The sequence below is a fragment of the Bradyrhizobium sp. 33ap4 genome (assembly GCF_032654765.1).
GTDB lineage: Bacteria > Pseudomonadota > Alphaproteobacteria > Rhizobiales > Xanthobacteraceae > Bradyrhizobium > Bradyrhizobium australafricanum.
On record NZ_JAUMTJ010000038.1, the window covers coordinates 7,748 to 64,806 of the forward strand.

Sequence of the window (57,059 nt, forward strand, 5' to 3'; positions counted from 1 at the left end):
CCACGGCCAGCGCGGAGACTGCGCAGACCATCCTGGGCAGCGCCCGCGAGGCCCAGAGCTCGTTTGCGGCGACCTCCAGCGAGGCCGCAAGCCAGATCCGCGAGATCTCCGCCGAGATCGAGCGGTCACTGACCACGGCCAGCGCGGAGACTGCGCAGACCATCCTGGGCAGCGCCCGCGAGGCCCAGAGCTCGTTTGCGGCGACCTCCGCCGATGCCGCCGCCCAGATCCGCACGCTCTCGACCGATATCGAGCGCGCGCTGGGTGCGGTCACGGCCAAGACCACCGACAACATCCAGACCTCGGCGCAGAACGCGCAGGCCGCGCTGATCACCATGTCCAACGAGGTCTCGACCAAGGTCAAGACGACCTCCGCCGACATCGAACGTTCGGTGCTGTCGGCCTCCAGCGCCTTCGGCTCGGCGATGACCGGCAAGACCGACGAGATCGTCACCTATGTGCAGCAGCAGACCGAGCGTCTGTCGCAGATGGTCGACGGCCGCCGCGGCTCGCTGGTCGAGGCGCTGACCTCCAAGACCACGCAGCTGTCGAGCGACATGGATCGCGCCACCGCGGATGCGCTGAAGGCGATCGAAACCCGCGGCCTCGCCTTCTCGCAGTCGATGTCGGCCCACGGCAGCGATGTCGCGCGCAACATCACCTCGGCCGGCGATCAGGCGACCGGCGCGGTGGCGAAGTCGCTCAAGGAGCTCGAGCAGGCTTCGCGCGCGGCGATCGACCAGTCGCGCCAGGTCTCGATCTCGGCCGTCACGGAGATGCAGGAGACCAGCAAGATCCTGCGCACCGATACGGTCGCGCTGTTCGAGCGGCTGCGCGAAGGCAACATCCTCTTGCAGGAAGTGTTGACCGGCGCCCACGACAACCTCAACTCGCTGGAGCGCGCTCTGGTGACCCGCGTGGCCGACTTCGTGTCCGCCATGAACGACGTCACCTCGCGCAACGGCGTGGCAACCCAGACGCTGGAAGACCAACTGACGGTGTTCAACAGCAAGACCGGCAAGGCGCTGGAAGATCTCGGCGCGCTGTCGAGCCAGTTCGAGACCCATGGCAAGGCGCTGATCGATGCGGCTGCCGTGGTCGAGCAGGCCAACCGCTCGACGACGGCCTCCGTCAGCGAGCGCAAGTCCGCGCTGGAAGCGCTGGTCACGACCATCGACCTTCGCACCACCGATCTCGACCAGCGGCTGTCGCGCTTCACCGGGCTGCTCGATGAATCGCTCGGAGCGGCCGAGGAACGCGCCCGCGACATCGCCCGCGTGGTGGCGGAGACCGCAGGCGCCGGTTCGGCTGCGATCAGCAGGCAGTTCGAGGCGGTGCGCCAGGCGGCCGAGAACGAGCGTCAGCAGACCGTCGACGCCATGAACGACCTCTACCAGCAGAGCAATGCCGAGACCGATGCGATGTTCAAGGAATCGACGGAGAAGTTCTCCGCGATGGTCACGGCGATGAAGCAGATGGCGAGCGAGATGCAGAGCGAGCTCGAGGCCACCCGCAACGAGCTTCGCCGCGGCGTGCTCGAGATGCCGCAGGAGGCCGCCGAGAACACCGCGCAGATGCGCAAGGTGATCGTCGATCAGATCGAGGCGCTGGCCGAGCTGAACCGCATCGTCGCTCATCACGGCCGCGGACTCGACGTGGTCTCGACCAACCGCGCCAGCGTTCGCCACGAGGAGCCGGTGGTGGCTGCCGCCGGCGGCCGCGGCGATGTGCGCATGCGGGACAACGGCAACAGCGCCTCGACGCTGCCGCCGCCGGATCTCGGCATGGCGAGCTCGCGCCGCACCGAGGCCCCGCCGGTCAGCCCGGCAGGCTCCAACAACAACGGCGACGGCTGGCTGTCCGACCTGCTCAACCGCAGCGACGCACCGCCGCCTGCCCCGCAGAGCCGCGACGCCCAGCAGCGCCCGCGTCCGCAGCAGCAGCCGGTCAATCCGCTGGAGTCGCTGTCGCTCGACATCGGCCGGCTGATGGACCGCACGCTTGCGGCCGAGATGTGGGATCGCTACCAGCGCGGCGAGAACAAGGCGTTCTCCAAGCGCCTCTACACGCCGGCCGGCCAGAAGGCTTTCGATGAGGTGGCCCGCAAGTACCGCTCCGACCGCGGCTTCAAGCAGACGGTCGACCGCTACATCGCGGAGTTCGAGCGCCTGCTCGACGAAGTCGCCCGCGACGGCCGCGGCCAGCAGGAGCTGAGCAGCCACCTGACCTCGGAGACCGGGCTGGTCTACACCCTGCTCGCGCACGCCGCGGGACGGCTGGGGTAAGCCGGCAAAGTAAGCGTGTAGCGAATGGAAACGGAGGCCTCATGGCCTCCGTTTTGTTTTGGGTGGGATTGGAAAATTCGCGTCGACGAAGACTCGACAGGGTCATTCCGGGGCGATGCGAAGCACCGAGCCCGGAATCTCGAGATTCCGGGTTCGGTCCTACGGACCACCCCGGAATGACTGTGCGACCAGAGGGCAGCGAACCTGTTCGCCATTCGCCCTTTATTGCCGCCGCCGCGGCCCGGGCGCGGTCGCCGGAGCCGGCGCGGGCTCTGGTGCGGCGTTGTTGCTGCCGCCGAAGATCACCCGGCTCGGGTTGCGGTCGAAATTGTTCACGGCGCGGCTGATGTCGGACAGCGTCCTGCGGCCGTCGTTGATCAGGAGATTGGAGCGCTTGTCGAGATCCTCGGCGAGTTCGCGGATCGACTTCACCATCAGGTTCAGCTCGCTGCCATTGTTGCCGCCTGCGATCGCATTGAGGCCAAGCATCAGGCTGTCGGCCTTGCCCATCACGCCGTCGACCTTGAGCATGACGTTGTCGATCTTCTCGGAATTGCGCGCTAAGGCCTGGGTGAAGACCTCGAGATTCTTCAGCGAATTCTTCACCGACTGCTGATTGTCGGCGACGATGCGGTTGACGTTTTGCAGGGTGGCGCGGATCGCCTCGGTGACGTCCTGCAGCGCATTCGGGTCGGCGGTCAGAACCGGGATGCCATCCTCGTCCAGCGGCACCGGCGGGGCGGCCTCCTCGCCGCCCTTGAGCGAAATCGCGGCGACGCCGGTGAGACCCTGGAACTCGAGACCGACCAGGGTGTCCTTGCGGAGCGGTGCGTTGTTCTCGATCATCGCCAGCGCAACCACGCGTCGCGGGTTGTCGAGCTTCACCGAGACCACTTCCCCTATCCGAATACCGTTAAAATTGACATTGCCGCCGTTGCGCAGGCCTGACGCCGGACCTTCGAAGATCACCCGCAGGGGGCTGCGCTGCTTGGTCGTGTGCAGGCTCTGGAACCACAGCACGAAACCGAACGCGGCGGCGATCACCGCCAGCGTGAAAGCCCCGATCAAGACGTAGTTCGCCCGCGTTTCCATCAATTGCTCGCGTTAATCACTCTCGGGCCCGCGCGCAGCCAGCTGTGCTCGAGCCCATCGAATTCCCTGTTGGCGCATGATCTCGTCCGAAAATCGGCTCCAGGTTTCGGGATCATGGGCTAGGCCACAACGGCACGGGCGCGCTTGCCGTTGAAATATTGCTGCAGCCATGGATGCTGCGACGCCTTCATGTCGGCGATCGATCCTGCAGCAATGATCTTACCGTTCCCTAAAACGGCGATACGGTCGCACGCGGTGTAAAGACTGTCGAGATCGTGGGTTACCATGAAAACGGTCAGCCCCAAAGTGCGCTGCAGGGTGCGCACCAGCTCGTCAAACTCGCCGGCGCCGATCGGATCGAGACCCGAGGTCGGCTCGTCGAGAAACACGAGCTCGGGATCGAGCGCGAGTGCGCGCGCCAGCGCGACGCGCTTGATCATGCCGCCCGACAATTCCGACGGATAACGATCGGCGACTTCCGGCTTCAGCCCGACCATCACGAGTTTTGCCACCATGATCTCGTCGAGCAGCCGCTGCGAGACGCGCAGATATTCGCGCGCCGGAAACTGGATGTTCTGGCGCACCGTGAGCGAGGAGAACAGCGCGCCCTGCTGGAACAGGATGCCCCAGCGGCGCTCGACGGCACGGCGCTGCGAGGTGCTCGCGGCGTCGAGATCGACGCCGAACACTTCGATGCGGCCGGCGACCTTCGGCACGAGCCCGATGATGGTGCGCGTCAGCACCGACTTGCCGGCGCCCGAGGGCCCGACGAAGCCGAGGATCTCGCCGCGCCTGACGTCGAGGTTGAGGCCGTCGAGCACCCGCGTGTTGCCGAATTGAACGGTGATGTCGCGGACCCGGATGATGGCGTCGTTGTCCTCTTCCGCCATGATCACATCCCGATCGAGGCGAAGAAGATCGCGAACACGCCGTCCATCACGATCACGAAGAAGATTCCTTTCACCACCGATGCGGTGGTGTGCTGTCCGAGCGACTCCGCCGAACCCTGTACCGCCAGGCCTTCGACGCAGGCGACGATACCGATCACCGCCGCCATGACCGGCGCCTTGACCATGCCGACGATGAAATGGTCGATCGATATGGCATCACGAAGGCGGAGCAGGAAGGCCTCCGGATCGACGCCGCCATAGAGCCAGGCCACCAGGCCGCCGCCATAGAGCGCGGCCATCGCGCCGAGGAAGGCCAGGATCGGCAGCGCCAGCACCAGCGCCAGCATGCGCGGCAGGATCAGGACCTCGATCGGATCGAAGCCCATGGTGCGCAGCGCGTCGATCTCCTCGCGCATCTTCATCGAGCCGAGCTCGGCGGTATAGGCCGAGCCGGAGCGGCCCGCGACCATGATCGCGACCAGCAGCACGCCGATCTCGCGCAGCACCAAGACGCCCAGCATGTCGACCACGAAGATGTCGGCGCCGAACCTGCGGAAATGGAAGATGCCCTGCTGCGAGATGATGCAGCCGATCAGGAAGGTGATCAGCACCACGATCGGCACCGCGCGCCAGCATACCTGCTCGAGGTGATGCACCGTCGAGGTCAGGCGGAAGCTGCGCGGATGGATCAGCACCTTCCCGGCGGCCGCCAGCACCGCGCCGAGCATGTCGACGAGGCTGATGATGGTGCCGCCGATCCCGGCCACGGTGCGCCCGATCTGCTCGAGCATGCCTGAGATCGACAGCCGGTCGCTGACGACCCCGGGCACGGGGCCGACGCGGCGGACCTCGTCGACCAGGCTGGAATAATTGGCCGACAGGCCCGCGATCTCGGCTTCGGCGGTGGCGTCGCTGAGGCTGCGGCGCAGCCGCTCGATCAGCCAGGCGCCGAAGGTGTCGAGGTTCGCGACCTGCGACACGTCGATGAAGATGTGCGGCCGGCTGCCGCGCAGCTTCTCCGCGTCGGAGACGATCCGCTCGAGCGCAGGAGCAAAGCGGGCCGTCCAGTCGCCCGCCGCGCACAACGCCAGTCCTTCGCCTTGGGCTATCCGCTCCAGTGTCGGGTCGCCGCTCACCTTTTGCCTACCCCTCAAGCCGGCTGGCTGCCGCTAACGCTGATCTCCGGCGCTGCCGGATCGGCTTGTCGAATCTGCCGCTAACCAGCCATAGTTGGCTGCGCGTCGCAAGCTACGGTTCAGGAAATAGTAGACTTTAAAATGACTTCCACCCCATCCGGAGCGATTTCCCTGACCGGTCGGATCGAGCGCTGGCCGATCGCGGGGACCTTCACGATCAGCCGCGGCACCAAGACCGAGGCCGTCGTCGTGGTGGCCGAGTTGAGCCAGGGCGGCCTCACCGGCCGCGGCGAATGCGTACCCTACCCGCGCTATGGCGAAACGCCCGAGGCGACGCTGCAGGCGATCCAGGCCCTGCAGGCGCCGCTCGCCAATGGCATGGACCGCGTCGCCTTGCAGGCCAGGATGGCTGCCGGCGCCGCCCGCAATGCGCTGGATTGCGCACTGGCGGACCTGGAGGCCAAACGCGCCGGTAGGCGGATCTGGAACCTGCTCGGCCGGCCCGCACCGGAACCGCGCACCACCGCCTATACGATCTCGCTCGGGACGCCAGAGGCGATGGCGGAGGCCTCCGCCAAGGCCGCGCATCGTCAGTTGCTCAAGATCAAGCTCGGCGGCGACGGCGACGGCGCGCGGATCGCCGCCGTGCGCAAGGCGGCGCCTCGATCCGAGCTGATCGTCGACGCCAACGAGGCCTGGACGGAGGACAACCTCGCCGCCAATCTCGCTGCCTGCGCCGATGCCGGCGTCACCCTGATCGAGCAGCCGCTGCCGGCGGGCAAGGACGAGGCGCTGGCGCGGATCAGGCGGCCGGTTGCGGTCTGCGCCGACGAGAGCGTACACGACCGCGGCTCGCTTGCCGGCCTGCGCGGCCGCTATGACGCCGTCAACATCAAGCTCGACAAGACCGGCGGATTGACCGAAGCGCTGGCGATGGCGGATGCCGCCCGCGCGCTCGGCTTCGAGATCATGATCGGCTGCATGGTCGCGACCTCGCTCGCGATGGCGCCGGCGATGCTGATCGCGCAAGCCGCGCGCTTCGTCGATCTCGACGGCCCGTTGCTGCTGGCGAAGGATCGCGACCACGGCCTGCGCTACGAGGGCAGCCTGGTCTATCCGCCCGACGCCGCACTCTGGGGCTAATCGGTGAGACGCTTGCGCGCCAGCCACATCACGAGCCCGCCCGTGGCCGCCATCGCGGCCATCATGTCGTAGACGCCGAGCCCGAAGCGCGCATAGACCATGCCGCTGACGATCGCCGTGGTGCTCGCGACAATGCCGCCGCAGGCGGTGAGATAGCCCTGCGCGCGCGCCATCACGTGAACCGGCACGTGATGCACCATCAGGCCCATGATGCCGACCTGGGTCAGGCCGAAGCTCAGTCCATGTCCGAGCTGCACAACTGCAAGCACCGCAAGCGGCGGGTCCTGCGCGGTGATCGCCCAGCGCGCCGCGGCACTGGCGGCCGCGATCATCACCAGCACAGCCGACGGCAGCGTGAAGCGCGGCGAGGCCGCAAACAGCACGATCTCGGCGATCACGCCGAGCACCCAGAGGCAAGCGATCGTCAGGCCGCTGAAGCCGGCCTGCTGCCAGGCAATCGATGCGAAGATATAATAGGCGCCGTGGCTGCCCTGGATCAGCGCCGAGGAGACGATGATAGCGAGGAAGGTGGGATTGCGCAGCAGTTTTGGCGCGCCGGCCGCAGGTGTGGCGGCTGCCACCGGGCGGCCCAGCGGCCGCAGCGTCAACCCGACCAGCGCGCCGAGCACCGTCACGGCCGTGATGATCCAGATCAGGTCGACCTCCGCGACATAGCGGAGCAGGAAGCCGCTCAGCAGCGCGCTGACCGCGAAGGCGGCCGAGCCCCAGAGCCGCAGCGGTCCGTAGCTGAGGCCGAATTGCCTGACGCCGCGCAGCGCATAGGCGTCTGTGAGCGGCACCATTGGCGTCCAGACGCAGCAGGTCAGCGCATAGATCGCCAGCAGCACGAACGGCTGGTGCTGGGTGCCGATCACGGAAAAACCGAACGCCGTAGCGAATCCGGTGGCGATGATCGCCCCGCGCAGCATCTGGCGCCGCTCCGCCGCCGCAGTGACCAGCGGCAGCACGGTGAAGCGCGTCACCGGCGGCACCGCGGTGATGATGCCGATCCAGGTGGCGTCGATGCCGACCGCCTTCAGCCACACCGTGAAAAACGGCAGGTGAACCCCGGTCATGCCGAACAGCGTGGCATAGAATGCCGCAAGGCTGCGCGCGAATCGCCGCGATGCAACCTTTGCTGCAATGGGGATTTGTGATTCGGAAGACATCAATTCAATTGCGATTCGCGCGATATCGTGGTGATCGTTAGCGTAACGCGCAGTGATTTGCGCGGAGAGATTGTGATGGCCGAAGAAGCATTCGCCCTGTCGCCGATATCCGCCCGCGCGGCCCTGCCGAGCGAGGAGGACTATGCCGCGATCAGCGCGGCCTTCATGGAGACCTCGCGGGGCCGCTGGTTCCTCGGCGAATACGCCAAGCGCAACCGCAATGCCGATACCCGCATGGTGCTCGATGCCGTGGCGCGGATCGAGGAAAGCCTCAGCGCGCAGCGGCAAGCCGCCGCCGCGGCGATCAGGGACGAGCAACTGGCGCAGGCGCTGGCCGCCCTGCGCGGCGCAATCGAAGCTACCCAGGCCTCCGCCATCGCCGCGCTCGAGGGCATCAGCTTCGAGCAGAGCCTCGCACCGGTGCGCAAGGGCGTGCGGGTGATCAGGGAGATCTCCTGGCGGCTGCGCGAGATCGGCAATGACGGCCGGATCTGCGACATCATCGATTCGCAGGTCAGCGCGATCGAGGCCGGTGCTGCCGAGGTCTCGATCGACGATGCCAAGGCTGTGCTGGATGCCGCCTTCGCGGTGCTGGCGCGCCGGCTCAGCGAATTCGATCCGGACAAGCAGGCGGCGCCCGCGGCAGAACCTGATGTGGCCGAAGCACCGGTGGCGGAGGCGCCTGTCACGGAACCGCCCGCCTCTGCTCCCTCGCCGCAACCAGTGGCGGAAAGCGCTGCGCCCGACGCGACTGTCGCGGCCACACCGCCGGGGCCGCCTCAGGAAGCCGCTGCGACGCCGCCCGCCGAAGCTGCGATGCCTGCAGCTACGCCGAGCATTGATGTTGCCGCGGCCGTGATGCCGCAGCCGAGCGAAGCCTGGCTCAAGGCTGAAGCCGCGTTGGCCGAAGCCGAGGCCGCGGAACTCGCCCGCGTCACCGACGAGACGGCGGCCGACGCCCATGACGAGGCGGTGCTCGACCTGATCGCGATGGAGATGGGCGCGCCCGATCCGATCGACGAAGAGGCGATCGCGGAGGAAATGCGCGCCGCCGAGGAGATGCGCGTCGCTGAGGCGATGGCGGCCGAGCCCGAAATGGTTGCGCCGGCCATTCAGCCCGAGCCCGCACCGGCGCCCGCGCCGAAGGTCGAGGTCAGGGCCGAAGTCAAGATCGAGCCGGTGGCTGTGGCGCCGATTGCCGAAACTCTGGTGATGCCGCCGCCTCTCCCGCCCGCCGTTGAGCCGGCCTCTGCGCCCGCAGCAGAGATCTCACTCGGTTCGACCATCATCGCCAGCGGCCTTCTGAAAAGGCCAAGCGTCGCGGCCAACGATCCACTCGCGCCGATCCGCCGCATGAGCCAGGCCGAGAAGATCGCGTTCTTCTCGTAACCTCGACCGTTCATATCCTGTCATTGCCGGGCTTGACCCGCGCACGACGAGTGGCGCGCGAAGCATTCATGTCCCATGGACCTGCGCACGCAACGCGAGCCAGCTCATGTACCGCGGCAGCATCTATACCTAACCCGGTGTCAGGCAACGAGTTTCGCGAACAGGTCGGCGTCGACATTGCCGCCCGACAGCACGATGACGACGTTCTTGCCCTTGGCATCGATCCGCCCGGCGAGCAGCGCGGCGAGCCCGACCGCGCCGCCGGGCTCGACCACGAGCTTGAGCTCGCGATAGGCAAAGGCGACGGCGGCGCCGACCTCGTCGTCGGAGGCGCTGACGCCATTCGCGAGCAGCTTGCTGTTGATGGCGAAGGTCAGTTCGCCCGGCATCATCGCCATCAGCGCATCGCAGATGGTGCGCGGCGCAACCGCATGCGCCTCGCGATGGCCGACCTTGAGCGAAAGGGCGTGATCGTCATAGCCCGCGGGCTCGGCGACGATCACCTGGGCCTGCGGATATTTCGCCTTCACCGCGGTCGCAACACCCGCGATCAATCCGCCGCCTGAAGCCGGTGCGACCACGATGTCGGGTGTCAGTCCGAGCGCAGCCATGTCCTCGGCAATCTCGCGGCCGGCGGTGCCCTGGCCCGCGATCACGAAGGGATCGTCGTAGGGGCGCACCAAGGTCGCGCCGCGCTTGCCGGCAATGCCGTTGGCGATCGCCTCGCGGTCGTCGCGATCGCGGTCGTAGAGCACGACTTCGGCGCCATAGGATTTGGTGCGCTCGCGCTTGGTGATCGGCGAGTCCGCAGGCATCACGATGGTCGCCTGCATGTTGAGGATCTTGGCGGCCGCAGCGACGCCCTGGGCGTGGTTGCCCGAGGAGAACGCGACGACGCCGCCGCTCCGCTTGTCCTGCGGGATCGAGGCGAGCTTGTTGAAGGCGCCGCGAAACTTGAACGATCCGGTCCGCTGCAGCATTTCGGGCTTGAGGAAGACCTGGCTGCCGACGCGTTCGTTGAGAACGGGGAAGGTCAGGAGCGGCGTGCGCACCGCGAACGGCGCGACCACCCTTGCGGCGGCATCGATGTCCGCGGCAGCGACGGGTGGATTGAGAACGGTGTCCGTCATTCGCGATTTGTATCGCGGCGCCGGGCTGGCGGGCAAGACGCTTTAGCGTGACCTGACTAGCGTGAGGTGGGCTGGGTCGCCGGCAGGGCCACAAAATGGTGCTCTTCGGCACCGAATTCGAGCGCCTCCCCCTCGCCGTCCGGCGGCGCGGGGCGGACATTCATGCAGCGATCGATGAACACCCGGGCCGACGCCTGCCAGGTGTGGAGCGCGGCAAAGTCGACGCAGGCCTGCCGCGGGATGCTGAGCGCCTCCAGGCAGGCATGGCGCAGATCTTCGTCGAGCACGCCGACCGGCGCCGCGCCGATCACGTCGCGGGGACCGGTGACCGGAAAAGCGGCAACCGGCAGGCCGCTCGCCAATGCTTCAAGCAGCACCAGACCAAACGTATCGGTACGGCTCGGGAAAACGAACACATCGGCCGCGGCGTAGATCTCAGCCAATTCTTCCCCATGACGGGCGCCGAGGAACACAGCGTCCGGATATTTCCGCTCCAGCGCCGCCCGCGCCGGGCCGTCGCCGACCACGACCTTGGTTCCCGGCAGATCGAGATCGAGGAAGGCCGCGAGATTCTTCTCCACTGCCACCCGGCCGACGCTGAGATAGACCGGCTGCGGCAGGCAGAGATCGACGTCGCGCGGATGGAACAGCGCGGTATCGACGCCGCGCGACCACAGCACCACGTTGCGGAAGCCGCGCTGACGCAACTCGGCCGCCAGCGCCGGGGTCGCCGCCATCACCGCCCGGCTCGGCCGGTGGAACCAGCGCAATGCGCGCCACACCCAGGCTTCCGGGACAGGCGTCCGCGCCGAGACGTATTCGGGGAAGCGGGTATGGAAGCTCGTCGTGAACGGCAGGCCGCGCTTGCGGCAATAGCGGCGCACCGCAAGCCCGATCGGGCCCTCGGTCGCGATATGGATGCTGTCGGGCCTCGCCGCCTCGATCAGACTTGCGACCTTGGCCCGGTAGGGCAGCGCCAGCCGGAGATCGCGATAGCTCGGCATCGCGAAGGTGCGGAACTCGTCCGGCGTCAGGAAGCTCACCTCGACGCCGAGCGATTTCGCCGCCTGTGCCATCATGGTCAGCGTGCGGACAACCCCGTTGACCTGGGGATGCCACGCATCGGTCGCGACCAGGATATGCGTCATGCAGCGCGTGCCGTCACTCGCGGAACCGGCGCGATCCGGCGCACCGGGTCGGTCCAGGTGATGATCTCGAAATGGCCGTCCTCGTGCTCGGCGAGCGCGGTGCAGCTCTCCACCCAGTCGCCGCAATTCATGTAGCGGATGCCGTGCTCGTCATGAATCGTCGCGTAGTGGATGTGGCCGCAGATCACGCCGTCGCAGCCGTGGCGCCGCGCCTCGCCGGCAAGCGTCGCCTCGAACGCGCCAATATAGTTCACCGCCTTCTTGACCTTCAGCTTGGCCCATTGCGACAGCGACCAGTACGGCACGCCGAAGATCTTGCGGAAGAAGTTGACGAAGCGATTCATCTGGATCGCGAAATCGTAGGCCTTGTCGCCGAGATGGGCGAGCCAGCGCGCGTTCTGCACCACGAGATCGAAAATGTCGCCGTGGATCACGAGGTAGCGCTTGCCGTCGGCGCCGGTGTGAACGGTGTTCTCCACCACGTCGATGCCGCCGAAATGCGTGCCGTAATATTTGCGCAGGAACTCGTCGTGGTTGCCCGGGACGTAGATCACCTTGGCGCCCTTGCGCGCCTTGCGCAGCATCTTCTGCACGAAATCATTATGGGTCTGCGGCCAGTACCAGTTCGACTTCAGCGCCCAGCCGTCGACAATATCACCAACGAGGTAGATCGTGTCGGCATCGTGAGAACGGAGGAAGTCGAGCAGGCGGTCGGCTTGCGAACCGCGGGCTCCGAGATGGACATCGGAGATAAACAAAGTGCGAAAGTGCCGCTCGGGACTTTCTTCACTCAAGGAGTCACTTCCCATGCCTGTGCACCTAACAGATTCCTGTGACAAGGCGATGACGATCCCCGCGACCCAAGGCCCCACAAACAGTTAACGAGAATCAGCAGTACGCCGCTTCTCTGCGGATAACAGCAGCATGCGACAATCTGGCGACATCGGCGGTCGCGGCTGTGGGGAAGAGGCGTTGTGTTGCCTGCACAGCGCGATGGAACAGCGAAGCGATCGAATGCGTAGCCCGGATGGAGCGAAGCGCAATCCGGGTCCTGCATCCGCGGATGAACTGGTCCCGGATTTCGCTGCGCTCCATCCGGGCTACAAGAGCGTCAGTAATATTTGTGAAAGTGATGCACCGGCCCATGGCCGTGGCCGACGGCGAAGCGATCGGCTTCGGCGATCGCCTGCGTGATCCAGGCCTTGGCGTTGCGCACCGAGGTCTCCATGCTCTCGCCCTTCGCGAGCCCTGCGGCGATTGCCGAGGACAGCGAGCAGCCGGTGCCATGCGTATTGGCGGTCGCAATCCGCGGCGCAGCCAGCGCGATGCTGTGCTCGGCGTCGATCAGATAGTCGATGCTCTCGGCGCCGTGCCCATGGCCGCCCTTGACCAGCACCGCGCGACATCCCATTGCCAGCAATCGCTTGCCTTGTCGCTCGACGTCGGCCTCGCTTGAGGCAACCGGCTCGTTCAAGAGCGCCGCCGCTTCCGGCAGGTTCGGCGTGATTAGCGAGGCCAGCGGAAACAGCAGGACCTTCAGCGCATCGACCGCCTCGGCGGCAAGCAGCCGATCACCGGAGGTTGCGACCATCACCGGATCGAGCACGACATGGCGCGGCGCCCAGCGCCTCAGCCCATCGGCGATCACAGCGATCGTGTCGGCCTGTGCCACCATGCCGATCTTGACCGCGCCGACCTCGAGGTCGGAGAACACCGCATCGATCTGGGCGGTGACGAATGACGCGGGCACCGGATGGATGCCGCTGACCCCCGTGGTGTTCTGCGCGGTCAGCGCCGTGATCGCGGAGGCGCCATAGACCCCGAGCGCGGCAAAGCTCTTGAGGTCGGCCTGGATGCCCGCCCCGCCCGAGGAGTCCGAGCCGGCAATGGTGAGCGCGACAGGCGTCATCTTGCAGCACCGGCGGTTGATACGAATGAGACCATCACGAACAAGACCATGGCCTGTCCTAGCCCGGCCGCCGATCGGCAGCAAGTTCGCCTGACTTTACCGCAAGTTGGCCTCACCTTGACCCCCTGCCTCGCCCCCTTGCCTTGGCCGCCCGTTTTGGGCCTATAGTCGCGGAAATCCCCGGAGACGACTTTGATGGTTCCTTTCTTCGTCCAGATCAAATGCAAGCTCGGCCAGTCCTACACCGTCGCCAACGCACTGGCGGAGGCCGAGATTGCGTCCGAGATCTATTCCACCGCGGGCAATTACGACCTCCTGGTCAAGTTCTACGTCGACCACGACACCGACATCGGCCATTTCATCAACGAGAAGGTTCAGGTGATCCCGGGCATCCAGGACACCCTCACCATCATCACCTTCAAGGCGTTCGGCGCGAAGTAGGACGCGCCCGCGAGAGCATGATGAGATCAGGTCGAGCTTGAACGGTCGAAAGTTCACCTCTTCCTTGGGAGAGGTGAACCGAAACCGCGGCGAGCCGATTCAACCAAACCCATCCCGCTTTACAATTCCTTCTCCTTCTTGACCGGCTTCGGCGGTCCCTCGACCGGCGGCAGCGACTTGATGTACTCGGCGATCGCGTCGCGGTCGGACGACGACAGTCGCGAGGTGTTGCGGATCACGCGCACCATCGACCCACCGGCCGAGTCGCCGTCCGGCGTCTGGCCGCTCTCGAGGAAATAGGCGATATCCTTCACACTCCAGTCCGAGATCCCCCTCGGCGTGATGTTGGGCACCCAGCCTTCGCCCTCCGGATTCGGACCACCGGCGAAGCGCTGCGCGGTGACGATGCCGCCGAGGACATTGCGCGGGCTGTGGCACTCGGCGCAATGGCCGAAGCTGTTGACGAGATAGGCGCCGCGGTACCAATGCGCCGAGCGGCTTGCATCCGCGATGAACGGCTTGCCGTTCATGAACAGGAATTTCCAGACCCCGACATTGCGCCTGATGTTGAAGGGAAACGGCAAATCGTGGTCGCGCACCTTGCCGGCGACCGGCGGCAAGGTCTTCAGATAGGCGAACAGGTCGCGCACATCGCTGACCCTGGCGTGCTGATAGGACGGATACGGAAACGCCGGGAAATAGTGCGCGCCCGATGGCGAGGTGCCCTTCATGACCGCGGTGACGAAATCGGCCTCGCTCCAGCGGCCGATGCCGTCGTTCGGGTCGGACGAGATGTTCGGCGCGTAGAAGGTGCCAAATGGCGAGGGGATCGCGAGCCCGCCGCCGAGCTTCGTGCGGTCGTCCTGCTTCGGCACGGCATGGCAGGAGGAACATCCCCCGGCATTGAACGTTGTGAGGCCGTTGGCCAGGTCTGGCTGATAGGCAGGCAGCGCGTCGGCGGCAACGGTCGTGGGGATCGTCAGCCACCAGAACACGCCAAAGCCGATTGCGCCGGCCAGAATCGCCAGGAGGAAAATTCGTCGCAGCATTCACCGATCCGTCATTGGTCGCGTCAATTCATGGACCAGTATGATGGCAACCAGTCGGACAAGCTCGCATCAAATTTGCCGCACCCACGATCATTTGGGGAATAAATCCGAAAAGCTGCTGTTTGAAGATTGCAACCATCCTGTGACGTCAAAGGGGAGAGAACCATGTCGAACAAGACCTTGCTTGCCACGCTGACGCTCGGCGCCGCCATCGCCTTCGCCGGTCCGGCCTTTGCCGAGAAGTTCACGGCGAAGCTGGATGGCAAGAGCGAAGTGCCGCCGAATACCAGCGCCGCCACCGGCACCGCCGACATCGACTACGATGCCGCCAGCAAGAAGCTGAGCTGGAAGCTGACCTATTCCGGCCTGTCGGGTCCGGCTACCGCCGCGCATTTCCACGGCCCCGCCGAGGCCGGCAAGAATTCCGGTGTCGCAGTCGCGATCCCGAACGCGACGTCGAGCCCGGTCGAAGGCAGCGCCACGCTGACCGACGCGCAGGCCGCCGATCTGCTCGCCGGCAAGTACTATGTCAACGTCCACACTGCGGCCAATCCGGGCGGCGAGATCCGCGGCCAGGTGACCAAATAACAAGTGACGAAGTAATCGTTCGCGACGCAACGCCAACAAGAAACGGCCGACACAAAAAAGGGCGGACGCCCTAAAGCGTCCGCCCTTTTCGTTGATGGAATGGCGATCAGCCCTTCTTGACGCGATAGGTCTCGTGGCAGCCGCCGCACTGCTTGCCGATCACGCCCAGCTCGGCCTTCAGCGTATCGACGTCCTTGATCTTGCCCTTGGCATCGGTGACGACCTTCGCGAAGCTCGCGGACTGCTGCGCGAAGCCCGCCTTGTCTTCCCAGATTTTCGGCGAAGGGGCGTAATCGCCTTCCAGCTTGACGCCTTTCATGCTCTCGGGGAACAGCGTCGGAAGCTGCTTGGCGGTATCCTCGAACTGGGCCAGCGCGGCATTGACGGTCGCCTGGTCGTAGGGCTTTTCGCCCTTGATGATTGCCGACAGCGCACCCGCATTCTTGCCATTGTCCTTCATCATGGCCTGGGTCTTCTTGACTTGATCCTGCTGTGCAACGACTGCACCGGCACCGAACGCCAGCACCGCAGCAACGACGACAATCCGCTTCATCGGCAAAACCCCTCAATTCCGCTCTGTCCCGGTCCGCGGGTCTGCGGCCGGCCTGGTTTGCAAAACACCGCAGACGGAATCTTCATTCCGCCTGCGACAATTTATCAGAGATTATGGCGGCGCTGCGCCTCGCGGATCGCGATCCAGACCCGTTCCGGCGTGGCAGGCATGTCGATGTGGTCGATCTTGTACTCGCGATGCAGCCCCTCGACGATCGCGTTGACGACCGCCGGGCACGAGCCGATCGCGCCGGCCTCGCCCGCGCCCTTCACGCCCATTGGGTTGGTCGTGCAGGGCACGTTATGGGTCTCGAACACGAAGGACGGCCCGTCGGAGGCGCGCGGCAGCGCATAGTCCATGAACGTGCCGGTGACGAGCTGACCGTCGGTCGGGCTGTACACCGCCTGCTCCATCAGCGCCTGCCCGATGCCCTGCATCGCGCCGCCGTGAACCTGGCCCGCCAGCATCAGCGGATTGAGCGTGACGCCGAAATCGTCGACGATGACGTAGCTGACGATCTTGATGATGCCGGTTGAGGGATCGATCTCGACCTCGGCGAGATGGGTGCCGTTCGGATAGGTGCCGTCGGCGCTGGCGAAGGTCGCGCTCGCATTCATCTTCGACGTATCGCCGCCGGGACGTTTGGCGAGATCGGCAAAGCTGATCGAGCGGTCGGTGCCGGCGATGCGGATGCGGCCGTCGGCGATTTCTAGGTCGCCGGCGCCGGCTTCCAGCGCATGCGCCGCAAGCTCCTTCAGCTTGTTGCCGAGATCATGCGTCGCCCGCTGCACGCTGACGCCGCCGGACGGAATCGATGCCGAGCCGCCGGTGCCGAGGCCGGTCGCGATCTTGTCGGTATCGCCCTGCAGCACATGGACGCGCTCGGGCGGCACGCCGAACTGCTCGGCGACGATCTGCGCATAGGCGGTCTGGTGGCCCTGTCCGCTCGACTGCGTGCCGATCAGGACCGAGATATCGCCATTGGGATCGAGCGCCACGTTGGCGGTCTCCTCGCCCATGGTGCCGCAGACCTCGACATAGCTTGCCATGCCGATGCCTCGCACCAGGCCGTCCTTCCTGGCGGCCTTGGCGCGCTTCGGAAATTCCTTCCAGTTGGCAATCTCCATCGCGCGCTTCATATGCGCGACGAAGTCGCCGGAGTCGTAGACCTTGCCGGTCGCGGTCGTGTAGGGCAGCGACTTCGGCGGAATGAAATTCTTCCGCCGGATGGCGTCCGGCGTCATGCCGAGCTTGCGCGCGGCGGCATCGACCAGGCGCTCGATGACATAGGCGGCCTCCGGGCGGCCGGCGCCGCGATAGGCATCGACCGGCACCGTGTTGGTGAACACGGTGCGGACCCGGCAGTGGAAGGCCTGGATGTCGTAGAGGCCCGGCAGCATGCCGGCGCCGCCATGCGGGATGTAAGGCGCGAAGGTCGAGAGATAGGCGCCCATGTCGCCCATCAGGTCGACATCCATGCCGAGGAATTTGCCGTCCTCGGCGAGCGCCATCTTCGCGGTGGTGAGATTGTCGCGGCCCTGCGCGTCGCCCATGAAATGGTCGGAGCGCTCGGCCGTCCATTTGATGCTCTTCTTGAGCTTGCGCGCGGCCACCGAGATCAGCGCATATTCGCGATAGGGAAACAGCTTGGTGCCGAAGCCGCCGCCGACATCCGGGCAGATCACCCGCATGTTCTCCTTCGGCATCTTCAGGACCATGTCGCAGAGGATCTCGCGCAGGCGGTGGCTGCCCTGGCTGCCGATCGTCAGCGTCAGATGATCCTTCTTGGCGTCGTATTCGGCGACCGCGGCGCGCGTCTCCATAAAATTTGTGATGACGCGCGGATTGACGATGGTGATCTCGGCCACCGCATGCGCCTTGGCGAACGCGTCCTCGGCGGCCTTCTTGTCGCCGATCGAGACGTCGAACAGCACATTGCCAGGCTTGTCCGGCCAGACCTGCGGCGCGTCCTTCTTCACCGCATTGACGAGGCCGACCGCCGCCGGCAGCGGCGTCCATTTGACGTCGATCGCCTCGATCGCGTCACGGGCATGATCGACGGTGTCGGCGACCACAAAGGCCACCGCGTCGCCGACATGGCGCACCTCGTCCTTGGCGAGGATCGGATAAGGCGGTGCGGTGAACGGATCGGTTTCGAGATTGAACAGGCACGGCAGGCCGCCGAGTTCGGCGACGTCGGCGGCGGTCAGGATCAGCGCCACGCCGGGCATGCCGCGGGCCTTGCCGGCATCGATCGTGTAGGTCGCGTGCGCGTGCGGCGAGCGCAGCATCAGCGCGTGCAATGCGGGAGACGGTGCAACGTCGTCGGTGTAGCGGCCCTTGCCGCGAATCAGAGCGTCGTCCTCCTTGCGCCGCACACTTTGTCCGACGCCGAATTTGATGGGAGCTGCCATCGTCTCTCCAATTGCCTTGGTGTGTTTTGCGCATATTGGCGTGGTTGTCGCCGAAGCGCAAACCGCTTTCCACAGCGCGCGGCGCTATCACACAGCGGCCTCCTATGCATTTGATTTGACAGGTAAAACTATACGCGGCGGAGCGCGAACAGCCAGCCGCGGCCGAACAGCATGAGGATCAGGAGGGCGTAGACGAAGACGCCGACCGCAATCAGCAGCAGCAGGATCAGTTCGTCGCGAAAGATCTGCATCGGCGCGAACCACACATAAGCGAAATGCGAGGTCAGCCACAGTGCGACCGCGAGCAGCACGCCGCACAGCGCGAAGGTGCCGAACGAGCGGATCAGCGCGCGATCGAGCGCGAGGTAGCCGCGGCGCACGGCAAACGTCAGCACCAGCAGCAGATTGACCCAGGCCCCGACCGCGGTCGCGAGCGCGAGGCCGACCTGCGCCAGCGTGCCGACCAGCGCGATCTTCAGCGCGACGTTGACCGCGACCCCGGTCAGCGCCGCTTTCACCGGGGTTGCGGTGTCCTTGCGAGCGTAGAAGGTCGCGACCGCGCTGCGGATCATCACGAAGGGAATGAGCCCCACCGCATAGGCCGCGAGCGTGGCCCCGGCGCTTGCCGCATCGGCCTTGGAGAACGCGCCGCGGGCGAACATCGCGCGCATGATCGGATCGGCGACCGTCAGGAACGCCGCCACGAACGGCACCGAGAACAGCAGCGTGAAATCGAAGGCGCGGCGCTGCGCGGCCATCGCGCCGGCGTGATCGTCGGCGCTCAGGCGCCGCGACATCTCCGGCAGCAGCACGGTGCCGATCGCGATCCCGATCACGCCGATCGGCAATTGATTGAGGCGGTCGGCATAATACAGCGCCGACAGCGCGCCGGCGGGCAGGAAGGTCGCGATGATGGTGTCGGCGAACAGCGCCACCTGGGTGCCCATCGAGCCCAGCGTCGCCGGTCCCAGCGCGCGGAAGAAGCCGCGAACGTCCTCGTCGAGCTTCAACGGCGCGAACCGCGGCAGGCCGCCATGGCGCGCGAGGTCGCCAGCGAGCAGGAAGAATTGCAGGAAGCCCGAGATCAAGACGCCCCAGGCCGCGGCATGGCCCGCGCTCGGGAAGAACGCCGCGAGCGCCAGCGTCATCATCATGGCGAGGTTGAGGAAAATCGGCGCCGCGGCAGCGCTGGCGAAGCGATGCATCACATTGAGCATGCCGCCATAGAGCGTCACCAGCGTGATCAGCAGCAGATAGGGAAAGGTGATCCGCGTCAGCTCGATCGCGAGCTTGCGCTGCGCCGCGTCCTCGGTGAAGCCCGGCGCGAGGATGCTCATCGCCTGCGGCATGAACGCCATCGCCACGACAAGCAGGATCACCTGCGAGGCGAACAGCAGCGTGAAGATGCGGTCGGCGAACAGCCGCGCCGACGCCTCGCCGCGCTCGCCATGGACATGGGCATAGGCCGGCACGAACGCGGCGTTGAAGGCGCCTTCGGCAAAGATCGCGCGGAAATGATTGGGCAGCCGCAGCGCCACGAAGAAGGCGTCGGCAACCGGCCCGGCACCGAGGATCGCCGCGAGCATGATGTCGCGCGCGAACCCGGTGACCCGCGATAGCAGGGTATAGCCGCCGACGGTGAAGATGCGTCCAAGCATGCGCTGCTTCTAGCGCATGATTGCGGTCTGAAAAAGTTTCCTATCAGGCTGAAAGCGCGCTGCGCACAGCCGCGATGACGCGGTCCTGGGCCGCCTCGTCGAGATAGGCGTGCATCGGCAGGCTGATGACGTCGTCGGAGAGGCTTTCGCTGATCGCTAGGCCGCCGTCGGCGACCGGGAAATCACGGTAAGCGGTCTGCTGGTGCATCGACTTCGTGTAGTAGATCGCCGTCGGAATGCCTTGGGTCTTCAGCGTCGAGGCAAAGGCATCGCGGTCGGCCCCTTTCGGCAGGCGGATTGTGTATTGCGCCCACACCGAGGTGCAACCTGGCGCAAGGCGAGGCACGGTCACGATATTGCCGAGTCCGCGCGCGTAGCGCTCCGCCACTTGGTTGCGTGCCACGATCTCGTCGTCAAAAATCTTCAGCTTCTCGAGCAGGATCGCGGCCTGCATGGTATCGAGCCGCCCGGTGAGGCCGAGGCGGACATTGTCATATTTGTCCGAGCCTTGCCCGTGCACACGGATGCTGCGTAGCGCGTTCGCAAGTTCGTCGTCATTGGTAAAGATCGCGCCGCCATCGCCGAAACAGCCGAGCGGCTTTGCCGGGAAGAAACTGGTCGCGGTCGCAAGCCCGAAGGTGCCGAGCTTGCGGCCCTTGTAACTCGCGCCAAAGCCCTGGGCGGCGTCGTCGAGCACGAACAGGCCTTCGGCTTCGGCAACCGCAGCCACCGCGTCATGATCGGCGCTCTGGCCGAACAAATCCACTGGAATGACACCAACCGGCTTTAGGCCACGCGACATCGCGGTGGCGACCCCGCGCTTGAGCGAATTGATATCGATATTGAATGTCGTCTCGTCCACATCGACGAAGAGGGGTGTCGCGCCGGTGAGCGCTACCGCTTCGCCGGTCGCGCAGAACGTGAAAGACGGGCACAGCACGGCGTCACCCGGCCCGACATTCTTCGCCATCAGGACCATCAAGAGCGCGTCAGTGCCGCTGGAACAGCTCACCACATGCTTTGCGCCGCTATAGTCCGCCAGCGCCTTCTCCAGCGCGGTCACTTCCGGGCCATTGACGAATTGGCAATGGTTGAGCACGCGGGCGACTGCATCATCGACCGATTTGCCGAGCCGCTGGCGCTGCGCGGCAATGTCTATGAAGGGAACAGGCTCTGGACGCATGTGCTGGTTCATGAAGCTTTCGCGCGTGTTTTCAAGTTGCAATTAGCTGGCGATGCGGCGCGGCCCCTTGCGCATCGTCGAGGCGGCGGGCCGCGCGGGCGATTCCAGGCAGCGGATCGCGATCTCGAGGCTCGCCACGCCCTCGTCGCCGGACACCGCCGGCAGCTTGTCGCCGCGTACGGCATCGAGGAAGGCGATCAGTTCGGCGCGCAGCGGCTCGTCATGCCCGACCGGCAGGTGACGCATCGAATAGCTGCCGTCCGGCTTGAAGCCGAAACATTCGGTGACCTGACGCGTGAGCAGATCGCCCATCACATACTTGCCGCGGGTTGCGACCGTCACGTTGCGCGCCTTGAACGGCGTCAGCCAGTTGGTGTTGATGTGGGCGAGCACGCCGGAAGCGGTACGGAACTGCAGCAGCGCGATGTCCTCGCGCTCGGCGACGGCGCTCGAGAGCTGCGGCTGCACCTCGACGATGTCGGACTCGGTGAACCAGCGGATCAGGTCGATGTCGTGCACGGCAAGATCGATCACGACGCCGACATTGGACATTCGCGGCGGGAACGGGCCGACCCGGGTGATGCCGATCGATAGGATGTCCTCGCCCGAGATCGCCTTCTTGATCGCGGCGACCGCCGGATTGAAACGCTCGACATGGCCGACCATCAGCGTGACGCCGGCCCGCTCGGCGGCCGCGACGATCTCGCGGCCCTCCTCGACCGTGGATGCGACCGGCTTCTCGACCAGGATGTGAATGTTGCGCGCGATACAGGCGAGCGCGATCTCGTGATGCAGATGGGTGGGAGCTGCGATCGTCACCGCATCGATGCCCTCGGCGAACAGCTGATCGAGGCTTTCGAAGGCGCGGCAGCCGACCAGGTCGATGGCGCGGGTGCGATGTTCCGGCAGCGGATCGACGATGCCGATCAGCAGCACCCCGGGCAGTCCGGCCAGCACGCGGGCATGGTTGCTGCCCATCACGCCGGCGCCGATCACGCCGACGCGCAATGCGCGGCCGATATCGGCTTTCGCGCCGGCCGCGGACACTTTTGCATTCATATCGTAGACCCCAAGTAACGTTCTGGCGGTTGTCCCGGCTTCTCAGGGAGCCATCCCGGCTCCGAGGGAATCAGCACCAAGGCCCCTCTGCCCGATCCGCGCCTTTGGCGCAAATCACGACCCGCTTCGTTGGCAGCCGCTATAGCACGGCGTCACAAATGTGGCGAATGCCAACGGCGAAATCCGGACACGTTTTGATTCAAAGAGTTACATCGCCCGCGACTCGATCTTCAGCGCGGGCCCGTTCGCCTCAGGTGCGCCGATAGTCATCCTCGATGCGGATGATGTCGTCCTCGCCGAGGTAGCTGCCGGTCTGCACCTCGATCAGCTCGAGCTGGATCTTGCCCGGATTCTCCAGCCGGTGCACCGCGCCGATCGGGATGTAGATCGATTCGTTCTCGTGCACCGTCTTGATCAGCTCGTTGACGGTGACCTGCGCGGTGCCGCGCACCACGATCCAGTGCTCGGAGCGGTGATGGTGCTTCTGCAGGGACAGCCGTCCGCCCGGCTTGACGACGATACGCTTGACCTGGTGGCGATCGCCATTGTCGACCGACTGATAGGAGCCCCAGGGGCGATGTACCTTGATGTGGTTCTCGGTCACCTCCGGCGCCGCCACTTTCAATTTCGCGACCAGCCGCTTCAGCCCGTTGGCGTCCTTCTGGCGTGACACCAGCACGGCGTCCTGGGTCGCGACCACGACGAGATCGTCGACGCCTTCGAGCGCAACCAGCGCCCGGTCGGTCGAGACGTTACAATTGCGGGAGTCCTCGAACACCGCAGTGCCGCGCGCAGCGTTGCCGAGGCTGTCCTTGTCCGACAGCTCCCAGACTTGGCGCCACGAGCCGATGTCGGACCAGCCGCACGCCACCGGCACCACCGCGGCACGCGATGTCTTCTCCATGACCGCGTAATCGATCGAGATCGCCTTTGCCGCGCCGAAGGCCTGCGCATCGAGCTTGACGAAGCCGAGATCGCGCGCCGCCGACGCAACCGACTGCTCCACCGAGGCGACGCTGTCCGCATCGACATTGCGGTACTCGTCGAGCAGCACGCCGGCGCGGAACATGAAGTTGCCGCTGTTCCAGAGATAACCCGCATCGATATAGCCCGCCGCCGTCGCGGCATCCGGCTTCTCGACGAATTTCGCCACCGCGCGCACCTCGCCGGCGACCACCTCACCCGGGTTGATGTAGCCGTATTCGGTGGCCGGCCGCTCCGGCTTGACGCCGAACGTCACGATGCGGCCGGCATCCGCAGCCACCAACCCGCCGCGGCACGCGGCGACGAAGGCGGCGGTGTCCCGCACAAGATGGTCGGCGGCCAGCGCCAGCACGATCGCTTCGCTGTCGCGGCTCTGCGCGAACGCCGCACCGGCCGCGATCGCAGGCCCCGAGTCGCGGCGCATCGGCTCCAGCAGCACGTCGGCCTCGCGCCCGATCTCGACCAGCTGCTCCAGCACCATGAAGCGATAGGCCTCGTTGGTGATCACGATCGGACGCTCGAACAGGCCGGCGTCGGAAACCCGCAGCAGCGTCTCCTGGAAGGTCGAGCGGGCCCCGAACAGCGACAGGAACTGTTTCGGATGCACCTCGCGTGACGCCGGCCACAACCGCGTGCCTGCGCCGCCGCACATGATCAGGGGAATAATTCGTCGATCCATCGATGCCTCAAATCCTGTCGTGCAAGTCTTGTCGTATCCGCCTGCGGACGACACACCAAATCGGCCCGGGCCGTCGCGGCCGGCGACCCTGTTGCCTCGGAAGCACTATCCAAGCAGTAGCACGCGCCCCCGCGCGTCTGGTCGGATTTTACCGGTAACGTAAACCCCCGGTGAGTGGCCGGCCGTCCCCGTTCCGGCCCCTTTAGCCACCCCTTCGCGCCTGCCGCAATAGGGACCAGCACGGGTATTGCCAGATCGGCGCGGAAACCATACCAAGGCGGCGAATTTGGGCGCGCGAAAGCGTTTTGCGCTGTTTTTGACACATTCTGAAACCTGGCAGCGCGAACGGAAATGCGCCGAATCCTGCTTTCGACCGTCAAGATCCTGATCTCGGCAGCGCTGCTGTATCTCTCGCTGCGCAAGGTCAATCTGTACGACCTTGCCTCCCGTATCCAGGTCGAGAGCCTGGGCTGGCTCGGCCTCGCGATCGCGGTCACGTTCCTGCAGATCTTCCTCGGGGTGTTGCGCTGGCGGGAGATCAGCGTGGAGTGCGGCGCCCCGCTGGAGACCGGTCAGGCCATGCGCTTCAACGTGATCGGCACCTTCTTCAACCAGACTCTCCCGTCCTCGATCGGCGGCGACGCGGTGAGGCTTTGGCTCGTCGCGCGCGCCGGTGCGGGCTGGCGCGCAGCTACCTATTCGATTTTCGTCGACCGCGCGATCGGGCTGATCGCCCTCGCCGTCGTCATCGCCGCCACCCTGCCCTGGAGCTATCGGCTGATTTCTGATTCCCACGGCTGGATGGCGTTGCTGCTTCTCGACCTCGCCGCACTCGCGGCCGGATTTGGCTTCCTGCTGATCGGCGTGTTGCCTTGGGTCTGGCTAAAGCAATGGTGGGCGACGCATCACATCCACGCCTGCGCGGTCATCGCGAACCGGGTGTTGTTCAGCCGCAAGCGCGGATTGAGGGTCGCAATTCTCTCGATCGCCATTCACGTCGTGACCGTCGTGATCGCCTGGTGCGTGGTGAAATCGATCACCGCGCCCGTCACCTTCGGCCAGATATTCCAATTGTTGCCGCCGGTGATGCTGATCACGATGATGCCGATCTCGATCGCAGGCTGGGGCGTACGCGAGGCCACGATGGCGCTGGCCTTCGGCTACGCCGGATTGATCGCCAATGAAGGCGTCAACATCTCGCTGTTATTCGGCGCGGTATCGTTCGTGGTTGGCGTGTTTGGCGGCCTGGTGTGGATCCTGAGCCCGGAAAAGGCCGCCAAGGGCACAGAACCGATCGAAGTCCCGGGATCGCAATCGCGAGTCCCGGGATCGCAATAGCCGGACCAGAATGAGCGCTTTCGAAATCCTCCTGTCATTGATCGCGGCGGTTCTGGCTGCGTCGATCTCGGCTGTCCTGATCCAGGCGACGCGGCCGCTGCTGCTGCGTGTGGCGCTGGCGAAGCCGAATGCGCGCTCGTCGCACCGTATTCCAACGCCGCAGGGTGCCGGCATCGCGGTCACGGCGGCGACGCTGCTGGCGGGCGGAATCGTCATCGTCCTGGCCGGATCGCAGAACCTGACGATTCCCTTCATCGTCTTCGCGGCCTGCCTGTTCATCGCGGTGGTGGGTTTTGCCGACGACATCCGCTCGCTGCCCGTCGTCCCGCGGCTGCTGCTGCAGGCCGCCGCCGTTGCGGCCGTGGTGTTTTCCGCGCCTGATGGTCTGAGGCTGGTTCCGGCCGGCCCGGTCTGGCTCGAACGCGGCCTGCTGCTGATCGCCGGCCTCTGGTTCGTGAACCTCGTCAACTTCATGGACGGGCTCGACCTGATGACCGCGGCCGAGGCCGTGCCGATCACCGTGGCGATCGCCCTGCTCGGCAGCTTCGGCTATCTCCCCGCAGCTCCCGCGCTGGTCGCGGCGGCGCTGTGCGGCGCGCTGCTCGGCTTCGCGCCGTTCAACCGACCGGTCGCAAGGATATTCCTCGGCGATGTCGGCAGCCTGCCGATCGGCCTGCTGCTCGGCTGGTGCCTGCTCGAGCTCGCCCTGCACCGGCAGTTCGCCGCCGCGCTGCTGCTGCCACTGTACTATTTGACGGATGCGACTGTCACGCTGTTTCGCCGCATGGCGCGGCGCGAGCCTTTCTGGGCCGCGCATCGCTCGCACTTCTACCAGCGCGCGACCGACAACGGATTCACGGTGTGGCGCGTCGTCGGCGAGGTGTTTGCGCTGAACGCGGTGCTGGCGCTGCTCGCATTCGCATCGGTTGCCCTCAATTCGCGCACCGCAGACATCGCGCTGCTGCTGACCGGCGCGCTCGCCGTCGCCTGGCAGTTGCGGCGGTTCTCGCGACCGCTCTGATCGCCTCAGCTGTCCGTCTGACGCAGCGCGCGCCGCAGCCCCTCGTCGAGGCTGATCGGCTGCTGCCATCCGGTGCCCGCGATCTTGGAAAGATCAAGCTCGAGCGAGGCGAACAGGCTGTCATAGGCTTCCTTGCGGCCGCTGATGCCGAGCGCCATCTTCAACAGCGGCGCCGGCAGCCAGAACAGACGCGGCGAGGTGTCCGCCGCCCGGGCCAGCCGCTCGACGAATTCCCGCGTCGAGACCTGCTCGCGGTCAGCCACCAGGAACACGTCGAAATCATCTCCCGGGTGCGACAACCGATGCAAGATGAACGACGCGAGGTTTTCCGCCGATACGAACGCGCGGCGATTCTTCACATACGCGAGCGGTAGCGGCATGCGATTGATCACGGCACGCTTGAGCAACGCGAAATTTCCCTTCGCGCCGGCGCCGTAGATCAGCGGCGGCCTGATCACGGTCACCCTCATGCCGCTGCCCGGCACAATTTCCTTCAAGCCAACCTCGGCGGCCGCCTTCGAGTTTCCGTAGAGGCCGCGCGGCGTCAGGACATCGTCCTCGCGAAACGGAGGACGCCCGTAATTGCTGCGCCCATGCACCAGGATCGTGCTGACGAAAATGAAATCGCGCACGCCGGCAGCGGCCGCGGAACGCGCCAGATGCAGCGTGCCCTCGATATTGACGTTGCGGTAGAGCTCGATCGCCTGTTCGTCGGACTGCTGGTGAACACGGGCCGCAAGATGAACAACCGCGTCCACGCCATCGAGCGCCGTGCCCCAATTGGTGACCGGGCTGAGCGAGCCGATCGTCACGTCGTTCGCATCTTGCGGCGCCGTTCGCACCGCGCGTCGCACCACCCAGCCGTTGCGCGCCAATACCGGCACCACGTGGCGGCCGACAAAGCCGCTGGCGCCTGTGACCAGAACCGTCCGGCGACCATCATTCATACCGTCCGCTCCACATCGCGATTGGATAGCAGCTCCCGGACCAGCGCAGCGTAGCTCGCCAGCGCCCGCTCGGGAGTGAAGTTCCGCGCGGTCGCGACCGCGCGCTCGGCCATCGCGGCGTCCTGCGATCGCGACGCCTGGCGAATGGCATCGGCGAGTTGATCGGGCCTTCCCGGCGTGACGACCCAGCCCAGCCGGTTTTCGCTGACGGTGAGCGCGGCCTCGGCCTCGGGCTCGGAGACGAGAATGACGGGGCGGCCGGCTGCGAGCAGATTGTAGAACCGGCTCGGCACCGACACGCCGGCGACGTCCTTGCGATAGGGAATGAGCCAGACGTCCGCGCTGGAGAGCAGCGCATCGAGCTCGCTGTCCGCGACGCGGTCGACCAGCGTGACGTTGGCAAGCCGCGCGGTGGCCTGCAGCTCCTTGAGCCGCGCGAAGCCGATGCCCCATCCCGAGAGCAGGAAATGGATCTCGCCTTCGTCACGCAGCAGCCGCGCGGCCTGGAAGACGATGTCCGGATCGTGGGTGAAGCCGAGATTGCCGGACAGCCCGACGACGAAGCGGGCGGCGATGGCCTTGCGAAACGGATTGTCGGGGCTCACGGGACGGTTGCCGGGCGCGAGCGTGGCCCAGTTCGGGATGAACCTGATCTTGTCCTGTGTCATTCCGCCATAGCGCAGCAGCAGCTTCTCGGCGTCGCGGCCGATCACGATGACAGCGTTCAGGGCCCGGAACATCAGCGCGTTGATCGCGCGCATCGCCCGCGCGACAAGCGAGGACGGCCGCAGCAGCCCGGCCATCACGAGCACGTCGGGAAACAGGTCGTGCAGGATCAGCGCCGACTTGGCCCCCTTCAACCTTGCCGCGGCGGCAACCGCATAGGGCAGCGCGAAGGGAGCGGTCACCGTCAGCGCCACGTCGCCCCGCTTCAGGCGCGACAACAGCGCAAAAAAGATCCGGCCGGTGAACAGCGCCTCGGCCAGCGCGCGCTTGATCAGCGCCGCCTTTCCCGGCAGCCAGTTCCTGATCTCGACGACGGCGGGCCGCCCGGGCGCCGGCACCCGCGCCGAGCCCGGCATCCCGGAGACGACCATCACCTCGGACTCCTGCGCGATCCGTTCGGCGATCGCGGACATGATCGCGGCGGTCGTGCTGTGGTCCGGCGGATAGTGCTGGCTGACGACCACGACTTTTCGAGAACTACGCATCAATGGCTTTCGAAACGGTCCTGTCTCGGCGTCCGCAGAACGGCGCGGTCAGGCGGCATTCGATCCGAACTCGGGCACGGCGTCCTGAAGGACGGCGCGGATGGTCACACGGTCATCTCTCTCGATCGCATCCTCCAGCGCCGCGAGCCACTTGCGCAGCGTCGACATCGGAGGCTGGTTCGGCTTGGCCGCCATGACGCCGGCAACACCGATCTCGAGCGTCGGCTCCTGGCTTGCGAACAGGATCTCGTTCAGCCGCTCGCCGGGACGGATGCCGCTGAACACGATCTCGACGTCGACGCCGGGTTGCAGGCCCGACAGACGGATCATCCGCTCGGCGAGATCGACGATCTTGACCGGTTGCCCCATGTTCAGCACATAGACCGAGACGTCGGGCCGCGCCGGCGTCACGGCGTGCGTCGCTGCGGTGATCACGAGATCGCAGGCTTCGCGGATCGTCATGAAGTAGCGAACCATGTCCGGATGCGTCACCGTGATCGGTCCGCCGGCCTCGATCTGCGCCTTGAATTTCGGCACCACCGATCCGTTGGACGCCAGCACATTGCCGAACCGCACCGAGATCAGCCGCATGTGCGGCTTGCCCTTTGCCTCGGTCATCAGGTCATGGTCCAGCGCCTGGCAATACATTTCGGCGAACCGCTTGGTCAGACCCAGCATCGACACCGGCTCGATCGCCTTGTCAGTCGAGATCATCACCATCGCGCTCGCGCCCGCGGCGTGCGCGGCGTCGGCCACGTTCACCGACCCGAAGATGTTGGTCTTGACCCCTTCGCTCCAGTCGCGCTCCAGGATCGGCACATGCTTGAGCGCCGCGGCGTGGAACACGATGTCGGGCTTGAACTCGCTCATCAGCCGCGTGATGCGCTCGCGATCCCGGATATCGGCGATCCGGCCCTCGATCTCGGGCCCGGAGTCGCGCGCGGACAGCGCCTCGGTGACCGCATAGAGCGCCGGCTCCGAGTTCTCCACGACCAGGAGGCGCGCGGCGCCGAAGGTCGCGACCCGTTCGCAGATTTCGGCGCCGATCGATCCGCCGCCGCCGGTTACGATGACGGACTTGCCTCTCACCAGCGTCTCGAGCCGCGCGTAGTCGATCTTCTGGCTCGGGCGCAGCAGCAGGTCCTCGACCGCGACATTGGTCAGTCGCGGCGCGTCGCCGCCCTCCAGCGACGGCAGGCGACTGACCATCACGCCGAGCCGCCGGGCGCGCATCAGCACGCTCTCCGGATGTGCTTCGGGTTCGAAGGCCGACGGTGTCATGACCACGCGCTTGATCGGCCGCTGGCGGGTCTCGAAATCCCGAATCACGGCCTCGATGTCGTCGACGCCTCCGACCACGGGAATGTTGCGGATCATCTGGCCGCGGTCCGCGTCCGACGGCGAGAGCACGCCGACCGGCCAGAGCCGCTTGATGGCGCCATTCTCGATGCCGCGCAGCACGACTTCGGCATCGGCCGTACGTCCGACCAGCAGCGCCGACGCGGCATTGTCGGATCGAGCATGCAGCCGCGTGCGCGAATAGCGGAAATAGCGGTAGCCGAGGCGCAACGCGCTCAGCGCGAACACCTCGAGGAAGAAGAACAGGATAATCGTGACCCGGCCGAGGAACACCGGGCTTTGCGAATTCGTTCCGGTGAAGAAGTAGACGTAGTCCAGCACGACCAGTGCCAGCGTCAGCACAGCTGCAACCCGCAGGATATTCACCGCGTCCGGCAGCGAGGTGAAGCGCCATTTTGCCGTGGTTAGATTAGAGAAATAGCTGACGAAAATGCTGAACAGCACGAACCAGGGCAGAATGAGCAGCAGATGCGGCAGTCGATCGGTGAGAAGGCTGCCCTCGAAACGCAGATAGAAGCTCGCCAGCAACGCGAACGTCGTCGCGAGCGCGTCATGCACCAAAATCAGGAAATTGCGCAGGGTGAATTGTGAAAGGCGCGTCATCTAACGGACGGGTTGCCGGCAACTGGGAGTTCGCGATGGGACATTGGCAGGCTGATAGCGTATCTGCAGAGCCCTTGCCAGCGATCATGGGCGAGCAGGAGGTTCGGGTTCCATATTGGCCCGCACCTTCAACGCCATGCCGCCCGCAACTCCGACGCCCAGCACATACATCCAGCCCTCATGAAAGTCGAAGATGTGTGAATTAAACAACGAACTGGAAATATTCTGTACCACGACGAGAAGCCCGATCCAGTTGACGAGGCCGTCGCCGCGGAACAGCAAGAGGTGCAGCAGCCACATCGCATACAGGATCGCCACACCCACAATGCCCCACTGCACGGCGACGTTCAACGTTTGATTGTGAGGGTTGCCGATCACCTCGCCGGAGGCCTGGGTCACACCACCCGTTGCCACGCGCTCGAATAGGCCCCGGGTCGCTCCGGTGCCATGGCCGATGACCGGGGCCTCGGCGAAGAAGCCAAGCGACTTGCGCCAGAATTCGAGCCGCAGACCGACCGAGGTCGGCTCGTTGCGCTGCATGTAGAGCTTGTAGTCGCGCTCGAACGACTCCGCCGTCGAGCGCAATTGCGGCGAGCCATACCACGCCACCACGGCTAACGCAGCGGCCGCGCAAAGGATCAGGACGATGCTGCGCCAGCGCAGATGGAGCAGCGCAAACACCGCGAACATAATCGGAACCGTCACCAATGCAGTCCGCGATACCACCACCATCGCCATGTTGGCGAACAGGCTGAGCGCAATCGCAATCAGCAACATGGCCGGCAGGATGCGTTTGGCCCGCAGCAGCATCACGACCGGATAGGCCAGCGCGACCGCGCACAAGGTGAATTCCTGGCTCTGGTCGATGTAGTTCTTGACGAAGACTCCCTGCTCGCCCGGAGCGGGCGCCCGCAGCGCGAGGTGCGGATAGGCGAGCACCAGCCAGGACATCAGCATCAACAGCGTGCAGGAGACCAGGAAAGCGACGAACACCCAGGTCCCGCGGGTCGAGCGCTGAAAATGATAGAGCAGGACCGGCAGCACGAGGAGCTTTGCGGTCGGCCCGACCGCGTAGAATCGCAAGCCCCAGGCCGCGTCCGACCAGAGCGTGCCGACAAGCGCGAGGCAAAACAACGCGACCGGTGCCAGGCAGATCGGCCGCTTCAGCAGCGCCCAGAACGCCTTCAGATCGACCGTCGGCGCGATCGCGATCAGCAGCACCACGCCGAAGATGCCGACCAGCGAGGTCGACCACGGCAGCGACAGCGCAATCAGGACCGCGACCACATCGGTCGCGGTCTGCCAGCGCGCCGGATCGCGCCAGGCCGGACACGCCGTGGCGCCTGCCGGGGATGCCATGCTTGCGCTCACGCCTTGCCCTCACGGGCCCGCGCAACCAGCGACGTCGTGCTGTGGCCGGGCAGGATCTCGACCAGCACCACCTCGCCGCCGGCGGCTTCGACGATCTCGTGGCCGACCACCTGCTCGCGGGTATAGTCGCCGCCCTTGACCAGCACGCTCGGCCGCACCTGCGTGATCAGATTGATCGGCGTGTCCTCCTCGAAGATCGCGACGAGGTCGACGGCTTCCAGCGCCGCCAGCACCTCGGCGCGGGCGCGCTCGTTCTGCACGGGACGTCCCTCGCCCTTCAGCCGCTTCACCGAGGCGTCGCTGTTCAGCCCGACGACCAGGCGGTCACAGGCGCCGCGCGCGGCGGTCAGCACCTTGACGTGGCCGGGATGCAGGATGTCGAAGCAGCCATTGGTGAAGCCGATGCGCAGATCCTGCCTGCGCCACTCCTCGAGGCATGCATCGATGTCGCCGCCGGCCGGGACGATCTTCTCCTCGGCCGCCAGCGAAGCGTGCGGCAGGATCCTTCGGCGCAATTCGGCGGACTTGACGATCGCGGTACCGGTCTTGCCGACCGCAACCGCCGCCGCCGCGCTCGCGATCCGCAGCGCGCCTTCCCAGTCGGCGCCGCCCGCCAGCGCCAGCGCCAACGCCGCGGCAACGGTATCGCCGGCGCCGGAGACGTCGCGCACCTTGACCGGCAGCGCCGGCACATGGATCGACTCGCCGCCGCGCGTCACCAGCGTCATGCCGCGCTCGCCCTGCGTCACCAGCATCGCCTCGCAATCCGCGAGGTACATCGCATCGGGCGCGGCCTGCGCGATGCTGTCCTGGCTGTCGGCGCGGCTGCGGGTCGCCTCGGCGAATTCCTTGCGGTTCGGCGTCAGCACGGTCGCGCCGCGATAGATCGCGAGATTGGCGCTCTTGGGGTCGACGATGACGCGCTTTTGCGCCTGGCGCGCCGCGTCGATCACATTGCGGATCACACGCGCGGTGAGCACGCCCTTGGCGTAGTCCGACAGCAGCACGATGTCGGCTTGCGCAAGACGCGGCAGGATTGCATCGATCAGCTGCTGCTCGATGGCCGGCGCGGCCGGCGCGGCGAACTCCCAGTCGGAGCGCAGCATGTGGGTCGAGAATTGCTCGGAGACGAAGCGCACCTTGCGCGTGGTCGGACGCGCGACGTCGCGCACCAGTACGGTCTCGATAGCCGCCTCCTTCGCCAGCGCCTCGGCCAGCACCGCGCCGGCGGCGTCCTCGCCGATCAGGCCGACGAAGATGCAGCGCCCGCCAAGCGCGGCGATGTTGCGCGCGACGTTGCCGGCGCCGCCGATATTGGTCTCGCTGCGCCTGACCGCGATCACCGGGGCCGGCGCCTCCGGCGAGATCCGCGACACCTCGCCATAGACGAACTCGTCGAGCATGAGGTCGCCGACGCAGAGCACGGTCTGGCCGGACATTGCACGCGAGATCGCTTCAAAATCGAACATCAGTCACCGTCATCCGCTCTAGCGATAGCGATCCGCGCGATCGAGAAAGCCCTTCACATAGGCCCCGACTGCGTCTTCCAGGCGAGTGAAGCCGCCATTGTATCCGGCGCGTCCGAGACGATCGACGACGCTCTGGGTGAAGTACTGGTAACTGCCGCGAATCTGCTCGGGCATGTCGACATACTGGATGTTCGGCTCGAGCCCGAGCGCGCCATAGGCCGAGACGATCAGGTCCTTGAAGCTGCGCGCCTTGCCGGTCCCGACATTGAACAGCCCGGAGACTCGCGGCGTCGCGATCAGCCACATCATCACCCGCACGACGTCGTCGACATAGATGAAGTCGCGGCGCTGATCGCCGTCGGCGATGCCCTCGCGATGCGACTTGAACAGCTGCACGACACGGCCCGCCTTGATGTCGTCGAAGCGGCGCGCGAGCACGCTCATCATCGGGCCCTTGTGATATTCATTGGGGCCGAACACGTTGAAGAATTTCAGCCCGGCCCATTGCGGCGGCAGAGGCGCGCCCTTCGCCGCGCGCTCGGCGACCGCAAGGTCGAACAGGTTCTTGCTCCAGCCGTACAGGTTCATCGGCCGCAGCCGCTTCAGCGCCTCGACCGACGCGTCGTCGTCAAACCCCTGTTCGCCGTCGCCATAGGTCGCGGCCGAGGAGGCATAGATGAACGGCGTGGCATTCGCCGTGCACCAGTCGAGCAGCCGCATCGAGAGACGGAAATTGGTCTCGATCACCAGGTCGCCGTTGATTGCCGTAGTCTCGGAAATGGCGCCGAGATGGATCACGGCGGTGAGCCGCCGCCCCTTCAGCCAGTCGCCAAGCTCGGCCGGCGGAACGACATCGGCAAGCTGGCGCTTGGCCAGGTTCCGCCACTTGCCGTCCTGCCCAAGCAGATCGCAGACCGCGACGTCGCTGCGCCCGGCGTCGTTCAACGCGGCCACGACGTTCGATCCGATAAAACCGGCGCCCCCGGTTACCAGAAACATGATGAAATCCCGCCAGATTCCTTTGCAGCCGTCAGCTTTGCCCCACTCCCGCGTCACAGGCAACGACGGCTTTACCTCTCGTCGCGAACCGGTTACCGACTTGGCCGCGCCCGATCGGCCCTGGCCTATTTAGAAATGAATATTGATTCAATATCTGATATCGAAACACAGGATACCGGGGATACCAGACCTATCCTCGTCGTGCCCTATGTTTGGATCGGCGATTTCGTGCGCGGCCACACTGTGGTCAGGGTGCTCCGCAAGCGGTGGCCGAACCGGCCGATCGACCTTCTGACATCCAGGCTTTGCGCCCCTTTGGTCGATTATATGCCCGATGTTCGCGCCGGGATCGTGTCCGACCTGCCGCGCAGCCGGCTGGCGCTGGCCCAGCAGCAGGCGCTCGCGACCGAGCTCCGCCGACGGAACTACGCCACCGCGCTGGTGCTGCCGCGGACCTGGAAGGCCGCTCTCGCACCGGCGCTGGCGGGCATCCCGGAACGGGTCGGCTTCTTTGGCGAGGCGCGGTTCGGCCTCATCAACGCGATGCGATGGGGTGAAAAGCAGCAGCCGCGCTTCATCGACAAGAACGCGATCCTGGCGCTGCCCGACGGCGCCGCCCGCCCGCCGGAATGGCCGGTGCCACAGCTTCGGGTTCCCGCGGACGAAATCGAACGCTGGCGGCAGGCCAACGGCCTCGGCCGCGGTCCCGCCATCGCGCTCGGCCCCGGCTCGGTCGGCGCCTCGAAACGCTGGACCTATTATCCGGAGGCCGCGCGCCTGTTCGCCGAACGCGGCTTCGACGTCTGGGTGGTCGGCGGCCCCGGCGAGAAGGCGCTGGCGCAGGAGATCACGGCAGCCGGCGGCGCGCGGGTCCGCGACCTTACCGGCACCGATCTGCGCAACGGCATCGTTGCGATGGCCGCGGCCAGCGTCGCCGTGACCAACGACTCCGGGCTGATGCACATCGCCGCCGCAATCGGCACGCCGACCATGGGCATCTTCGGCCCGACCGATCCCTATCTCTGGGCGCCCCTCAACGGCCTCGCCGCGACAGTGCTGCAGACCAGGAGCAAGCTGTCGTGCCAGCCGTGCCAGCGCACGGTCTGCACCATGAACGATCATCGCTGCATGCGCGATATCGCCCCCGAAGAGGTCGTGGAGATTGCGCAGCGCGTGCTGGCTCAGGTCAGCGCGCGGTAGACCTTGGCGATCGCATTCGCCTCGGCATCGAGGCTGAACTTATCCACAACTCGTTGCCGCGCCCGCGCCCCCATCGCCGCGGCCGCTGCCGGATCGCGCATCAAGGGCTCCAGCGCGGCCACCAGCGCATCGGCGTCGCCAGGCGGCGTCAGCACGCCGGTGACGCCGTCCTCGACGACGAACTCGGCCGCGCCCGCGCGCGCTGCCACCAGCGCCGCGCCCGCAGACATCGCCTCGATCAGGGTCAGGCCGAAACCTTCATTGCGCGAGGTGAAGGCGTAGATCGTCAGCCGCTGATACCAGCGCATGACGTCCTCGATGGGCAGTTCGCCCGTGATGATGATGCGCGATTGCAGGCCGGCGGCCTCGATCTTCCGCTTCAGCTCGTTGGCAAAGGCGAGTTGCTCCGGCACCACGGCGCCGACAATGACGGCGGTGAAATCGGGATAGCGCGGCAGCAGCCTGCACATCGCCTCGACGAAGACGTCGCTGCCCTTCTGCGCGCGCACCCGCCCGAAACAGCCGATCGCATAGCGTCCCGGCAATCCGCTCTCGGCGAAGGCGCTCGCGCGATCGGCCGGCGGCGCATAGCGGTCGGTGTCGACGCCGTGCATCACCACTGTCGCGTCGCGCTTCAGATAGGAGGCCGACAGCGGACTGGTGGCGATGATCGCATCCATGTTGCGGATCAGCCAGCGCGTCAGCCAGGTGTGATGGCGCTGCGCGGCCGAGGTGAAGATCAGTTTCAGCGGCCAGCCGAGCGCCCGCAGCGCGAGCCCGACGATCATCTCGTCGTTGCGCCGCGCGTGCCAGATCAGCGGCGATGCGAGCCGCCACAGCCGCAGGAGATCGGCGAATCCGATCGCGTCGATGCCGTCGGGCCGATGCGAGCCGAGCCAGCCCGCGCGAAGCATTTTGGCGAGCTTCGGCGCGACCATGCGGTTGGTCGCGGTGACACCCGAATAGCGTCGGTGCAGATTGGGCACGATGAGCTCGAGCTCGCCGGCAGGTGTGTTCTCGATCGGCACTCAAGTCTCCGTTTCGTGCCAGTTCCTATACGCAACATTAAGCATAGTGGCCAGTTCGGCCGCGGCGAAACCCCCTCTTCACCGCACTCCCGCTAGCATCACCGGTTAAAGAACATCGGGAGAGCTCTATCCATGACCGTGCTCGTGACCGGCGGCGCCGGCTATATCGGAAGTCACATGGTTCATGCGCTGGTCGATGCCGGCGAGAGCGTCGTCGTGGTCGACAACCTTTCCACCGGCTTCTCTGCGTTCCTGCCCGAAGGCGTGCCGCTGTTCATCGGCGATGCCGGCGACGAGAACCTCGTCGAGGGCGTGATCGCCCAGCATGGCATCGACAGCATCATCCATTTCGCGGGCTCCGTCGTGGTGCCGGACTCGATGCGCGATCCGCTCGGCTACTACCGCAACAACACCATGACGACGCGCAGCCTGCTCAACGCGGCGGTGAAGGGCGGCGTCAGCCGCTTCATCTTCTCCTCGACCGCGGCCGTCTACGGCAACCCGGACCAGGTGCCGGTGCCGGAGATCGCACCGACGCGTCCACTGTCGCCCTACGGCTCGTCGAAGCTGATGACCGAGATCATGCTGCACGACGTCGCGTCCGCTCACGGCATGAGCTACGTCGTGCTGCGCTACTTCAACGTCGCCGGCGCCGACCCGAAGGGCCGCGCCGGCCTTGCCACCATTGGCGCCACCCATCTGCTCAAGATCGCGGTCGAGGCCGCTACCGGCCAGCGCGCCAAGATCGACGTGTTCGGCACCGACTATCCGACCCAGGACGGCAGCTGCATCAGGGATTTCATCCATGTCGGCGACCTCGTCGAGGCGCATCGCTCGGCGCTGTCCTATCTGCGCGCCGGCGGGCAATCGGTGACGATGAATTGCGGTTATGGCCGCGGCTATTCCGTGCTCGAGACGATCGAGGCGGTGCGCCGGGTCTCGATGCGCAACTTCGCGGTCGCCTACGCCGCACGCCGGCCCGGCGACATCATGACCATGGTGGCCGACACGACAAGGATCCGCTCGCTGCTCAACTGGACGCCGCGCTACGATGATCTCGAGACCATCGCGAGCCACGCACTGGCCTGGGAGGAGAAGCTGTTCCGGGAGCGCGCGGGCTCCGCGCGACAAGCGGAATCGGCCTAAAAAACAAACCGTTATCAAGCAGTTATTGTGCTTGAAAAAGCCCCGCCAAGCGGGCAAGGAGGTCCCGCAACCCTGACGGCCGGCGCTGCCCGCCGTCAATGGAACGCGGATGGCCCAGTTTCCAAAGAAAATTACCGACGATCCCTATGGCGCGGCGATCCTGATTCGCCGCCTGGTCATGGAACAAGGGATTACCTATTGGCGGCGCTATCTGACGGCGTTCGCCCTGATGGCCGTTGCGGCCGGCTCGACGGCCGGCGCCACCTACGTGCTCGGCCAGGTGATCAACCAGGCCTATGTCGACAAGAACATCCCCGGCATCGCCATGTTCGCCGGGATCACGGTGGTGCTGCTGTTCATCAAGGGCGTGGCGACCTACGGCCACATGGTGATCCTGAACAAGATCTCCAACGCCATCCTCGCCAGCAACCAGCGGCAACTATTCGCCAAGCTGATGAGCGAGAGCATCGGCTTCTTCTCGCAGCGGCACTCGTCGGAATTCCTGGCGCGGCTGACCGCCGGCGCCAAGTCGATCACCGACGTACTCAACATGCTGGTCAACGCGATCGGCCGCGACTTCCTGATGCTGATCAGCATGGTCGCCGTCATGGTCTGGCAGGACCCGCTGATGTCGTTCATCGGGCTCGTGGCGGTGCCGCCGGCGATGCTGATGCTGCGCAGGCTGGTGAAGCGGATCAAGGGGCTCGCCTACAACCAGTTCACCGGCACCGCCGACATCATGGAGACGATGCAGGAATCACTGCAGGGCATCCGCACCGTGAAGGCGTTCACGCTGGAAGGCACCATGCAGCAGCGGATCGACGAGCACATCGCAACCGTCGAGAGCAATGCCAACAAGATGGCGCGCGTCGCCAACCGTTCCAATCCGCTGATGGAGATGCTCGGCGGCTTCGCGGTTGCCGGCTGCCTGATGTATGGCGGCTACAGCGTGGTGGCGCTCGGTTCCACGCCGGGCCAGTTCTTCACGTTCCTGACCGCCTTCCTGATGGCGACCGAGCCGGCCAAGCGGCTGGCGCGGCTCAACATCGACCTCAATAGCCAGCTGGTCGGCGCGCGGATGCTGCTCGAGGTGGTCGATAGCCCGGCGAGCGAACAGACCGACGACGACAAGCCTGCGCTGAAACTCTCCGACGCGCGGATCGAGCTGCGCGATGTCAGCTTCGCCTATCGGCCGAGCGAGCCGGTGCTGAACCGCATGAGCTTCGTCGCCGAGCCCGGCAAGGTGACCGCGCTGGTCGGCCCCTCCGGCGGCGGCAAATCGACCGTGCTGGCCTTGCTGCTTCGTTTCTACGAGACGCGCGAGGGCGACATCCTGATCGACGGACTGCCGATCTCGTCAGTGTCGCGCAAATCGCTGCGGCAGCAGACCGCCTATGTCGGACAGGACGTCTATCTGTTCCGCGATACCATCCGCGCCAACATCGCCTTCGGCAAGCAGGGCGCCACCGAGCAAGAGATCGTCGACGCCGCCAAGGCCGCCTGCGCACACGACTTCATCATGAGCTTCCCGCTCGGCTACGACACGCCGGTCGGCGAACACGGCACCCAGCTGTCCGGTGGTCAGCGCCAGCGCATCGCGGTCGCCCGCGCGCTGATCAAGAACGCGCCGATCATCCTGCTCGACGAGGCCACCGCCGCGCTCGACTCCGAGTCCGAGAAGCAGGTGCAGGAAGCGATCGAGCATCTCTGCCAGGGCCGCACCACGATCGTGATCGCGCACCGCCTGCACACCATCATGCATGCCGATGCGATCCTGGTGGTCGAGGGCGGCGAGATCGTCGAGCGCGGACGTCACGAGGAGCTGCTGCGCCGCGGCGGCCGCTACGCCTCGTTCTTCCGCCTGCAGCACCACCACGACCCGTCGCCGCTGGCGCTGGCGCCGATCAGCGCCACCGGCTAGGGCGTCTCACCCCTTCGGGGCAATGCCTGCGCGCAGCACGCGCAGGACATTGCCGCCCATGACCTTGCGGATGTCGTCCTCCGAGAACCCGCGCGACATCAGCGCCTGGGTCACAGCGACGATCTCGCTGGCATCGAAGCCCGTGGTGGTCGAGCCGTCGAAATCCGAGCCGAGGCCGACATGGTCGATCCCGACCAGGTCGCGGACATGAGCGATCGCCCGCGCGACATTGTTCGGATCGAGCGAGCAGACCGCGCCTTGCCAGAAACCGATGCCGACCACGCCGCCGGTCCGCGCGACACCCCGGACTTCGTCGTCGGTGAAGTTGCGGTTGACCTTGCAGGTCGCCTGAACGCCGCCATGGCTCGATACCACCGGGCGCGTCGCCATCGCCAGCACCTCGGCGACCGCCGCGTGGCTCGCATGCGCGAGATCGACGATCATGCCCATCGCCTCCATCCGCTGCACCGCCTGCCGGCCGAGCGGCGTCAGGCCGCCCTTTGCGACGCCGTGCATCGAGCCTGCGACATCATTGTCGAAGAAATGCGCGAGACCGGCCATTCTGAATCCGGCGCCGTAGAGCACGTCGAGATTGGCGATATTGCCCTCGATGTTCTGCAGGCCCTCGACCGACAGCATGCCGCCAACCACCGTCGCGCCGTTCTTGCGGTCGGCGAGCAGGCGGTCGAGGTCGGCCGGCGTTGCGATCAGGCGCAGCCGCCCGGCGGACTGTTCGGCGGAGCTCCGCAATTTCTCGGCATGCCACAGCGAGCGCTGCAGCAACGAGAACCACGTCCGTGGCGGCTGCAGATCGATGATGGCGAGGTTGGTGATGGTGTCGGTGTCGGCGCCGTTGGCATCATAGTTCTGACCCTTGGGCGACTTCGTGACGGACGAGAACACCTGCAGCGCGTAGTGCCCCTCGATCAGGCGCGGCAGATCGATATGGCCGCGATCGGATCGCGCGATCAGGTCGCGCTTCCACAACAGGCTGTCCGCATGCATGTCCGCCACGTCGAGCGTCGCCTGCAAGTCTTTTGCGGCGGGCGTGATATCCAGCGCCACGCGTTGGACCCTGTTCTGCGCCCGGTCGAGACGCTCCGGGACGACGGTGAAAAGCCGAACGGCGGCGGCGATCAGGGCCACAACGATCAGCACCACGCCGATCGAAAGCCATTTCCTCATGGGCCCCACCGGCATTGTCGACCAAAGGCGGCCGCGCTCGGCGGAAAGCTGGCCTCACCTCTGCGCCGGATGCAGCCGCGGCCACTAGCCCTGAGCGGCGTAAGCGCGTAAATACCGCCCGCGCTCCCTCCTTCAACCCTCCGGGACCCGTTCATGAACGCCGCATCCACCGTCATTCCGCTTCCCCCGCAGCCCTCGCTTCCCGTCGTCGGTGAATCCGGCACCTATCCGGTCCGCCGCATCTGGTGCGTTGGCCGCAACTATCTCGAGCATATCAGGGAGATGGGCAATGACGAGCGCGCGCCGCCGTTCTTCTTCGGCAAGCATGCCGACATGCTGGTGCCCGACGGCGCGACCATCCCCTATCCGCCGCTGACCAAGGACCTGCATCACGAGGTCGAGCTGGTGGTGGCGATGAAGAGTGGCGGGCTGAACATTCCCGCCGACAAGGCGCTCGAGCATGTCTACGGCTATGCCGTCGGCATCGACCTGACCCGCCGCGACCTGCAGATCGCCTCGCGCAAGAAGGAGCGGCCCTGGGAGATCGGCAAGTCGTTCGACTATTCCGCGCCCTGCTCGGCGATCCAGCCGGCCGCGAAGATCGGCCACCCGACCGCGGGCAAGATCTGGCTCACCGTCAACGGCAAGGAAGCCCAGAAGGGCGACCTCACCGAGCTGATCTGGAACGTGCCTGAAATCATCTGGCAGCTCTCGCAGCAGGTGAAGCTCGCCGCCGGCGACATCATCATGACCGGCACGCCCGCGGGCGTCTCGCAGCTGCAGGTGGGCGACAAGCTCGAATGCGGTGTCGACGGCGTCGGCAAGCTCGCGGTGACGATCGGCAAGCCGGAATAACCGCCTCGGGAACGAGGCAAGGCCCAAAGCCCCGGACCTCAGGTCCGGGGCTTTTTGCTGTGCGCGGTCAGCGCATCGTGCCGGGCATGCAGGGCGGCTCGGTGAAGGGAGCGGTCGCGAACGATCCAACCTTCGGCGCGCGCACGCAATCGGTGGTCTTGCTGCTGACCGTCGTTGTCGTCATCGAAGCATTGGCGCGCCGCACCGCAGCGTTGTTGCCGGCGGCGGACGCCTGCGCCGAACAGGCGGCTGCCGCAACCAGCGCAAGCGCCGCGAGGGTCACTTTGGTCATGGGATTTCTCCGTACGGTGGATGAAGCCGACCTAGCTCGGCTCCTGTGTTCAGGACCGCGCGCGCCCGGAAATTATTTCATCACGCGCGATCACCGCGTCGCGAGCGCCCGATCACATCGGATGGAGCGGGGAATACCGGAGCGACCGGGGCACTCCATGTCATCAAGGCCGCGCGCAAAACGCGGCGACGACGGTATGGAGGTTTTCATGATCGATCTTCAACGACCCGGCGTACGACTTGGCTTGGCTGCGATTATGTCCGCGGCAATGGCGACCGCTTGCTTCGCACAGGCGGCGGTCAAGCAGCCCCGCGCCTACGCGTCAAACGAAACCGCGAGCAGGCCGTGGTCGGCGCCGGTCGGCCATCGCCAGCCGCGCGCCGCCGATATTCCGGCGACGACATCGACATCGCAGCAGGTCATCGATCAGGAGGACGCGATCGTCGACCGCAAGATCAAGGGGATTTGCCGCGGCTGCTAGAACATGATCCGGAAAAGTGCGAAGCGGTTTTCCGAGCAGGTCATGCTTAAAGACAAGGAGCCACACCTCGGTCTCGCCAGCGGCGGATCCTACTGCCTTTCGGCGGCCTGCGGCGCCGCCGGGCCGAGATGCGTCTTCTCGTACTCGAGCCACAGTTCGAGCAGCGCCATGAATGCCACCACCGCCCCGGCGGCGATGGCAAAATGCATCGCGCGGGTATGCGTGAAGCCGAGCAGCCAGGGCGAGACGATCAGCCAGCAGCCGACGGCCAGGTTGATCCATTCTTCCCAGATCGAGAACGCGACGATCGCCGCCAGCGACATGATCGCGATCGCCGCGCCGCTGATCCTGAGATCGATCGCCGCGGTCGGATTGGCCTGCACGAACAGCCACGGCGCGGCGAGCAGGAAGATCGCGGCGACGAGGTTATAGAGATCGAGCGCTGATTCTTTTCGCCATTTCGTCATCGATTGCTCCCTTGCTGCTCAAACCCGCTGCTGATGCGCCTCGGGCGCATTGATGTCCCTGCCCGTATAGTCGGTCATCATCGCGGTCGCGACCAGCGTGATGATTGCGCAAGCCGCGATATAGGCCGCGATCGCGGTCGCCGAATGGAACGTGCCGAACAGCCAGGTCGCGATCAGCGGTGCCGGACCGCCGGCGATCACGGAAGCAAGCTGATAGCCGAGCGAGGCGCCGCTGTAGCGCAGGCGACCAGTAAAGCTCTCTGCGATCAGGGCCGCCTGCGGGCCGTACTGCATGTCGTGCGGAATCAGCGACAGGAAGATCGCAAGGAAGATGATCGTTTCCGATCCGGTGTTAAGCATCGCGAAATAGATGAAGCCGAACACGCCGGTCACGGCAGCGCCGATCATGTACATGTTCTTGCGGCCGATCTGATCGGAGATGTGCCCGCACAGCGGGATCGAGACGAACGACAGCACCGAGGCCGCGAGCACCGCGGTCAGCAGGAAGTCACGCGACACATGCAGCGTTCCGACGCCGTAGGAGAACACGAAGGCGGTGAAGATGTAGAACGGCGCCTGCTCGGACATCCGCGCGAAGGCGGACAGCAGGATCTCCTTCGGATGATCGCGGATCACCGTCAGCATCGGCGTGCGGTCGAGCTGACGCTCGGCCAGCAGCTTGCTGAACACAGGCGTTTCCAGAATGCCGAGCCGGATGTAGAGGCCGACACCGACCAGGACGATGCTGAGCGCGAACGGAATGCGCCAGCCCCACGCCAGGAACTGGTCGCCCGACATCTGGCTGAAAGCCAGCACCGCGAGATTGGCGAGGAACAGTCCGCAGGGCACGCCGAATTGCGGCCATGACGCGATCAGGCCGCGGGAGCGATCGTTGCGCGCCCATTCCATCGACATCAGCACCGAGCCGCCCCATTCGCCGCCGACGCCGACGCCCTGGATGAAGCGCAACACGGTCAGGATCACCGCACCCCAGATGCCGATGCTGGAATAGGTCGGCACCAATGCGACCGCCGCGGTCGCCAGTCCCATCAACAGCAGCGTCGCGATCAGCGTCGACTTGCGGCCGATGCGGTCACCATAGTGCCCGAAGATCGCAGCCCCGATCGGCCGCGCGACGAAGCCGACCGCATAGATGGCGAAGGCCTCGAGCGTGCCGACCCAGGGATCGGAATGCGGAAAGAACAGTTTTGCGAAAACCAGGCCGGTGACGGTGCTGTAGAGAAAGAAGTCATACCACTCGATCGCGGTCCCGACCGTGGAGGCGATCACCGCACGGCGCATCTGCAGCTGATGCTCGGATGGTGTGAGCTGGTTGGCGTCGAGGCCAGGGGTTGGACGAAGCGTTGGGCCAAATGTTGCCATGGGGGTGTCTCCCTCGCAGGCCCCCGGACGGTTATTGACTGTGGTTCGTTTGAGTACGAACGATAACGCGCGCCGGAAAGTTCCACCGGAACGGACCGTCGAGGCTTGAACTTTAGTCGGCCTTCAGTCGGCCACGGCGAGCAACAATCGCAACGCGCCGAAGCGTCGTCCGCCACCGCTCGCCCACCGGGGGACCATGCTTCGCAGATGGCTGCCGGATGCGGCAGCCGCCGGGCGGCTTCGTCAATCTGCCGCGCTTCGTCTCACGACAGCCCGAGGGCCCGCCCGTCGCTGCGCGGATCGTGCGCCCCGGTGATGCTTCCGTCGGCGTCGATCCGGATCGCACCCGGATGTCCCGCGAGCGGGCTCTGGGCTGGTATCGGACTGATTTCGTGGCCGCGCCCGGCGAGCGCCTTGAACACCGCTTCACCGGCATCCTTCTCCAGCTTCAGGCTGTCGCGCGCATCGGAGAACGTCTTGCCGAGCAGGAAGCGCGGTCGCGACAGCGCGGTGAGCGGATCCATGTTGTAGTCAATCAGCCTGGTCAGCACCGCCGTGAGCGTCTGCGGCTGCCCGTCGGCTCCCTGCGTGCCGTACAGCAGATGCGGCCGTCCGCCCTTGAGATAGATTCCCGGATTGAGCGTGTGGAACGGCCGCTTGCCCGGCTTGAGGCAGTTGGGGCTGGCCGGGTCGAGGTTGAACGACGCACCGCGGTTATGCCAGATGATGCCGGTGTCGCCGGCCACCATGCCGCTTCCCCAATCGTAGTAGACGGTTTGCAGCATGCTGACGCAATTGCCGTCCCGGTCGGTCGCGGCGAGATAAACTGTGTCGCCCTTGTTGAACACGTACGGCCACGGCATCGCCTTCTCGAGGTTGATCGCCTTCGCGCGCGCGTCGAGGTAGCTCGCCGAGAGCAGCTGATTGACCGGAACGTCGACGAATTCCGGATCGCCGATGTAGCGGCCGCGGTCGATGAAGGCCTGCTTCACCGCTTCGACCAGCAGGTGATAGTAGTCCGCGCTCCCTTCCGGATATTTCGCAAGCTCGAAGCGGTCGAGGATGCCCATGATCTCGAGCGTCGTGAGACCCTGCGTCGGCGGGCGCAGCCCGAGCAGCTCGCCGCCGCGATAACCGACGCGCAACGGCGTCTCGTCGCGAGCGCGGCAGCGCGCCAGATCGTCGGCGGTCAGCGGCGAGCCGATCTGCTTCAGTCCGGCCGCAATGCGCGTGGCGAGCTTTCCTTCGTAGAAATCGCGCCCGCCATTTGCCGCCAGCATCTCCAGCGATTTCGCGAGTTCAGCCTGGACCAGCGGCTCGCCGATTTCAGGCATCCGGCCGGCGGGCATGAAGATGCGCTGGATGTCGGGCCAGTCCTTCAGGTTCTTCGCTTCCATGTCCTGCCAGAAGCGCTGCGACGGCGTGACCGGGAAGCCCTTGCTGGCGTATTCGATCGGGCGCGCGAACAGCGACGCCCAGCTTTGCTTTCCGGCCCAGGACTTGCGGCTGAAATCGAACGCCTGGTCCCAGACGTCAACGGTCGTGGCCACGGTCAGCGCCGACCCCGGCCCCCGGATCGGGACCGAGCCGCTGTAGTTCGGCAGGTTGAGCGCAGCCTGACCTGCGCCGGACAGCGTCCGGACATTTCCCTTGCGGTCACTGATCACCATGAAGCTGTCGCCGCCGAGGCCGCTGAAATGCGGATAGGTCACGCATAGCGTGGCACCGATGGCGATGACCGCCTCGATCGCATTGCCGCCCTTGCGCAGCACCTCGAGCCCCGCCTGCGTGGCGAGCTCGTGCGGGCTCGTCACCATGCCGGTCTTCGATCGCGCCAGCGCACCGGTATTGTCGAGGGCCCAGAGCGGTCGCGGCGCCGCCGCGGCGACCGCCGTGAGCATGGACCCGACCAGCAACTCCCTGCGCGACATGCCAAGATTGGCCATTCGACTTCCCTCCCCGCTTCCTCGTTGTGTCGATGTTGTGCGATCGCGGGCTGCGGACACCGCGACGTCCAAATCCCAGAAGGACCACCACTGGCATTTGGCATACCAAGATTGAAGAAAATTCTTACTTCGGTCAAGCCCGTTGAGAAGGCGCGAGCGAGGTCGAGCCCACCCTGACCCGATCATGATGGTCATAAAATCGATGCGGGGCCGCGCGCGGCCCGGAGGATCGCGCCGCGCCGACGCGCCGAGCTCTAAGCCCGATCGCTGCGGCGGTACGGCACGTAGCGCGGCGTCCAGACCTTGGCGTGAATCCGCGCCTCGACCTGGTCGATCGGAACGTCCTTCGCCAATCCCTCCTTGTGCGCCTGCAGCGCGACCGCAAGCGCCACGGTCTGCGAGACGTCGCGCAACGCGCTGACCGGCGGCAGCAGATTGTGCTTCGGGTTGTCGCGCGCCGGCGAGACGCTGGCCAGCGCCTTGGCGGCGGCCATGAACATGCCGTCGCTGACCCGGCTGGCACCGACCGCGAGCGCGCCGACGCCGACACCCGGGAAGATGTAGGAGTTGTTGGTTTGGTCGACCTTGAAGCGCGCGCCGTCGCGCATGATCGGCGGGAACGGGCTGCCGACGCCGATCAGCGCCCGCCCCTCGGTCCACGCCTCGATATCGACCGGCGTCGCCTCCTCGCGCGAGGTCGGATTGGACAGCGGGAAGATCACCGGTCGCTTGTTGCATTCGGCCATCGCGCGGACGATCGGTTCGGAGAATGCGCCGGCCTGGCCGGAAACGCCGATCAGCACGGTCGGCCTGGCATTGCGCACGACGTCGAGCAGCGCGATCTTGTCGGGATGGCTGAGCTGCCAGCCCGCGATCGCCTGCCTGTCCTGCACGAACGGAAGCTGGAACGGGGCGAGCCCGCTCATACCCTCGAGCAGCAGCCCGTCGCGGTCGACCATGAAGAAGCGCTTCGCCGCCTTGCTCTCCGACAGGCCGGCATCGACCATCGCGGCGCGGATCAGGCTGGCGATGCCGCAGCCGGCCGAGCCTGCGCCCAGCACGGCGACGCGCTGCTCGGTGAGCGGCACGCCGGTGACGTTGATCGCGGAGAGCAAGGCGCCGGTCGCCACCGCCGCGGTGCCCTGGATGTCGTCGTTGAAGGTCAGGAGCCGGTCGCGATAGCGCTCGAGCATGCGCGTCGCGTTGTTCTTGGCGAAATCCTCCCACTGCAGCAGGACGCGCGGCCAGCGCTTCACCACCGCCGCGACGAAAGCCTCGATGAAGTCGTCATAGGCCTGGCCGCGGACGCGCTCGTTGCGCCAGCCGACATAGAGCGGATCGGCGAGGCAATCGGGATTGTCGGTGCCGACGTCGAGCATGATCGGCAGCGTCGTCGCCGGATGCAGGCCGCCGCAGCCGGTATAGAGCGCGAGCTTGCCGATCGGGATGCCCATGCCGCCGGCGCCCTGGTCGCCGAGGCCGAGGATGCGCTCGCCGTCGGTCACCACGATCGCCTCGACGTGATCGAAGCGCGGATGGGCGAAAATGCGATCGATCCGGTGCTGATGTGGGATGCTGAGGAACAGCCCGCGCGGCTTGCGGAACAGCCGACTGAATTTTTGGCAGCCCTCGCCGACGGTCGGCGTGTAGACGATCGGCAACAGCTCTTCCAGATTGCCGACCAGGAGCGCGTAGAACAGCGTCTCGTTGGTGTCCTGCAGCTCGCGCAGAAAGGCATAGCGCTCGATGTCGGTCTCAAAGCCGCGCAGCGCCTCGAGGCGGCGCGAGACCTGCTCGTCCAGCGTCAGGATATTGGGCGGCAACAGGCCATGCAGGTCGAACGCCTCGCGCTCAGCCTCGGAGAAGGCCGTGCCCTTGTTCAGCTGCGGATCGGCCAGCAGCTCGTAGCCGCTCAGCGCAGTGGTCGCAAAAGCTCCTGATGACTCCGACATGGCAAGGTCCCCTCAATGCGAAACGCCAGATGGGACGTTATCACGCCCATGTAACGGATCGGAGCGCGAAGGCGCGCCGCCGCGCAAAGTTGAACGGCCCCGACGCTGCGGCTGCACCTCCTGACCGACACCAACATACCTTGGTATAGCCCGCCTGATTCCTTGTGATGGCCCGTGCTTACGCCCGTACAGTTGAGCGATGACGAGAGATTTTTACACTCGCGGCTACTCCAACGTGATCAGGATCACTGCTCCGAGCCGTCAATCGCAAGACTGTCACGCGTGGCAGGTGTCGACTGGAACGCGGGTTTCGAGGACCACTCAGATGATCGTCAACATTCAGAAGCTGAACGGCCTGTGGCACCTGATCGTCGGGTCGTGCAAGATCCGAACTCCGTTCCTGGAGACCCAGGACAGGGAGTGGGTCGTCGCCTATGCCAGGCGAATCTACCCTGGCGCCAAGGTTTTCGAGCGCCACTGACGCTGTTGCGCCTCACAGCTCTCGTCCCAGACAAACAGCCCCGGAGCATGCTTCGGGGCTTTTGCTTCCAACGCGGCAACGCCGCCGCGGTCAGTGCAGCGCCGACATCACGATCAGGCCGAGGATCAGCGCGGTCGCGGAATATTTGAGCGTGTAGTACACGTTCCGATTCCACTCCTTCACCTTGCGGCTGGCGAGATGGATCTCGTAGAGCTTGCCGAACACCTTGTTCAGCGCGCCGACGTGCTCGCCGTCAACGTTCTGGGTCGCCGACGCCTTGACGATGTTGTGGCTGACCCAGCGGTTCATCGCCGTCATGAAGCCGAACTTCATCGGGCGCTCGACGTCGCAGAACAGGATGATGCGGTTGACGTCGGTCTTGTTCTCGGCACTGTGGATGAAGGTTTCGTCGAACATGAAGGCCTCGCCGTCGCGCCAGACGCATTCGACGCCGTCGACGAGGATGCGGCACTGGTTCGAGTTCGGCGTCACGAGGCCGAGGTGATAGCGCAGCGAGCCGGCGAAGGGATCGCGGTGCGCCCCGAGCTTACCGCCCGGCGGCAGCATCGCGAACATCGCGCCATGCACGTTCGGAATCGAGTTGAGCAGCTCCACCGTCTTCGGGCACAGCGTCCGCGCCGACGGCAGGAAGTCGTCGTACCATTTCAGATAGAAGCGCTTCCAGCCGCTCTTGAAGAAGGAGTAGAAGCCCCAGTCGTTGTTCTTGGCCGCGGCACGGATGAAGCCTTCGTCGAACAGGCGCGTGGCCTCGTCGCGGATCGTCTCCCAATTGTCGGAGAGCTTCTTGAGCTCGGGAAACTGCTCGACCGGAATGACCGGCGCGTTGGGCACGGCGGAGCCGGCATACATCAGCACATTGTAGGGCGCGAGGTAGGTCGAGTGATCGCCGAGCTGGCGAGCGAAGCGCAACCGATGCTTGCCGCGGAAGTGGACGTAGAGCGTAGAGGCCACCAGCACGTAAAGAATGACGAGCTGCGGCGCGAAGAGCTGTCTCAACATGATCCGTCTATGATCGCTGCCCCGCCGACGCCCTTCATGCCCCGCCCCGCAGGAGCCTTGCCCTTCACGGGTGGCCCAGTCCGGGCAGCGAAACGCGTCGCCGTCCGCGAAAACTCCCCTGTTTCATAGTGACTTGGCACTGCGGCGCGGTCTGGCAAATGAGCCGGAATCGTTGCCGCGGTGCCGTCCCGGACGAGCCAATGTAAGCGTTCGCTCACCAAATGTGAAGCATCGCGCCGCACTGGTGCCAACCTTGTGACACTATTCACACATCGAATTCGCCATTGACAAACTGATTAGACAATTCCTAATCCTGAGATGACCCGCCGAAGAACGCGGACATCCAAAGGGAGGAATGATGAGACAGTTTCTGGCGGCAACCATTGTCGCGGTGATCACCACGGCCGCTCACGCCCAGGTTTCCGACGACGTCGTGCGCATCGGTGTGCTGACCGACCTGTCGAGCTGGGGACGCGACAATTCGGGCCCGGGCTCGGTCGAGGCGGCCAGGATGGCGGTCGAGGAATTCGGCCCCACCGTGCTCGGCAAGCCGATCGAGATCATCTCCGCCGACCACCAGATGAAGACCGATGTCGGCGTGCAGATCGTGCGTGGCTGGTTCGACAACGGCAAGGTCGACGCCGTCGTCGACATCCCGAATTCCGGCATCGCGATCGCCGTGCACAACATGGTGCGCGAGCGCAACAAGATCGCGCTGTTGTCCGGTCCCGGCGCGAGCTCGCTGACCGACGAATTGTGCAGCCCCAACACGGTGCATTTCGCCTACGACACCTACGCACTGTCGAAGGTGACGGCCTCGGCCGTGATCAAGGAAGGCGGCAAGTCCTGGTTCTTCGTCACCGCGGATTACGCCTTCGGCCAGCAGCTCGAGAAGGACGCGACGCGCTTCATCAACGAGATGGGCGGCAAGGTGCTCGGCAGCGTCAAGCATCCGACCAACACCGCCGACTTCTCCTCCTTTGCGCTGCAGGCGCAGAGCTCGAAGGCCGACGTGGTGGCGTTCGCCAATGCCGGCCAGGACACCGACAATTCGATCAAGCAGTCCGGCGAGTTCGGCCTCGTGCAGGGCGGCCAGAAGCTGGTCGGGCTCTTGATGTTCGACACCGACGTGCATGCGATCGGCCTCAACGCCGCGCAAGGCACCTACATGACGACGGCGTCGTACTGGAACATGGACGAGAAGACGCGCGCCTGGTCGAAGAAGTTCTACGCCCGCGCCAATGTGATGCCGACCATGATCCAGACCGGCGTCTACGGCTCGGTGCTGCATTATCTCAAGGCGATCCAGGCCGCCGGCACCGACGATCCGAAGGCGGTGATGGCCAAGATGCGCGAGCTGCCGATCGAGGACACCTTCGTGCATGGCGGCAAGCTGCGCGAGGACGGCCGCGTGATCCGCGACATGTATCTGGCGAAGGTGAAGAAGCCTTCGGAATCCAAGGAACCGTGGGACTATCTCGACATCGTCAAGACGGTGAAGGGCGATGACGCCTATCGTCCGGTCTCCGAGTCGAAGTGCCCGCTGCTCAAGAAATAGGATCGATCGCGTGGCCAACGAAGAAACTTATGATTGCGACGCGCTGGTCGTCGGCTCCGGCTGCGCCGGGCTGTCGGCGGCGGTCACCGCCGGCCATCACGGCCTCAAGGTCCTAGTGGTCGAGAAGGAGCCGCGGTTCGGCGGCACCACCGCGCGCTCCGGCGGCTGGCTGTGGATCCCCGGCACCTCGCTGGCCAAGGCCTGGGGCATCGAGGAGAGGACCGATCAGGCCAAAACCTATCTGCGCCACGAGGCCGGCAACAGCTTTGACGCCGCCCGCGTCGATGCGTTCCTGACCGAGGGGCCGAAGGCGGTCGACTTCTTCACCACCAGCACCGCGGTACGCTTCGACATGCCGCTGACCTTCCCGGACTATCATGCGGAAGCGCCGGGCGGCGCGCAGGGCGGCCGCTCGATGGTGACGCGGCCGTTCGACGCCCACGAGCTCGGCGACGCTCTCAAGAATCTCGGCAGCCCCCTGCCCGAGCTCACCGTGTTCGGCATGATGCTCGGCTCCGGCAAGGAGATCGTGCATTTCATGCGCGCGACCCGGTCGCTGACCTCGGCGGCCTATGTCGCCAAACGGCTGTCGAAGCACGCCATCGACGTGATGCGCAACGGCCGCGGCATGACGCTGACCAACGGCAACGCGCTCGCCGGACGGCTGGCGAAATCCGCCTTCGACCTCAAGATCCCGCTCTGGCTCAACTCGCCGGTGCGCGAATTGATCGTCGAGAACGGCGCGGTGCGCGGCGCGGTCGTCGTGCGTGAAGGGCGCCCGATCCGCGTCAACGCCAAGCGTGGCGTGGTGCTCGCCTGCGGCGGTTTTCCGCACGACGTCGCGCGACGGCAGAAGATGTTTCCGCATGCGCCGACCGGAAAAGAGCACTACTCGCCGGGCCCGACCGGCAACACCGGCGACGGCCTGCGCCTTGCGGAATCCGCCGGCGGCCGCGTCGACGACTCGCTGCCGAATGCCGCGGCCTGGGTGCCGGTCTCGGTCACGACGCGCAAGGACGGCTCGAAAGGCGTGATGCCGCATTTCATCGATCGCGCCAAGCCGGGCGTGATCGCGGTGATGGCCGACGGCAGGCGCTTTGCCAATGAAGGCAATTCCTACCACGACTTCGTGCAGGCGATGATCAAGGCGGCGAAGCCCGGCGAGGAGATCGCGGCGCATCTCATCTGCGATCACGAGACGCTGCGCAAATACGGCCTCGGCTGCGTGCCACCGCGCCCCATGCCGCTCGGCCATCACCTGAAGACCGGCTATCTCAAGCGCGGCGCGACGTTGGCGGAGCTCGCCGCGCAGGCCGGCATCGACGCCAAGGCGCTCGAGGCGACCGTCGCGGAGTTCAACACCACCGCGGCGGAGGGACGCGATCCCGCCTTCGGCAAGGGCTCGCGCGCCTATAACCGCTACCAGGGCGATGGGCTGCACGGACCCAATCCCTGCATCGCGCCGATCCGGCACGGGCCGTTCTACGCCATCAAGATGGTGATCGGCGATCTCGGCACCTATGCCGGCATCCGGACCGATGCCAATGCCCGCGCGCTCGACGCCGACGGCCAGCCGATTGCCGGCCTCTATGCCGCCGGCAACGACATGGCGAGCATCATGGGCGGCAACTATCCCGGCGCCGGCATCACGCTCGGGCCCGCGCTGACCTTCGGCTACATCGCGGGCAAGCACATTGCAGGTGAGGCGGCGGCGGAGAGAAGCAAGTTGTGAGTACCGTCATCCCCGCGCAAAGGCTTCGCCTTTGTCGCTGGAGGTGCGAGCGGAGCGAGTCTCGAAGGATGGATCGGCCACCAGCCGGGCCGTGCATCCTTCGAGACGCCCGCTTCGCGGGCTCCTCAGGATGACGGGTGGGGACCTGTCACTCACAACGACTTCCCGCGCAGATCGACGTCTCGCGGACGGCAAGGTTTCCTGCTAAGTGCGAACGCGCGAACCCAAACAGGGCCACATGACGAGAGAGAGCCGCGGCATACAGTCGATCGAGGTCGGCGGAGAATTGCTCCGCGCGCTGGCCCGCAGCGGCGAACCGATGATGCTGCGCGATCTCGCGCGCGAAGCCGGCATGCCGCCGGCCAAGGCGCATCCCTATCTCGTCAGCTTTTCCCGCATCGGCCTGATCGAGCAGGACGAGACCACTGGCCGTTACGAGATCGGGGCGCTGGCGCTCGAGCTCGGCCTGATCAGCCTGCGCCGGCAGTCCGCAGTGCGGATCGCATCGCCGCGGATCGCAGCGCTCGCCGACAGCATCAATCACGCGGTATCGCTGTCGGTCTGGGGCACCCACGGCGCGACCGTGGTGCGGCTCGAGGAGCCGAGCCATCCGGTGCATATCGCGATGCGCGTCGGATCGGTGGTGGCGCTGCTCGAGACCGCGACCGGCCGCGCCTTCGCCGCCTTCATGCCGCCGAACGCGATCAGGACCGCGCTCGAGAGCGGCCTCGATCGCCTCGGCGTCGGCTACAATCCGAAGCGTCCGCCGGCGGACGCGAAGACGGCCGAGATCCTCGCCGAGGTCCGCAGCCGCGGGCTGGCGCGAGCGATCGGCGATCCCCTGCCCGGCGTCAACGCCTTCGCCGCGCCGGTGTTCGATCACGCCGGCCACGTCGCGCTGGTCATCACCGCGATGGGGCCGGAAGGCACCTTCGACGCCGGCTGGGACAGCGCAATCGCAGCTGCGCTGCGCGATTGTGCGGGCGAGATCTCACGGCAACTGGGGCACGGCACGGCGCGGGCGTTGGAGTGATGCCAAGAAGTGAGAGGGCGGAACGAAGAGCAAAGCTCGGACAGATCATGTCGCGAGAATGCTGACGTATGATCCAGTCGTGCAACAAACTCGCTGTCGTCCCTGCCTAGTGCGCAATTGCGCACCAGGCAGGGACGACGACGGGGTATTTGGCGACATCAGAGCGTCGTTCCGCCGCGAAGGCGGCCCATCTGTTGCATGCGTCACCCCAGCAAAAAGCCCCGGTCGATGCCGGGGCTCTTCACGTGATCGATCGCTGCGGGCGCGGATCAGTAGCGGTAGTGATCCGACTTGTACGGACCTTCCTGCTTGACGCCGATGTAGTCGGCCTGGTCCTTGCGCAGCTCGGTCAGCTTGACGCCGATCTTGGCGAGGTGCAGGCGGGCGACCTTCTCGTCGAGGGTCTTGGGCAGCACGTAGACCTTCTTGGCGTACTTGCTGTCCTTGTTGTTGGCGAACAGCTCGATCTGCGCCAGCGTCTGGTTGGTGAAGGAGGCGGACATCACGAAGGACGGGTGACCCATCGCATTGCCGAGGTTCACGAGCCGGCCTTCCGACAGCATGATGATGCGGTGCTTGTCGGGGAATTCGATCTCGTCGACCTGCGGCTTGATGTTGGTCCACTTCAGATTGCGCAACGCGGCGATCTGAATCTCGTTGTCGAAGTGACCGATGTTGCAGACGATGGCGCGATCCTTCATCGCGCGCATGTGCTCGATGGTGATGATGTCCTTGTTGCCGGTCGCCGTGACGAAGATGTCGGCGCGCGGCGCCGCGTCTTCCATGGTCACGACCTCATAGCCTTCCATCGCCGCCTGCAGCGCGCAGATCGGATCGACCTCGGAGACCATGACGCGGCAGCCGGCCTGGCGCAGCGAGGCGGCCGAGCCCTTTCCGACGTCGCCGAAGCCCGCGACCATCGCGACCTTGCCCGACAGCATCACGTCGGTGCCGCGGCGGATGCCGTCGACCAGCGACTCGCGGCAGCCATAGAGGTTGTCGAACTTCGACTTGGTGACGCTGTCGTTGACGTTGATCGCCGGGAACAGCAGCGTGCCCTTGTTGGCCATCTCGTAGAGGCGATGCACGCCCGTGGTGGTCTCTTCCGAGACGCCCTTGATGTTCTTGGCGATCTCGGCGAACCAGCCCTTCGGCTTCTCCTTCAGGAGGCGCTTGACCAGCGCGTAGAAGATCTCCTCTTCCTCGGAGCCCGGCTTGTCGAGGAAGGCGGTATCGCCCTGCTCGGCGCGGTAGCCGGCATGCACCAGCATGGTGGCGTCGCCGCCGTCATCGAGGATCATGTTCGGCGTGCCGCCGCCGTGCCAGTCGAACAGCTTCGCGGTGTAGTCCCAGTACTCGGTCAGCGTCTCGCCCTTGATCGCGAACACCGGAATGCCGGCGGCGGCGATCGCGGCCGCGGCGTGATCCTGGGTCGAATAGATGTTGCAGGAGACCCAGCGGATGTCGGCGCCGAGCGCGGCCAGCGTCTCGATCAGGACCGCGGTCTGGATCGTCATGTGTAGCGAGCCCGCGATGCGCGCGCCCTTCAGCGGCTGCTTGGGGCCGAACTCCTCGCGGGTGGCCATCAGGCCGGGCATCTCGGTCTCGGCCAGCGAGATCTCCTTGCGGCCGAAATCGGCGAGCGCAATGTCCTTGACGATGTAGTCGGTGAAGCCGGGCTTCGTGGGGGCGTTCATTTGAGCGTCCTGTTGTTGAACTGGTCGTTCCGGGGCGCCTCGAAGAGGCGAACCCGGAATCTCGAGGTGATGATTAGGGATTCCGGGTTCGCTCGCTCTCGCGAGCGCCCCGGAATGACGCAAGTATCAGAGCGCGCGCTTCAGCTGCTCGACGAGATCGGTCTTCTCCCAGGAGAAGCCGCCCTCATTGTCGGGCGTGCGGCCGAAATGACCGTAGGCCGAGGTGCGCGCGTAGATCGGGCGGTTAAGATCGAGATGGCTGCGGATGCCGCGCGGAGTCAGATCCATCGCCTTGGCCGCCGCCTTCTCGAGCTGATCCTCCGACACCTTACCGGTGCCGTGGGTGTCGATGTAGATCGACAGCGGACGCGCCACGCCGATGGCATAGGCGAGCTGCAGCGTGCAGCGATCGGCGAGACCGGCCGCGACGATGTTCTTGGCGACATAGCGCGCGGCATAGGCGGCCGAGCGGTCGACCTTGGTCGGATCCTTGCCGGAGAACGCGCCGCCGCCATGCGGAGCCGCGCCGCCATAGGTGTCGACGATGATCTTGCGGCCGGTCAGGCCGGAGTCGCCGTCGGGACCGCCGATGAAGAACTTGCCGGTCGGATTGATGTGCCAGATCGTCTTGTCGGTGATCCACTCCTTCGGCAGCGCCTCGCGGACGTAGGGCTCGACGATGTCGCGGATCTGCTTGGACGACAGGTCCTCGACCAGATGCTGGTGCGAGACCACGATCTCGCGGACGCCGACCGGCTTGCCGTTCTCGTACTGCACCGTGACCTGGCTCTTGGAGTCCGGACCCAGTACCTTCTCGCGGCCGGAGTGGCGCGCTTCGGAGATCAGCCGCAGGATCTTGTGGGCGTAGAAGATCGGCGCCGGCATCAGGTCCGGCGTCTCGTTGGTGGCGTAACCGAACATGATGCCCTGGTCGCCGGCACCCTCTTCCTTGACCTCGCCCGGTTGCAGCGCGTCGACGCCCTGCGCGATGTCGGCCGACTGCGGATGCAGCAGGATCTCGATGTCGCAGTTCTTCCAGTGGAAGCCGTCCTGCTCGTAACCGATGTCCTTGATTGCAGAGCGAACCACGCTCTCGATGTGGTCGTTGGTGACCGAGCTCGGGCCGCGCGTTTCGCCGGCGATCACCACCTTGTTGGTGGTCGCGAGCGTCTCGCACGCCGCGCGGATCTGCCACGGGTCGATGCCCGCTTTCGGTCCCTCGCGATAGAACAGATCGACGATCTCATCCGAAATACGATCACAGACCTTGTCCGGATGGCCTTCCGAGACCGACTCGCTGGTGAACAGGTAAGACGCGCGCATCAAGCAAACCCCTTGTTAAGTCGAAGTCCGACGTTGGTTGGTGAATATGTCCCCGGCATGTCAGTCTCGTCGCCGCGAGATGACGTAGGATTCGTCGTAGAACCACAGCCCGTTGTGTTTGCGGAGAACTTCGCGTGTGGCC

The 57,059-nt window shown here is 65.7% G+C and carries 47 protein-coding genes and 1 pseudogene (1 of these 48 cut by a window edge); 16 read left to right on the forward strand and 32 right to left on the reverse strand.

Features of this window, described 5'->3' with window-relative positions; translation table 11 throughout:
• Positions 1-2,285 (forward strand): annotated as a pseudogene (locus Q2M23_RS26970) (negative regulator of septation ring formation); the annotation flags it as partial.
• 222 nt (positions 2,286-2,507) lie between these two features.
• Here Q2M23_RS26970 and Q2M23_RS26975 read toward each other — a convergent pair.
• The 3 genes from Q2M23_RS26975 to Q2M23_RS26985 form a co-directional block, all read right to left on the reverse strand.
• Positions 2,508-3,377, reverse strand: coding sequence for an MlaD family protein (locus Q2M23_RS26975; protein WP_028341638.1), 870 nt, complete (start codon positions 3,375-3,377; stop codon positions 2,508-2,510).
• Positions 3,378-3,496: 119 nt separating this feature from the next.
• Positions 3,497-4,267: an ABC transporter ATP-binding protein gene (locus Q2M23_RS26980; RefSeq protein WP_028338275.1), complete on the reverse strand. Its 771-nt coding sequence runs from the start codon at positions 4,265-4,267 to the stop codon at positions 3,497-3,499.
• Positions 4,268-4,269: 2 nt separating this feature from the next.
• Positions 4,270-5,403, reverse strand: coding sequence for an ABC transporter permease (locus Q2M23_RS26985; protein WP_316397625.1), 1,134 nt, complete (start codon positions 5,401-5,403; stop codon positions 4,270-4,272).
• A gap of 141 nt (positions 5,404-5,544) precedes the next feature.
• Here Q2M23_RS26985 and dgcA point away from each other — a divergent pair, with 141 nt between their 5' ends.
• Positions 5,545-6,546: an N-acetyl-D-Glu racemase DgcA gene (dgcA, locus tag Q2M23_RS26990; RefSeq protein ID WP_316397626.1), complete on the forward strand. Its 1,002-nt coding sequence runs from the start codon at positions 5,545-5,547 to the stop codon at positions 6,544-6,546.
• Here the strand turns inward: dgcA and Q2M23_RS26995 are convergent.
• Positions 6,543-7,715, reverse strand: coding sequence for an MFS transporter (locus Q2M23_RS26995; RefSeq protein ID WP_316397627.1), 1,173 nt, complete (start codon positions 7,713-7,715; stop codon positions 6,543-6,545). The two genes, dgcA and Q2M23_RS26995, sit on opposite strands and share 4 nt — an antisense overlap.
• A gap of 75 nt (positions 7,716-7,790) precedes the next feature.
• Here Q2M23_RS26995 and Q2M23_RS27000 point away from each other — a divergent pair, with 75 nt between their 5' ends.
• Positions 7,791-9,104, forward strand: a complete 1,314-nt coding sequence (locus Q2M23_RS27000) for a hypothetical protein (protein WP_316397628.1) — start codon at positions 7,791-7,793, stop codon at positions 9,102-9,104.
• Between the two features lie 140 nt (positions 9,105-9,244).
• Here the strand turns inward: Q2M23_RS27000 and Q2M23_RS27005 are convergent, their stop codons facing one another.
• The 4 genes from Q2M23_RS27005 to thiD all read right to left on the reverse strand — a co-directional run bounded on the left by Q2M23_RS27005 (position 9,245) and on the right by thiD (position 13,291).
• Positions 9,245-10,234, reverse strand: coding sequence for a threonine/serine dehydratase (locus tag Q2M23_RS27005; protein WP_076825738.1), 990 nt, complete (start codon positions 10,232-10,234; stop codon positions 9,245-9,247).
• A gap of 56 nt (positions 10,235-10,290) precedes the next feature.
• Entirely contained in the window at positions 10,291-11,382 is a 1,092-nt protein-coding gene (locus Q2M23_RS27010; RefSeq protein ID WP_316397629.1) for a glycosyltransferase family 1 protein, read from the reverse strand.
• Positions 11,379-12,191 carry a UDP-2,3-diacylglucosamine diphosphatase gene (locus Q2M23_RS27015; protein WP_316397630.1) on the reverse strand — a complete coding sequence of 271 codons (813 nt, stop codon included), beginning with the start codon at positions 12,189-12,191 and terminating at the stop codon, positions 11,379-11,381. The genes Q2M23_RS27010 and Q2M23_RS27015 overlap by 4 nt, the downstream gene beginning before the upstream one ends.
• 302 nt (positions 12,192-12,493) lie before the next feature.
• The gene (gene thiD, locus Q2M23_RS27020; RefSeq protein ID WP_316397631.1) at positions 12,494-13,291 is read right to left on the reverse strand and encodes a bifunctional hydroxymethylpyrimidine kinase/phosphomethylpyrimidine kinase; all 798 of its coding nucleotides are present in this window, start codon (positions 13,289-13,291) and stop codon (positions 12,494-12,496) included.
• Positions 13,292-13,486: 195 nt separating this feature from the next.
• Here thiD and Q2M23_RS27025 point away from each other — a divergent pair, with 195 nt between their 5' ends.
• Complete coding sequence (locus tag Q2M23_RS27025) at positions 13,487-13,732, forward strand: Lrp/AsnC ligand binding domain-containing protein (protein WP_016845986.1); 246 nt, start codon at positions 13,487-13,489, stop codon at positions 13,730-13,732.
• A gap of 119 nt (positions 13,733-13,851) precedes the next feature.
• On the opposite strand, the gene Q2M23_RS27030 is transcribed toward Q2M23_RS27025, so the two are convergent.
• Positions 13,852-14,781, reverse strand: a complete 930-nt coding sequence (locus tag Q2M23_RS27030; protein WP_316397632.1) for a cytochrome c — start codon at positions 14,779-14,781, stop codon at positions 13,852-13,854.
• A 165-nt stretch (positions 14,782-14,946) separates the two neighbouring features.
• Between Q2M23_RS27030 and Q2M23_RS27035 the strand changes: the two genes are divergently transcribed.
• On the forward strand, positions 14,947-15,369 hold the full coding sequence (locus Q2M23_RS27035) for a CHRD domain-containing protein (RefSeq protein ID WP_076825748.1): 423 nt from the start codon (positions 14,947-14,949) through the stop codon (positions 15,367-15,369).
• 106 nt (positions 15,370-15,475) lie between these two features.
• Here the strand turns inward: Q2M23_RS27035 and Q2M23_RS27040 are convergent, their stop codons facing one another.
• The 6 genes from Q2M23_RS27040 to Q2M23_RS27065 all read right to left on the reverse strand — a co-directional run bounded on the left by Q2M23_RS27040 (position 15,476) and on the right by Q2M23_RS27065 (position 23,899).
• A complete protein-coding gene (locus Q2M23_RS27040; protein ID WP_141340701.1) occupies positions 15,476-15,922 on the reverse strand; it encodes a c-type cytochrome in 447 nt (148 codons plus the stop codon).
• Between the two features lie 104 nt (positions 15,923-16,026).
• Positions 16,027-18,336 (reverse strand): xanthine dehydrogenase family protein molybdopterin-binding subunit, encoded by a 2,310-nt coding sequence (locus Q2M23_RS27045; protein WP_316397633.1) that lies wholly within the window; start codon positions 18,334-18,336, stop codon positions 16,027-16,029.
• A gap of 128 nt (positions 18,337-18,464) precedes the next feature.
• Positions 18,465-19,994 (reverse strand): murein biosynthesis integral membrane protein MurJ, encoded by a 1,530-nt coding sequence (gene murJ, locus Q2M23_RS27050; RefSeq protein ID WP_316397634.1) that lies wholly within the window; start codon positions 19,992-19,994, stop codon positions 18,465-18,467.
• A 43-nt stretch (positions 19,995-20,037) separates the two neighbouring features.
• Positions 20,038-21,189 carry a DegT/DnrJ/EryC1/StrS family aminotransferase gene (locus Q2M23_RS27055; protein WP_225644525.1) on the reverse strand — a complete coding sequence of 384 codons (1,152 nt, stop codon included), beginning with the start codon at positions 21,187-21,189 and terminating at the stop codon, positions 20,038-20,040.
• 30 nt (positions 21,190-21,219) lie between these two features.
• Complete coding sequence (locus Q2M23_RS27060) at positions 21,220-22,236, reverse strand: Gfo/Idh/MocA family protein (protein ID WP_225644523.1); 1,017 nt, start codon at positions 22,234-22,236, stop codon at positions 21,220-21,222.
• Between the two features lie 250 nt (positions 22,237-22,486).
• Positions 22,487-23,899, reverse strand: a complete 1,413-nt coding sequence (locus Q2M23_RS27065; protein ID WP_316397635.1) for a mannose-1-phosphate guanylyltransferase/mannose-6-phosphate isomerase — start codon at positions 23,897-23,899, stop codon at positions 22,487-22,489.
• A 351-nt stretch (positions 23,900-24,250) separates the two neighbouring features.
• On the opposite strand from Q2M23_RS27065, the gene Q2M23_RS27070 reads away from it, so the two are divergent.
• Both Q2M23_RS27070 and Q2M23_RS27075 read left to right on the forward strand, forming a co-directional pair.
• The gene (locus Q2M23_RS27070) at positions 24,251-25,237 is read left to right on the forward strand and encodes a lysylphosphatidylglycerol synthase transmembrane domain-containing protein (RefSeq protein ID WP_316397636.1); all 987 of its coding nucleotides are present in this window, start codon (positions 24,251-24,253) and stop codon (positions 25,235-25,237) included.
• A gap of 10 nt (positions 25,238-25,247) precedes the next feature.
• Positions 25,248-26,258 (forward strand): glycosyltransferase family 4 protein, encoded by a 1,011-nt coding sequence (locus Q2M23_RS27075; protein WP_316397637.1) that lies wholly within the window; start codon positions 25,248-25,250, stop codon positions 26,256-26,258.
• Between the two features lie 5 nt (positions 26,259-26,263).
• Here Q2M23_RS27075 and Q2M23_RS27080 read toward each other — a convergent pair whose 3' ends face one another.
• The 6 genes from Q2M23_RS27080 to rfaD all read right to left on the reverse strand — a co-directional run bounded on the left by Q2M23_RS27080 (position 26,264) and on the right by rfaD (position 34,217).
• On the reverse strand, positions 26,264-27,205 hold the full coding sequence (locus Q2M23_RS27080) for an NAD-dependent epimerase/dehydratase family protein (protein ID WP_316397638.1): 942 nt from the start codon (positions 27,203-27,205) through the stop codon (positions 26,264-26,266).
• Positions 27,202-28,416 carry a glycosyltransferase family 4 protein gene (locus Q2M23_RS27085; RefSeq protein ID WP_316397639.1) on the reverse strand — a complete coding sequence of 405 codons (1,215 nt, stop codon included), beginning with the start codon at positions 28,414-28,416 and terminating at the stop codon, positions 27,202-27,204. The genes Q2M23_RS27080 and Q2M23_RS27085 overlap by 4 nt, the downstream gene beginning before the upstream one ends.
• 48 nt (positions 28,417-28,464) lie before the next feature.
• Positions 28,465-30,378, reverse strand: coding sequence for a nucleoside-diphosphate sugar epimerase/dehydratase (locus Q2M23_RS27090; RefSeq protein WP_316397640.1), 1,914 nt, complete (start codon positions 30,376-30,378; stop codon positions 28,465-28,467).
• A gap of 84 nt (positions 30,379-30,462) precedes the next feature.
• Entirely contained in the window at positions 30,463-31,737 is a 1,275-nt protein-coding gene (locus tag Q2M23_RS27095) for an O-antigen ligase family protein (RefSeq protein WP_316397641.1), read from the reverse strand.
• Positions 31,738-31,745: 8 nt separating this feature from the next.
• Positions 31,746-33,218, reverse strand: coding sequence for a D-glycero-beta-D-manno-heptose-7-phosphate kinase (gene rfaE1, locus Q2M23_RS27100; protein ID WP_316397642.1), 1,473 nt, complete (start codon positions 33,216-33,218; stop codon positions 31,746-31,748).
• Positions 33,219-33,236: 18 nt separating this feature from the next.
• Positions 33,237-34,217 carry an ADP-glyceromanno-heptose 6-epimerase gene (gene rfaD, locus Q2M23_RS27105; protein WP_316397643.1) on the reverse strand — a complete coding sequence of 327 codons (981 nt, stop codon included), beginning with the start codon at positions 34,215-34,217 and terminating at the stop codon, positions 33,237-33,239.
• A gap of 135 nt (positions 34,218-34,352) precedes the next feature.
• Between rfaD and waaF the strand changes: the two genes are divergently transcribed.
• Entirely contained in the window at positions 34,353-35,417 is a 1,065-nt protein-coding gene (gene waaF, locus Q2M23_RS27110) for a lipopolysaccharide heptosyltransferase II (RefSeq protein WP_316397644.1), read from the forward strand.
• Here the strand turns inward: waaF and Q2M23_RS27115 are convergent.
• Entirely contained in the window at positions 35,399-36,439 is a 1,041-nt protein-coding gene (locus tag Q2M23_RS27115) for a glycosyltransferase family 4 protein (protein ID WP_316397672.1), read from the reverse strand. The genes waaF and Q2M23_RS27115 overlap by 19 nt on opposite strands.
• Positions 36,440-36,577: 138 nt before the next feature.
• Between Q2M23_RS27115 and galE the strand changes: the two genes are divergently transcribed.
• Together galE and Q2M23_RS27125 are read left to right on the forward strand one after the other, a co-directional pair.
• Positions 36,578-37,591, forward strand: a complete 1,014-nt coding sequence (gene galE / locus Q2M23_RS27120) for a UDP-glucose 4-epimerase GalE (protein WP_316397645.1) — start codon at positions 36,578-36,580, stop codon at positions 37,589-37,591.
• A gap of 109 nt (positions 37,592-37,700) precedes the next feature.
• Positions 37,701-39,512, forward strand: coding sequence for an ABC transporter ATP-binding protein (locus Q2M23_RS27125; RefSeq protein ID WP_316397646.1), 1,812 nt, complete (start codon positions 37,701-37,703; stop codon positions 39,510-39,512).
• Between the two features lie 6 nt (positions 39,513-39,518).
• Here Q2M23_RS27125 and Q2M23_RS27130 read toward each other — a convergent pair whose 3' ends face one another.
• On the reverse strand, positions 39,519-40,697 hold the full coding sequence (locus Q2M23_RS27130) for a dipeptidase (RefSeq protein WP_316397647.1): 1,179 nt from the start codon (positions 40,695-40,697) through the stop codon (positions 39,519-39,521).
• A gap of 153 nt (positions 40,698-40,850) precedes the next feature.
• On the opposite strand from Q2M23_RS27130, the gene Q2M23_RS27135 reads away from it, so the two are divergent.
• On the forward strand, positions 40,851-41,552 hold the full coding sequence (locus Q2M23_RS27135; protein ID WP_028341609.1) for a fumarylacetoacetate hydrolase family protein: 702 nt from the start codon (positions 40,851-40,853) through the stop codon (positions 41,550-41,552).
• Between the two features lie 67 nt (positions 41,553-41,619).
• On the opposite strand, the gene Q2M23_RS27140 is transcribed toward Q2M23_RS27135, so the two are convergent.
• Complete coding sequence (locus Q2M23_RS27140; protein ID WP_141342916.1) at positions 41,620-41,844, reverse strand: hypothetical protein; 225 nt, start codon at positions 41,842-41,844, stop codon at positions 41,620-41,622.
• Between the two features lie 208 nt (positions 41,845-42,052).
• On the opposite strand from Q2M23_RS27140, the gene Q2M23_RS27145 reads away from it, so the two are divergent.
• Entirely contained in the window at positions 42,053-42,325 is a 273-nt protein-coding gene (locus Q2M23_RS27145) for a hypothetical protein (protein ID WP_316397648.1), read from the forward strand.
• A gap of 89 nt (positions 42,326-42,414) precedes the next feature.
• On the opposite strand, the gene Q2M23_RS27150 is transcribed toward Q2M23_RS27145, so the two are convergent.
• From Q2M23_RS27150 to Q2M23_RS27165, 4 genes are all read right to left on the reverse strand, one after another.
• A complete protein-coding gene (locus tag Q2M23_RS27150; RefSeq protein ID WP_316397649.1) occupies positions 42,415-42,792 on the reverse strand; it encodes an SPW repeat protein in 378 nt (125 codons plus the stop codon).
• Positions 42,793-42,810: 18 nt separating this feature from the next.
• On the reverse strand, positions 42,811-44,175 hold the full coding sequence (locus tag Q2M23_RS27155) for an MFS transporter (RefSeq protein ID WP_229162793.1): 1,365 nt from the start codon (positions 44,173-44,175) through the stop codon (positions 42,811-42,813).
• Between the two features lie 263 nt (positions 44,176-44,438).
• Positions 44,439-46,121, reverse strand: a complete 1,683-nt coding sequence (gene ggt, locus Q2M23_RS27160; RefSeq protein WP_410469771.1) for a gamma-glutamyltransferase — start codon at positions 46,119-46,121, stop codon at positions 44,439-44,441.
• Between the two features lie 254 nt (positions 46,122-46,375).
• A complete protein-coding gene (locus Q2M23_RS27165; protein ID WP_316397650.1) occupies positions 46,376-48,073 on the reverse strand; it encodes an NAD-dependent malic enzyme in 1,698 nt (565 codons plus the stop codon).
• 325 nt (positions 48,074-48,398) lie between these two features.
• On the opposite strand from Q2M23_RS27165, the gene Q2M23_RS27170 reads away from it, so the two are divergent.
• Positions 48,399-48,554, forward strand: coding sequence for a hypothetical protein (locus Q2M23_RS27170; protein WP_316397651.1), 156 nt, complete (start codon positions 48,399-48,401; stop codon positions 48,552-48,554).
• Positions 48,555-48,644: 90 nt separating this feature from the next.
• On the opposite strand, the gene Q2M23_RS27175 is transcribed toward Q2M23_RS27170, so the two are convergent.
• Positions 48,645-49,574 (reverse strand): aspartyl/asparaginyl beta-hydroxylase domain-containing protein, encoded by a 930-nt coding sequence (locus tag Q2M23_RS27175; protein WP_316397652.1) that lies wholly within the window; start codon positions 49,572-49,574, stop codon positions 48,645-48,647.
• A 355-nt stretch (positions 49,575-49,929) separates the two neighbouring features.
• On the opposite strand from Q2M23_RS27175, the gene Q2M23_RS27180 reads away from it, so the two are divergent.
• The 3 genes from Q2M23_RS27180 to Q2M23_RS27190 all read left to right on the forward strand — a co-directional run bounded on the left by Q2M23_RS27180 (position 49,930) and on the right by Q2M23_RS27190 (position 53,897).
• Entirely contained in the window at positions 49,930-51,132 is a 1,203-nt protein-coding gene (locus Q2M23_RS27180) for an ABC transporter substrate-binding protein (RefSeq protein ID WP_316397653.1), read from the forward strand.
• A gap of 10 nt (positions 51,133-51,142) precedes the next feature.
• Positions 51,143-52,864 (forward strand): FAD-dependent oxidoreductase, encoded by a 1,722-nt coding sequence (locus Q2M23_RS27185; RefSeq protein ID WP_316397654.1) that lies wholly within the window; start codon positions 51,143-51,145, stop codon positions 52,862-52,864.
• A 238-nt stretch (positions 52,865-53,102) separates the two neighbouring features.
• The gene (locus Q2M23_RS27190; RefSeq protein WP_316397655.1) at positions 53,103-53,897 is read left to right on the forward strand and encodes an IclR family transcriptional regulator; all 795 of its coding nucleotides are present in this window, start codon (positions 53,103-53,105) and stop codon (positions 53,895-53,897) included.
• 269 nt (positions 53,898-54,166) lie between these two features.
• Here the strand turns inward: Q2M23_RS27190 and ahcY are convergent, their stop codons facing one another.
• The 3 genes from ahcY to Q2M23_RS27205 all read right to left on the reverse strand — a co-directional run.
• On the reverse strand, positions 54,167-55,594 hold the full coding sequence (gene ahcY / locus Q2M23_RS27195; RefSeq protein ID WP_057016727.1) for an adenosylhomocysteinase: 1,428 nt from the start codon (positions 55,592-55,594) through the stop codon (positions 54,167-54,169).
• A gap of 126 nt (positions 55,595-55,720) precedes the next feature.
• The gene (gene metK / locus Q2M23_RS27200) at positions 55,721-56,917 is read right to left on the reverse strand and encodes a methionine adenosyltransferase (protein WP_057016728.1); all 1,197 of its coding nucleotides are present in this window, start codon (positions 56,915-56,917) and stop codon (positions 55,721-55,723) included.
• A 60-nt stretch (positions 56,918-56,977) separates the two neighbouring features.
• Positions 56,978-57,059, reverse strand: the final stretch of a protein-coding gene (locus Q2M23_RS27205) for a hypothetical protein (RefSeq protein ID WP_316397656.1). It continues 1,274 nt past the right edge of the window; the window shows 82 of its 1,356 coding nt (coding positions 1,275-1,356); the start codon falls outside the window, past its right edge; its stop codon occupies positions 56,978-56,980.

Excerpts from the sequence above, each read along its gene's own strand:
- Q2M23_RS27070 (WP_316397636.1), top strand. The coding sequence starts at position 24,251 with ATGCGCCGAATCCTGCTTTCGACCGTCAAGATCCTGATCTCGGCAGCG.
- Q2M23_RS27015 (WP_316397630.1), bottom strand. The coding sequence starts at position 12,191 with ATGGGAAGTGACTCCTTGAGTGAAGAAAGTCCCGAGCGGCACTTTCGC.
- Q2M23_RS27095 (WP_316397641.1), bottom strand. The coding sequence starts at position 31,737 with ATGGCATCCCCGGCAGGCGCCACGGCGTGTCCGGCCTGGCGCGATCCG.
- Q2M23_RS27125 (WP_316397646.1), top strand. The coding sequence starts at position 37,701 with ATGGCCCAGTTTCCAAAGAAAATTACCGACGATCCCTATGGCGCGGCG.
- Q2M23_RS27040 (WP_141340701.1), bottom strand. The coding sequence starts at position 15,922 with ATGAAGCGGATTGTCGTCGTTGCTGCGGTGCTGGCGTTCGGTGCCGGT.
- Q2M23_RS27025 (WP_016845986.1), top strand. The coding sequence starts at position 13,487 with ATGGTTCCTTTCTTCGTCCAGATCAAATGCAAGCTCGGCCAGTCCTAC.
- Q2M23_RS27180 (WP_316397653.1), top strand. The coding sequence starts at position 49,930 with ATGATGAGACAGTTTCTGGCGGCAACCATTGTCGCGGTGATCACCACG.
- Q2M23_RS27060 (WP_225644523.1), bottom strand. The coding sequence starts at position 22,236 with ATGAATGCAAAAGTGTCCGCGGCCGGCGCGAAAGCCGATATCGGCCGC.
- Q2M23_RS27140 (WP_141342916.1), bottom strand. The coding sequence starts at position 41,844 with ATGACCAAAGTGACCCTCGCGGCGCTTGCGCTGGTTGCGGCAGCCGCC.
- Q2M23_RS27075 (WP_316397637.1), top strand. The coding sequence starts at position 25,248 with ATGAGCGCTTTCGAAATCCTCCTGTCATTGATCGCGGCGGTTCTGGCT.
- Q2M23_RS27165 (WP_316397650.1), bottom strand. The coding sequence starts at position 48,073 with ATGTCGGAGTCATCAGGAGCTTTTGCGACCACTGCGCTGAGCGGCTAC.
- Q2M23_RS27080 (WP_316397638.1), bottom strand. The coding sequence starts at position 27,205 with ATGAATGATGGTCGCCGGACGGTTCTGGTCACAGGCGCCAGCGGCTTT.
- galE (WP_316397645.1), top strand. The coding sequence starts at position 36,578 with ATGACCGTGCTCGTGACCGGCGGCGCCGGCTATATCGGAAGTCACATG.
- Q2M23_RS27150 (WP_316397649.1), bottom strand. The coding sequence starts at position 42,792 with ATGACGAAATGGCGAAAAGAATCAGCGCTCGATCTCTATAACCTCGTC.
- rfaD (WP_316397643.1), bottom strand. The coding sequence starts at position 34,217 with ATGTTTCTGGTAACCGGGGGCGCCGGTTTTATCGGATCGAACGTCGTG.
- Q2M23_RS27055 (WP_225644525.1), bottom strand. The coding sequence starts at position 21,189 with ATGAACCAGCACATGCGTCCAGAGCCTGTTCCCTTCATAGACATTGCC.
- murJ (WP_316397634.1), bottom strand. The coding sequence starts at position 19,994 with ATGCTTGGACGCATCTTCACCGTCGGCGGCTATACCCTGCTATCGCGG.
- Q2M23_RS27155 (WP_229162793.1), bottom strand. The coding sequence starts at position 44,175 with ATGGCAACATTTGGCCCAACGCTTCGTCCAACCCCTGGCCTCGACGCC.
- Q2M23_RS27010 (WP_316397629.1), bottom strand. The coding sequence starts at position 11,382 with ATGACGCATATCCTGGTCGCGACCGATGCGTGGCATCCCCAGGTCAAC.
- metK (WP_057016728.1), bottom strand. The coding sequence starts at position 56,917 with ATGCGCGCGTCTTACCTGTTCACCAGCGAGTCGGTCTCGGAAGGCCAT.
- Q2M23_RS26995 (WP_316397627.1), bottom strand. The coding sequence starts at position 7,715 with ATGTCTTCCGAATCACAAATCCCCATTGCAGCAAAGGTTGCATCGCGG.
- Q2M23_RS27145 (WP_316397648.1), top strand. The coding sequence starts at position 42,053 with ATGATCGATCTTCAACGACCCGGCGTACGACTTGGCTTGGCTGCGATT.
- Q2M23_RS27035 (WP_076825748.1), top strand. The coding sequence starts at position 14,947 with ATGTCGAACAAGACCTTGCTTGCCACGCTGACGCTCGGCGCCGCCATC.
- thiD (WP_316397631.1), bottom strand. The coding sequence starts at position 13,291 with ATGACGCCTGTCGCGCTCACCATTGCCGGCTCGGACTCCTCGGGCGGG.
- Q2M23_RS27045 (WP_316397633.1), bottom strand. The coding sequence starts at position 18,336 with ATGGCAGCTCCCATCAAATTCGGCGTCGGACAAAGTGTGCGGCGCAAG.
- Q2M23_RS27090 (WP_316397640.1), bottom strand. The coding sequence starts at position 30,378 with ATGACGCGCCTTTCACAATTCACCCTGCGCAATTTCCTGATTTTGGTG.
- Q2M23_RS27085 (WP_316397639.1), bottom strand. The coding sequence starts at position 28,416 with ATGCGTAGTTCTCGAAAAGTCGTGGTCGTCAGCCAGCACTATCCGCCG.
- Q2M23_RS27000 (WP_316397628.1), top strand. The coding sequence starts at position 7,791 with ATGGCCGAAGAAGCATTCGCCCTGTCGCCGATATCCGCCCGCGCGGCC.
- Q2M23_RS26980 (WP_028338275.1), bottom strand. The coding sequence starts at position 4,267 with ATGGCGGAAGAGGACAACGACGCCATCATCCGGGTCCGCGACATCACC.
- Q2M23_RS27135 (WP_028341609.1), top strand. The coding sequence starts at position 40,851 with ATGAACGCCGCATCCACCGTCATTCCGCTTCCCCCGCAGCCCTCGCTT.
- Q2M23_RS27030 (WP_316397632.1), bottom strand. The coding sequence starts at position 14,781 with ATGCTGCGACGAATTTTCCTCCTGGCGATTCTGGCCGGCGCAATCGGC.
- Q2M23_RS27005 (WP_076825738.1), bottom strand. The coding sequence starts at position 10,234 with ATGACGGACACCGTTCTCAATCCACCCGTCGCTGCCGCGGACATCGAT.
- dgcA (WP_316397626.1), top strand. The coding sequence starts at position 5,545 with ATGACTTCCACCCCATCCGGAGCGATTTCCCTGACCGGTCGGATCGAG.
- Q2M23_RS27170 (WP_316397651.1), top strand. The coding sequence starts at position 48,399 with ATGATCGTCAACATTCAGAAGCTGAACGGCCTGTGGCACCTGATCGTC.
- ggt (WP_410469771.1), bottom strand. The coding sequence starts at position 46,121 with ATGGCCAATCTTGGCATGTCGCGCAGGGAGTTGCTGGTCGGGTCCATG.
- ahcY (WP_057016727.1), bottom strand. The coding sequence starts at position 55,594 with ATGAACGCCCCCACGAAGCCCGGCTTCACCGACTACATCGTCAAGGAC.
- Q2M23_RS27175 (WP_316397652.1), bottom strand. The coding sequence starts at position 49,574 with ATGTTGAGACAGCTCTTCGCGCCGCAGCTCGTCATTCTTTACGTGCTG.
- Q2M23_RS27190 (WP_316397655.1), top strand. The coding sequence starts at position 53,103 with ATGACGAGAGAGAGCCGCGGCATACAGTCGATCGAGGTCGGCGGAGAA.
- waaF (WP_316397644.1), top strand. The coding sequence starts at position 34,353 with ATGAATATTGATTCAATATCTGATATCGAAACACAGGATACCGGGGAT.
- rfaE1 (WP_316397642.1), bottom strand. The coding sequence starts at position 33,218 with ATGTTCGATTTTGAAGCGATCTCGCGTGCAATGTCCGGCCAGACCGTG.
- Q2M23_RS26975 (WP_028341638.1), bottom strand. The coding sequence starts at position 3,377 with ATGGAAACGCGGGCGAACTACGTCTTGATCGGGGCTTTCACGCTGGCG.
- Q2M23_RS27065 (WP_316397635.1), bottom strand. The coding sequence starts at position 23,899 with ATGGATCGACGAATTATTCCCCTGATCATGTGCGGCGGCGCAGGCACG.
- Q2M23_RS27130 (WP_316397647.1), bottom strand. The coding sequence starts at position 40,697 with ATGAGGAAATGGCTTTCGATCGGCGTGGTGCTGATCGTTGTGGCCCTG.